Source organism: Streptomyces sp. NPDC054975, assembly GCF_053609105.1.
This window is the reverse complement of record NZ_JBSGWV010000011.1, coordinates 1-55189: the sequence shown is the minus strand read 5'-3', so window position 1 is coordinate 55189 and position 55189 is coordinate 1. Positions and strand designations below refer to the sequence as shown.

Annotated in this window: 61 protein-coding genes and 1 tRNA gene; 40 read left to right on the top strand and 22 right to left on the bottom strand. The window is 70.8% G+C overall.

The window, feature by feature from the left end:
- The first annotated feature begins 89 nt into the window (after positions 1-89).
- The 25 genes from ACWF79_RS13900 (at position 90) to ACWF79_RS13780 (ending at position 20109) form a co-directional block, all read left to right on the top strand.
- Complete coding sequence (locus tag ACWF79_RS13900; RefSeq protein ID WP_453728311.1) at positions 90-374, top strand: hypothetical protein; 285 nt, start codon at positions 90-92, stop codon at positions 372-374.
- 142 nt (positions 375-516) lie between these two features.
- Positions 517-1872, top strand: a complete 1356-nt coding sequence (locus tag ACWF79_RS13895; RefSeq protein ID WP_453728310.1) for a terminase — start codon at positions 517-519, stop codon at positions 1870-1872.
- Entirely contained in the window at positions 1869-2027 is a 159-nt protein-coding gene (locus ACWF79_RS13890) for a hypothetical protein (RefSeq protein ID WP_453728309.1), read from the top strand. Before ACWF79_RS13895 ends, ACWF79_RS13890 begins: the two co-directional genes overlap by 4 nt.
- Entirely contained in the window at positions 2024-3355 is a 1332-nt protein-coding gene (locus ACWF79_RS13885; protein WP_453728308.1) for a phage portal protein, read from the top strand. Before ACWF79_RS13890 ends, ACWF79_RS13885 begins: the two co-directional genes overlap by 4 nt.
- Positions 3339-4085 (top strand): HK97 family phage prohead protease, encoded by a 747-nt coding sequence (locus tag ACWF79_RS13880; RefSeq protein WP_453728307.1) that lies wholly within the window; start codon positions 3339-3341, stop codon positions 4083-4085. The genes ACWF79_RS13885 and ACWF79_RS13880 overlap by 17 nt, the downstream gene beginning before the upstream one ends.
- 67 nt (positions 4086-4152) lie before the next feature.
- Positions 4153-5418, top strand: a complete 1266-nt coding sequence (locus tag ACWF79_RS13875) for a phage major capsid protein (RefSeq protein ID WP_453728306.1) — start codon at positions 4153-4155, stop codon at positions 5416-5418.
- 44 nt (positions 5419-5462) lie between these two features.
- Positions 5463-5855, top strand: coding sequence for a hypothetical protein (locus ACWF79_RS13870; RefSeq protein ID WP_453728305.1), 393 nt, complete (start codon positions 5463-5465; stop codon positions 5853-5855).
- Positions 5855-6079 carry a hypothetical protein gene (locus ACWF79_RS13865; protein WP_453728304.1) on the top strand — a complete coding sequence of 75 codons (225 nt, stop codon included), beginning with the start codon at positions 5855-5857 and terminating at the stop codon, positions 6077-6079. The genes ACWF79_RS13870 and ACWF79_RS13865 overlap by 1 nt, the downstream gene beginning before the upstream one ends.
- Positions 6080-6091: 12 nt before the next feature.
- A complete protein-coding gene (locus ACWF79_RS13860) occupies positions 6092-6649 on the top strand; it encodes a hypothetical protein (protein WP_453728303.1) in 558 nt (185 codons plus the stop codon).
- Entirely contained in the window at positions 6649-7116 is a 468-nt protein-coding gene (locus ACWF79_RS13855) for a hypothetical protein (RefSeq protein ID WP_453728302.1), read from the top strand. Before ACWF79_RS13860 ends, ACWF79_RS13855 begins: the two co-directional genes overlap by 1 nt.
- 27 nt (positions 7117-7143) lie before the next feature.
- Positions 7144-7380, top strand: coding sequence for a hypothetical protein (locus tag ACWF79_RS13850; protein ID WP_453728301.1), 237 nt, complete (start codon positions 7144-7146; stop codon positions 7378-7380).
- A 3-nt stretch (positions 7381-7383) separates the two neighbouring features.
- Entirely contained in the window at positions 7384-8370 is a 987-nt protein-coding gene (locus tag ACWF79_RS13845) for a phage tail tube protein (protein ID WP_453728300.1), read from the top strand.
- Between the two features lie 13 nt (positions 8371-8383).
- Positions 8384-8896, top strand: a complete 513-nt coding sequence (locus tag ACWF79_RS13840; protein ID WP_453728299.1) for a hypothetical protein — start codon at positions 8384-8386, stop codon at positions 8894-8896.
- Positions 8897-8905: 9 nt separating this feature from the next.
- Positions 8906-9403, top strand: a complete 498-nt coding sequence (locus ACWF79_RS13835) for a hypothetical protein (RefSeq protein ID WP_453728298.1) — start codon at positions 8906-8908, stop codon at positions 9401-9403.
- A gap of 121 nt (positions 9404-9524) precedes the next feature.
- Positions 9525-12275 (top strand): hypothetical protein, encoded by a 2751-nt coding sequence (locus ACWF79_RS13830; RefSeq protein WP_453728297.1) that lies wholly within the window; start codon positions 9525-9527, stop codon positions 12273-12275.
- A 13-nt stretch (positions 12276-12288) separates the two neighbouring features.
- Positions 12289-14646 carry a carbohydrate binding domain-containing protein gene (locus ACWF79_RS13825; protein ID WP_453728296.1) on the top strand — a complete coding sequence of 786 codons (2358 nt, stop codon included), beginning with the start codon at positions 12289-12291 and terminating at the stop codon, positions 14644-14646.
- Between the two features lie 10 nt (positions 14647-14656).
- A complete protein-coding gene (locus ACWF79_RS13820) occupies positions 14657-15088 on the top strand; it encodes a hypothetical protein (RefSeq protein ID WP_453728295.1) in 432 nt (143 codons plus the stop codon).
- Between the two features lie 3 nt (positions 15089-15091).
- Positions 15092-15586 (top strand): hypothetical protein, encoded by a 495-nt coding sequence (locus ACWF79_RS13815; protein WP_453728294.1) that lies wholly within the window; start codon positions 15092-15094, stop codon positions 15584-15586.
- 63 nt (positions 15587-15649) lie between these two features.
- On the top strand, positions 15650-16468 hold the full coding sequence (locus tag ACWF79_RS13810) for an N-acetylmuramoyl-L-alanine amidase (protein WP_453728293.1): 819 nt from the start codon (positions 15650-15652) through the stop codon (positions 16466-16468).
- Positions 16469-16479: 11 nt separating this feature from the next.
- Positions 16480-16707, top strand: coding sequence for a holin (locus ACWF79_RS13805; protein ID WP_453728292.1), 228 nt, complete (start codon positions 16480-16482; stop codon positions 16705-16707).
- Positions 16708-16721: 14 nt separating this feature from the next.
- Positions 16722-17033: a hypothetical protein gene (locus tag ACWF79_RS13800; protein ID WP_453728291.1), complete on the top strand. Its 312-nt coding sequence runs from the start codon at positions 16722-16724 to the stop codon at positions 17031-17033.
- A 386-nt stretch (positions 17034-17419) separates the two neighbouring features.
- Positions 17420-17644, top strand: a complete 225-nt coding sequence (locus tag ACWF79_RS13795; protein ID WP_453728290.1) for a hypothetical protein — start codon at positions 17420-17422, stop codon at positions 17642-17644.
- 92 nt (positions 17645-17736) lie between these two features.
- Positions 17737-18921 (top strand): helix-turn-helix domain-containing protein, encoded by a 1185-nt coding sequence (locus tag ACWF79_RS13790; RefSeq protein WP_453728289.1) that lies wholly within the window; start codon positions 17737-17739, stop codon positions 18919-18921.
- A 107-nt stretch (positions 18922-19028) separates the two neighbouring features.
- Positions 19029-19490 carry a DUF6415 family natural product biosynthesis protein gene (locus ACWF79_RS13785; RefSeq protein ID WP_453728288.1) on the top strand — a complete coding sequence of 154 codons (462 nt, stop codon included), beginning with the start codon at positions 19029-19031 and terminating at the stop codon, positions 19488-19490.
- A gap of 145 nt (positions 19491-19635) precedes the next feature.
- Positions 19636-20109: a hypothetical protein gene (locus ACWF79_RS13780; protein WP_453728287.1), complete on the top strand. Its 474-nt coding sequence runs from the start codon at positions 19636-19638 to the stop codon at positions 20107-20109.
- Positions 20110-20361: 252 nt separating this feature from the next.
- On the opposite strand, the gene ACWF79_RS13775 is transcribed toward ACWF79_RS13780, so the two are convergent.
- Positions 20362-20613: a helix-turn-helix domain-containing protein gene (locus ACWF79_RS13775; protein ID WP_453728286.1), complete on the bottom strand. Its 252-nt coding sequence runs from the start codon at positions 20611-20613 to the stop codon at positions 20362-20364.
- Positions 20614-20897: 284 nt separating this feature from the next.
- Here ACWF79_RS13775 and ACWF79_RS13770 point away from each other — a divergent pair, with 284 nt between their 5' ends.
- From ACWF79_RS13770 to ACWF79_RS13755, 4 genes are all read left to right on the top strand, one after another.
- Positions 20898-21374, top strand: coding sequence for a GNAT family N-acetyltransferase (locus ACWF79_RS13770; protein WP_453728285.1), 477 nt, complete (start codon positions 20898-20900; stop codon positions 21372-21374).
- A 145-nt stretch (positions 21375-21519) separates the two neighbouring features.
- Positions 21520-22425, top strand: a complete 906-nt coding sequence (locus ACWF79_RS13765) for a trypsin-like serine peptidase (protein WP_453728284.1) — start codon at positions 21520-21522, stop codon at positions 22423-22425.
- 154 nt (positions 22426-22579) lie between these two features.
- Positions 22580-22918: a hypothetical protein gene (locus ACWF79_RS13760; protein WP_453728283.1), complete on the top strand. Its 339-nt coding sequence runs from the start codon at positions 22580-22582 to the stop codon at positions 22916-22918.
- Between the two features lie 111 nt (positions 22919-23029).
- The gene (locus ACWF79_RS13755; protein WP_453728282.1) at positions 23030-23302 is read left to right on the top strand and encodes a hypothetical protein; all 273 of its coding nucleotides are present in this window, start codon (positions 23030-23032) and stop codon (positions 23300-23302) included.
- Here the strand turns inward: ACWF79_RS13755 and ACWF79_RS13750 are convergent.
- The 8 genes from ACWF79_RS13750 to galU all read right to left on the bottom strand — a co-directional run bounded on the left by ACWF79_RS13750 (position 23288) and on the right by galU (position 29270).
- Positions 23288-23695, bottom strand: a complete 408-nt coding sequence (locus ACWF79_RS13750) for a hypothetical protein (protein WP_453728281.1) — start codon at positions 23693-23695, stop codon at positions 23288-23290. The two genes, ACWF79_RS13755 and ACWF79_RS13750, sit on opposite strands and share 15 nt — an antisense overlap.
- A 77-nt stretch (positions 23696-23772) precedes the next feature.
- Positions 23773-23846: transfer RNA gene (locus tag ACWF79_RS13745), tRNA-Ala, on the bottom strand.
- 96 nt (positions 23847-23942) lie between these two features.
- Positions 23943-24986, bottom strand: coding sequence for a divisome protein SepX/GlpR (sepX, locus tag ACWF79_RS13740; protein ID WP_453728280.1), 1044 nt, complete (start codon positions 24984-24986; stop codon positions 23943-23945).
- A gap of 142 nt (positions 24987-25128) precedes the next feature.
- Positions 25129-25752, bottom strand: a complete 624-nt coding sequence (locus ACWF79_RS13735) for a GNAT family N-acetyltransferase (RefSeq protein ID WP_453728279.1) — start codon at positions 25750-25752, stop codon at positions 25129-25131.
- Positions 25749-26411 (bottom strand): MogA/MoaB family molybdenum cofactor biosynthesis protein, encoded by a 663-nt coding sequence (locus tag ACWF79_RS13730; RefSeq protein ID WP_453728278.1) that lies wholly within the window; start codon positions 26409-26411, stop codon positions 25749-25751. Before ACWF79_RS13730 ends, ACWF79_RS13735 begins: the two co-directional genes overlap by 4 nt.
- Positions 26408-26893, bottom strand: a complete 486-nt coding sequence (gene moaC, locus ACWF79_RS13725; protein WP_453728277.1) for a cyclic pyranopterin monophosphate synthase MoaC — start codon at positions 26891-26893, stop codon at positions 26408-26410. Before moaC ends, ACWF79_RS13730 begins: the two co-directional genes overlap by 4 nt.
- A gap of 57 nt (positions 26894-26950) precedes the next feature.
- Positions 26951-28222, bottom strand: coding sequence for a molybdotransferase-like divisome protein Glp (glp, locus tag ACWF79_RS13720; protein WP_453728417.1), 1272 nt, complete (start codon positions 28220-28222; stop codon positions 26951-26953).
- Between the two features lie 145 nt (positions 28223-28367).
- Positions 28368-29270: a UTP--glucose-1-phosphate uridylyltransferase GalU gene (galU, locus tag ACWF79_RS13715; RefSeq protein WP_453728276.1), complete on the bottom strand. Its 903-nt coding sequence runs from the start codon at positions 29268-29270 to the stop codon at positions 28368-28370.
- 116 nt (positions 29271-29386) lie between these two features.
- Here galU and ACWF79_RS13710 point away from each other — a divergent pair, with 116 nt between their 5' ends.
- Positions 29387-29968 carry a 5-formyltetrahydrofolate cyclo-ligase gene (locus ACWF79_RS13710; RefSeq protein WP_453728275.1) on the top strand — a complete coding sequence of 194 codons (582 nt, stop codon included), beginning with the start codon at positions 29387-29389 and terminating at the stop codon, positions 29966-29968.
- Here ACWF79_RS13710 and ACWF79_RS13705 read toward each other — a convergent pair whose 3' ends face one another.
- Positions 29969-32692 (bottom strand): penicillin acylase family protein, encoded by a 2724-nt coding sequence (locus ACWF79_RS13705; RefSeq protein ID WP_453728274.1) that lies wholly within the window; start codon positions 32690-32692, stop codon positions 29969-29971.
- Between the two features lie 269 nt (positions 32693-32961).
- Between ACWF79_RS13705 and ACWF79_RS13700 the strand changes: the two genes are divergently transcribed.
- From ACWF79_RS13700 to mscL, 6 genes are all read left to right on the top strand, one after another.
- Positions 32962-34479 carry a potassium/proton antiporter gene (locus tag ACWF79_RS13700; RefSeq protein ID WP_453728416.1) on the top strand — a complete coding sequence of 506 codons (1518 nt, stop codon included), beginning with the start codon at positions 32962-32964 and terminating at the stop codon, positions 34477-34479.
- Between the two features lie 360 nt (positions 34480-34839).
- The gene (locus ACWF79_RS13695; protein WP_453728415.1) at positions 34840-36045 is read left to right on the top strand and encodes an MFS transporter; all 1206 of its coding nucleotides are present in this window, start codon (positions 34840-34842) and stop codon (positions 36043-36045) included.
- A 68-nt stretch (positions 36046-36113) separates the two neighbouring features.
- Positions 36114-36440, top strand: coding sequence for an FmdB family zinc ribbon protein (locus ACWF79_RS13690; protein WP_453728273.1), 327 nt, complete (start codon positions 36114-36116; stop codon positions 36438-36440).
- A gap of 76 nt (positions 36441-36516) precedes the next feature.
- A complete protein-coding gene (locus ACWF79_RS13685; protein WP_453728272.1) occupies positions 36517-37377 on the top strand; it encodes an S-methyl-5'-thioadenosine phosphorylase in 861 nt (286 codons plus the stop codon).
- Between the two features lie 386 nt (positions 37378-37763).
- Positions 37764-38144 carry a hypothetical protein gene (locus ACWF79_RS13680; protein WP_453728271.1) on the top strand — a complete coding sequence of 127 codons (381 nt, stop codon included), beginning with the start codon at positions 37764-37766 and terminating at the stop codon, positions 38142-38144.
- A 123-nt stretch (positions 38145-38267) separates the two neighbouring features.
- Positions 38268-38837 carry a large conductance mechanosensitive channel protein MscL gene (mscL, locus tag ACWF79_RS13675; RefSeq protein WP_453728270.1) on the top strand — a complete coding sequence of 190 codons (570 nt, stop codon included), beginning with the start codon at positions 38268-38270 and terminating at the stop codon, positions 38835-38837.
- A 19-nt stretch (positions 38838-38856) separates the two neighbouring features.
- Here mscL and ACWF79_RS13670 read toward each other — a convergent pair whose 3' ends face one another.
- The 8 genes from ACWF79_RS13670 to ACWF79_RS13635 form a co-directional block, all read right to left on the bottom strand.
- Complete coding sequence (locus tag ACWF79_RS13670) at positions 38857-39078, bottom strand: hypothetical protein (protein ID WP_453728269.1); 222 nt, start codon at positions 39076-39078, stop codon at positions 38857-38859.
- Between the two features lie 42 nt (positions 39079-39120).
- A complete protein-coding gene (locus ACWF79_RS13665) occupies positions 39121-39573 on the bottom strand; it encodes a hypothetical protein (protein WP_453728268.1) in 453 nt (150 codons plus the stop codon).
- On the bottom strand, positions 39570-40226 hold the full coding sequence (locus tag ACWF79_RS13660; protein WP_453728267.1) for a Rieske (2Fe-2S) protein: 657 nt from the start codon (positions 40224-40226) through the stop codon (positions 39570-39572). Before ACWF79_RS13660 ends, ACWF79_RS13665 begins: the two co-directional genes overlap by 4 nt.
- A complete protein-coding gene (locus ACWF79_RS13655) occupies positions 40223-40822 on the bottom strand; it encodes a 4Fe-4S dicluster domain-containing protein (protein WP_384515446.1) in 600 nt (199 codons plus the stop codon). The genes ACWF79_RS13660 and ACWF79_RS13655 overlap by 4 nt, the downstream gene beginning before the upstream one ends.
- Before the next feature lie 8 nt (positions 40823-40830).
- On the bottom strand, positions 40831-43149 hold the full coding sequence (locus tag ACWF79_RS13650) for a molybdopterin oxidoreductase family protein (RefSeq protein ID WP_453728266.1): 2319 nt from the start codon (positions 43147-43149) through the stop codon (positions 40831-40833).
- A complete protein-coding gene (locus ACWF79_RS13645) occupies positions 43146-44267 on the bottom strand; it encodes an MFS transporter (protein ID WP_453728265.1) in 1122 nt (373 codons plus the stop codon). Before ACWF79_RS13645 ends, ACWF79_RS13650 begins: the two co-directional genes overlap by 4 nt.
- Positions 44268-44334: 67 nt before the next feature.
- Positions 44335-45135 carry a pyruvate formate-lyase-activating protein gene (gene pflA / locus ACWF79_RS13640; RefSeq protein WP_453728264.1) on the bottom strand — a complete coding sequence of 267 codons (801 nt, stop codon included), beginning with the start codon at positions 45133-45135 and terminating at the stop codon, positions 44335-44337.
- 66 nt (positions 45136-45201) lie between these two features.
- Positions 45202-45498 carry a glycine radical domain-containing protein gene (locus ACWF79_RS13635; protein ID WP_453728263.1) on the bottom strand — a complete coding sequence of 99 codons (297 nt, stop codon included), beginning with the start codon at positions 45496-45498 and terminating at the stop codon, positions 45202-45204.
- 34 nt (positions 45499-45532) lie between these two features.
- On the opposite strand from ACWF79_RS13635, the gene ACWF79_RS13630 reads away from it, so the two are divergent.
- The 3 genes from ACWF79_RS13630 (at position 45533) to ACWF79_RS13620 (ending at position 48726) form a co-directional block, all read left to right on the top strand.
- A complete protein-coding gene (locus ACWF79_RS13630) occupies positions 45533-46711 on the top strand; it encodes a low temperature requirement protein A (RefSeq protein ID WP_453728262.1) in 1179 nt (392 codons plus the stop codon).
- 32 nt (positions 46712-46743) lie between these two features.
- Positions 46744-47817: a P1 family peptidase gene (locus ACWF79_RS13625; protein ID WP_453728414.1), complete on the top strand. Its 1074-nt coding sequence runs from the start codon at positions 46744-46746 to the stop codon at positions 47815-47817.
- Between the two features lie 132 nt (positions 47818-47949).
- A complete protein-coding gene (locus ACWF79_RS13620) occupies positions 47950-48726 on the top strand; it encodes a DUF6227 family protein (protein WP_453728261.1) in 777 nt (258 codons plus the stop codon).
- Between the two features lie 107 nt (positions 48727-48833).
- Here the strand turns inward: ACWF79_RS13620 and ACWF79_RS13615 are convergent, their stop codons facing one another.
- Positions 48834-49916 (bottom strand): glycosyltransferase, encoded by a 1083-nt coding sequence (locus ACWF79_RS13615; protein WP_453728260.1) that lies wholly within the window; start codon positions 49914-49916, stop codon positions 48834-48836.
- 276 nt (positions 49917-50192) lie between these two features.
- On the opposite strand from ACWF79_RS13615, the gene ACWF79_RS13610 reads away from it, so the two are divergent.
- A complete protein-coding gene (locus ACWF79_RS13610) occupies positions 50193-51245 on the top strand; it encodes a hypothetical protein (protein ID WP_453728259.1) in 1053 nt (350 codons plus the stop codon).
- Between the two features lie 72 nt (positions 51246-51317).
- Here the strand turns inward: ACWF79_RS13610 and ACWF79_RS13605 are convergent, their stop codons facing one another.
- The 3 genes from ACWF79_RS13605 to ACWF79_RS13595 are packed head-to-tail and all read right to left on the bottom strand — an operon-like array spanning position 51318 to position 55026.
- Positions 51318-53318 carry a PTS fructose transporter subunit IIABC gene (locus ACWF79_RS13605; RefSeq protein WP_453728258.1) on the bottom strand — a complete coding sequence of 667 codons (2001 nt, stop codon included), beginning with the start codon at positions 53316-53318 and terminating at the stop codon, positions 51318-51320.
- On the bottom strand, positions 53315-54268 hold the full coding sequence (gene pfkB / locus ACWF79_RS13600) for a 1-phosphofructokinase (RefSeq protein ID WP_453728257.1): 954 nt from the start codon (positions 54266-54268) through the stop codon (positions 53315-53317). The genes ACWF79_RS13605 and pfkB overlap by 4 nt, the downstream gene beginning before the upstream one ends.
- Positions 54265-55026: a DeoR/GlpR family DNA-binding transcription regulator gene (locus ACWF79_RS13595; protein ID WP_453728413.1), complete on the bottom strand. Its 762-nt coding sequence runs from the start codon at positions 55024-55026 to the stop codon at positions 54265-54267. Before ACWF79_RS13595 ends, pfkB begins: the two co-directional genes overlap by 4 nt.
- Positions 55027-55189: the final 163 nt, after the last annotated feature.

Below are 55189 nucleotides of genomic sequence, written 5' to 3'. Positions count from 1 at the left end.
GGCCATTTGAAAACGCTATTCACCCGAGTCTGACAGTTCGGGCAAATAGCGACTCTCCGTAACATCACGGACAGTGACGGGGGTTGATCATGGCCGCCGATGAAATCCGCGCAGAGCTTGACAAACTCGGCGTCCGTCAGGTTGCCCCCGGGCTCGCCGAGGTGGCCATCACCCTCGCCGAGTCCCTCGACGCGATCCCGATCGGGGACGCGCCAACAGCCCGCGCCGTCGTCGCCCGCGAGCTCCACGCCCTCATGGTCCGCCTCCGCGCGCTCGCGCCCGTCCAGGAGCAGGGGGACAGCGTCGATGACATCGCTCGCCAGCGAGAGAAGCGCCGCGCCGACGCCAGAGAGCGGGCCGCAGGCGGAGAGTAGCGGACCGGTCTACGGCTGGCAGACGCCACCGATCCAGACCGCGCCGCCCGCAGCGTCGACCGCAGGGCAAGAAGCCATCGACCTCGCCGAGCGGGCTGGGCTGCACCTTGACCCGTGGCAACAGCACGTCCTCCGCGTCGGCATGGGTGAGAAGCCCGACGGCTCGTGGGCATCGTTCGAGGTCGCGTTCAACGTCCCCAGGCAGAACGGCAAGGGCGGCATCATCGAAGCCCGTGAGCTGTGGGGCCTGTTCATCGGCGGCGAGGAGCTGATCCTCCACAGCGCCCACGAGTTCAAGACGGCGAAGAACGCGTTCAAGCGGATTGAGCGCCTGATCCGACAGACCCCTGACCTGCACAAACGCGTCAAGCACTACCGGCAGACCGTCGGCGAGGAAGGCATCGAGCTGCACACTGGGCAGCTGCTCCGCTTCATCGCCAGGAGCAAGGGCAGCGGCCGCGGCTTCACTGGGCACTGCAACGTCATGGATGAGGACATGATCCTCGGGGACACCGAGATGGACGCCTTGCTGCCCACCATGGCGGCCGTCGAGGACCCGCAGATTTGGTACGCGGGCAGCGCCGGAATCGGGCATCCGTCCGTGCAGCTCGGCCGTCTCCGGCGCCGCGCGCTTGCTGCGATCGAGACGGGGACTCCTGACCCGTCCCTGGCCTACATGGAGTGGTCGGCGGACCCGCACCGGGACGAGTGCCCAGCGGCCTGTGACGCGCACGACGACGCGGCGAGCGACGCGGCGGTGCTGAAGTCCAACCCGGGTGTCGGGTACCGGCTGACGCTGGAGAAGGTCGCCCGCGAGCGAGCCACGCTCAGTCCGGCTGGGTACGCCCGTGAGCGGCTCGGTGTGGGCGAGTATCCGTCGGACGGCACGGACACGTGGCAGGTCATTGGCGAGGACGCGTGGCGGGCGCTGGCCGATCCGAAGGCCAACATGGAGGGCCCGTACTCCTTCGCCATCGACGCGACCCCGGAGCGGACGCACGCGGCCATCGCGGTCGCGGGCCCGTGGCGGGGCGGTACGCACGTTGAGGTGCCCGAGCACCGGCCCGGAATGGGCTGGGTCGTGGAGCGTGCGAAGGAGCTGCACCGCAAGTGGCGGCCACGCTGCTGGGTCGTCGACGAGGGCGGCCCCGCCGGCTCCCTCATCCAAGACCTTGAGGACGCCCTCTCGGAGGTCGAGCAGGAGCTGACGGGTAACCCCGAGGCCCGCGTCGAGGTCGTGAAGCCGAAGGCCAGGCAGATCGCCCAGGGCTGCGGCCAGTTCTACGACGCAGTCTCGGACCAGAGCCTGAGCCACTTCGACCCTCCGCCCCTCGCAGTGGCCCTGGCGGGCGCACAGAAGCGGCCGCTCGGGGACGCGTGGGCCTGGGCTCGGCGCAATGTCGGTGTCGACATTTCCCCGCTGGTGGCCGCCACGTTCGCGAAGTGGGGACAGAGCGTCGAGGTCGAGGAGCCGGAAGGGGCGCCGAACCTGTGGTGAGCGTTGCGCTGTTCGTGCTGGAGGTGCTGTTCGTCCTGGCCGTCGTGGCCGGGGTGGGCATGTGGTCGGTCCCTGCGGGCCTGGTGCTCGCTGGAGTTCTGGGTGTGGTCGCGGTCGAGCGTGAGCAGGCGAGGAAGGCGGTGAAGCGCAGGTGAGTCTCTTCGGGTTGTTCGAGCGGCGGAGTGTGGAGAACCCAGCAACACCGCTGACGTCCGCCTCGCTGGCGCCGCTGCTGGGCGGCGGAGCACCGCTGGATTCCGGCGAAGTGGTCACGGAGACCAACTCCCTGCGCATGCCCGCTGTGTGGCGTGCCGTGTCGGTGGTGGCGAACGTCGCGGCGGCACTGCCGCTGCACACGTACACGGCCGGGACGAAGGACCGGGTCGCGGTCGAGCTGATGGACAACCCGCACCCAGAGCTGACCCGGTTCGAGCTGTGGCGGCTGGTGTACGTGCACCGGCTGCTGTGGGGCAACGCCTACGTGCAGAAGGTCCGCAACGGGGCCGGTGACACCGTGCAGCTGTGGCCTATCCGCCCAGACCGGGTGCAGGTCGAGCGTGAGCGGCCGACGTCGGAGAACCCCAGCGGCAAGGTGTTCTGGGTGCAGACCGAGGACGGTGGGCCGCGCGTGCGGCTGACGTCGCGGGAGATCCTGCACCTGCCCGCGCTGGGGTACGACGGCGTCACCGGCTGCTCCCCGATCCGTGCGGCGGCCCAAGGCATCGGCCTGGGGATCGGAGCGGAGCGGTCAGCGGCCCGGCTGTACGGCTCGGGCAACATGATCTCCGGCGTGCTCCAGACCGAGCAGCGTCTCCAGCCTGACCAGGCGGCGGCACTTAAGGCGTCATGGCGGGCGAAGATGGGCGGGAGTGGCGCGGCACACGAAGTGGCGATCCTGGACTCTGGGGCGTCCTTTCAGCCCGTTACGATGCCCTACCGGGACAGCCAGTTCCTGGAGTCCCGCCAGTTTCAGGTGACTGAGGTGTCCCGCATGTTCGGCGTTCCGCCGTTCCTGCTGATGGCCACCGAGAAGTCCACGTCGTGGGGAACGGGCCTGGAGCAGCAGGCGCAAGGCTTCGTCACGTGGGACCTGGCGCCGACGTGGCTGACGCCGACAGAACAGCGCGTAACCAAGGAACTCCTGCCGACAACGCAGTATGCGAAGTACCAGGTCAACGGCCTGCTGCGGGGCGACTCGGCGGCGAGGGCGACGTTCTACCGGGCGATGCGGGACAGCGGCGCCTACTCGGCGAACGACATCCTCGCGCTTGAGGACATGCCCCCGATCGAGGGCCCCGAAGGCGACATGCGACTGCAGCCGCTGTTCATGGCGCCGCTGGGCTACGACCCGAGTGTCAAGGCGTCGGCGGACCTTCCGCCGGACGCGGACCGCGCGGCGCGCGCCGCCGATCACCTGATGAAGGCGACCGCTCTATTGACGGCGGCCGAGACGGAGGAGGGCAGCGATGCCGAAGACGACTGAGCGCCGCAGCCTGAGTCTGGCCGCGGCGGGACTCCAGGTCCGGGCCGACGGCGACGCCCGCGGGTTCGCCGGGCACGCCGCGGTGTTCAACTCGCGGACCGCGATCGGAAACCCGCTGAGCTGGGGTTTCTACGAGGAGATCGCGCCGGGTGCGTTCACCAAGACCATCAGCGAGGGTGACGCGCGGATGCTCGTCGACCACGACACCCGCATGGTCGTATCCCGGGTGTCGGCCGGCAGCCTGCGCCTGGCCCAGGACCAGGTCGGCCTGGCAGTCGACGCAGACCTCGACGCGCGCCTGTCGTACGTCGGTGACCTGATCGTGAACCTCGACAACCGGAACATCACCGGCATGAGCTTCGGGTTCCGGGTGGTCAAGGACGAGTGGGAGCCGCTGCCCGTCGAGACCGTCGACGGCAACACTGTGGAGACGGAGCTGCGGATCATCCGCGAAGTCCAGCTCTTCGAGGTCAGCGCTGTCACGTTCCCCGCGTACGAGGACACCGACGCCGGACTTCGCTCGGTCGGCATGGCGCTGGCCGCCCGCGGCGACGACGCCGCGTTCGACCGTAGGGCCGCGTACCGGCCCGAACTCAACGACTTCCGCCACGAGCCGGCCGCTGCTGCGGCCACTCGGGGCGACGGCATCACCCAGCCGGGAGAGACCACTGGGGGCCGTCAGGCGATGCACATGAAGGCGCTCGCCGCCCGCTACAGCCTCGCGCTGTAGCCGCTCTCACAACCACTCTCAGCCCCCGCCGTACCGGCGCCGGGGCTACTCGTGCTGGGAGGCACACATGCCCACTCTTCAGAGCCTGCTCGACAAGCGAGCCGCAGCATGGAACAAGGCCCAGGAGTTCCAGTCCCGGGCCGCTTCGGAGGCGGACATGTCCGCCGAGGACCGGGCCGCGTGGGACGCCGCGCTCGCCGACGTCGAGAGCCTCGGCTCCGACATCGAGCGCGAGGAACGTCACCAGCGCCTCGCCGCCGTCAACTACTCGCAGATCGCCGCGCCCGGCGCCGACACCGAGGACGCCGAGGAAGCGCGCCAGCGCCACGGCGGCGAGCAGGGCGTCGAGGCGTACAGCAACGCCTGGCGCTCCTGGATGCGCGAGGGCGCGTCCGACCTCACGTCGGAGGAGCGGCAGATCCTGCGCACCGGGTTCATCGACGGCCGCGAGCTTCGCGCGCAGGGCGTCGCCACCGGCGCGGCCGGCGGCTACCTGGTTCCGGCGCCGTTCCGGGCCAAGCTCCAGGAGACGATGAAGTACTTCGGCGCGATGCGCCAGGTCTCCGAGGTCATCAGCACCGAGACCGGCGCCACGCTGCCGTGGCCGACGAACGACGACACCGCGAACGTGGGCGCCATCCTCGCCGAGAACACGCAGGTCACTGAGCAGGACGTGACCATCGGACAGCTGGACGTCGGGGCGTACATGTACACCTCGAAGCTGGTCCGCGTCTCCCTCCAGCTCCTGCAGGACTCCGCGTTCGACATGGAGTCCTTCCTCGCCCGGAAGCTGGGCGAGCGGATCGGCCGCATCCAGAACACCCACTTCACCACCGGCACCGGCTCCAGCCAGCCGGAGGGTGTGCAGACCAACGCCACCATCGGCAAGACCGGCACCACGGGCCAGACCACGTCCGTCACCTACGACGACCTGATCGACCTGATCCACTCCGTGGACCCGGCCTATCGAAACAGCGGCCGCGTGCAGTTCATGCTCGCGGACGCCACGCTCAGCGCGGTCCGCAAGCTGAAGGACTCCCAGAACCGCCCCCTGTGGGAGCCGTCCATCCAGGTCGGCGTTCCCGACGGCATCCTCGGCTACGGGTACACGGTCAACCAGGACATGCCCGTCATGGCCGCGAACGCCAAGAGCATCCTCTTCGGCGACTTCTTCGCCGGCTACCTGATCCGCGACGTGCGCGACATCCAGATGCTGCGCCTGGCCGAGCGGTACGCGGACTACCTCCAGGTCGGGTTCCTGGCGTTCTCCCGCGCCGACGGCACCCCCCAGGACCCGGCTGCCATCCGGGCCTACCGCAACTCCGCCACCTGATCCGGCGCCCGACCGTCCGCCACGAGGCAGAAGGAGCAGTACCCATGGCGACCACGCCGAAGAAGGAGACTCCCGAGGACAGCGGGATTCTCCAGAGCAAGCCCAGCCCGCAGGCCGCCGAGCACGGCGACCACGACCGGATCGTCATGGCTTCCCGGAAGCCGGACGGATCCATGGACCAGATCGCCCCCGAGTTCATCGGGGACAAGGACGTCGCGCTCCGCGCCGCAAAGGAGCAGCTCGGCCAGCAGGCCGCGTCCGCCGTCGACGTCGCGGCGCGCGGCGTCTCCGACAAGCCGGCCGACGGCGAGCCCGGGAGCACCACCCCGGACGCTGATGTGCAGGCACTGAAGGACGCCCAGGACGAGGCCGTGAAGGCGGCCGAGGCCCAGGCAGAGCGGGAGATCGCCGAGCTCCACAAGGGGCTGGGCGCCTGATGGCCCGCATCCGGATGCTGACGAGCGTCGCGGGTGCGGACTTCGCGTGGGAGGCCGGGCAGGTCGTCGATCTGCCCGGCCCCCAGGCGGCGGTCTGGGCGGACGGCGTGCGTGCCGTCCTCGTCCGCGCCGAGCCGACGGAGACGCCGGAATCCCCCGCACCCGAACGCACTTCCCGCAAGCGGCCGGCTCGCGGCGCTGGCCGTGAAACCCGTACCGCGTAGAGAGGGGGCGCCGTGGCATTGCTGACGCTGGCCCAGGCGAAGGCCACACTCGCCCTCCCTGCCAGCTCGACTCAGTACGACGACGACCTGAACGCCTACAACGCCGCTCTCACTGAGGTCATTGAGGGCTTCGTCGGTCCGATTGACCCGCGCGCGGTAACCGAGCTGGCCGACGCTCGCGGGCAGACTCTCATCCTGCTGCGGACCCCAGCCCTGTCCCTGACCACGTTCACCCCGGTCGGAACCGGCGGCTCTTCGGTGGCCGTGGCCGACTTGCACCTAGACGGGTCCAGTGGCGCGGTCAGCCGCTTGGACGGTAGCGACTGGCACGGCGGCCCGTGGACAGTCACCTACCAGGCTGGACGCCTCACGGTGCCTGCCACCTTCGGTGTCGCGGCGAGGTTGCTGCTGCAGCATTGGTGGCGCACCCGTTACGGCGCGGCCCGGGGTAACGCCGGCAGTGGTGAGGACTTCGACGTGAACGAGCCGGTACCCGGCTTCGGGTACGCGATCCCGAACCGCGTGCTCCAGCTGCTGGAGCCGTACCGGCGGCCGCCGGTGGTGGCGTGATGGCCACTTCCCGCGTCCCAGCCGCCGTCGACGCGCTGCTCACCATCCTGCGCGCCGCGCCGGGGCTGGCCGATGTGCTGGTCCTCGACGGGCCGCCGTGGCAGAACCTCACCGGCACGGAGCGGGTCTACGTCGGCTGGCAGCCGACAGAGGCCCCGGCCGTTTCCCTCGTTCAGGACTTCAACGCCGCCGGGGCCCGTACCCGGGACGAGGATTTCGCGATCCAGTGCTACGCCGAGGTGTGGGCTGGTGACACGGACATGCAGCCTCGGAGGGTCCGCGTCTTCGAATTGCTCGCCGTTGTGGAGTCGGCCCTGCGGGCAACGGACGCCGCACCCACGGCGCCCACTCTCAACGGGACTGTTCTGTGGGCGCACCTCACCACCGGGGACCTCATGCAGGACCAGACCACCGACGGCGCGCGCGCCGGCGTCCCGTTCGCGGTGTCGTGCCGCGCACGTATCTGATCACCCATCTATCCGAGGAGTACAGCGATGGCGCGAGTGCGCTATGTCGGCCCGGAGCCGGTCACCGTGCCGGAGCTGGGCGGGCGTGAAGTCCACCCTGACGAGGTCGTGACCGTTCCGGACGAGCGGTACGACGGCTACGTCTGCCAGACCGCGACGTGGGAGCCCGTCGAGGAGCCCCACCGGGACGAGGAGCACGCCGCCGCCCCGGTCCCCGCCGTTGAGGCCGTGGCCCCGAAGAAGACCACGCGGAAGGAGGGCTGACCCATGGCGATCGGTTCAGGTCTTGGCGCGCAGATCGGCATCGCGGCCGAGACGACCTACGGCACCTTCGTGGCGCCGGCCAAGTTCATCGAGTTCACGAAGGAATCCCTTCAGCTCAAGAAGACCACCGCGCAGTCCAGCGGGATCGCGGCGGGCCGTCTGATGGCGTTGTCGTCGCGGCGCGTGGTGACGCAGCGGGAGGCGTCGGGCTCCATCGAGCTGGAAGTCGCGAATAAGGCGATGGGTCTGCTGCTCCAGGCCTTGATGGGTACGACGGTCACCCCGGTGCAACAGGGCGCGTCGGCGGCCTACCTCCAGACTCACATCCTGGCGGACACGTGGGGCAAGAGCCTGACGATCCAGAAGGGCGTGCCCCTGACGACGGGCACCGTGACGGACAAGACGTTCCTCGGCTGCAAGATCGTCAGCGCGGAGTTCTCCTGCGAGCAGGGTGGGATGCTCACCTCGACGTTCGAGTTCGACAGCAAAGACTGCGACGAGACGCAGACGCTGGCCGCCGCGTCGTACAGCAACATGGCGCCGTTCCACTTCGGGCAGATGGGCCTGAAGACCGGCAGCTTCGGCGCGGAAACCGCACTCGACGGGGTGCGGAAGGTCTCGGTGAAGATCGAGCGGCCGCAGGCCACCGACCGGTTCTACGCCAACCAGTCCGCCCTGAAAGCGCAGCCCATCAGCAACGACCTCGTCAAGGTCACCGGTTCGCTGGAGATGGACTACGTCGCCACCACCGTCGACGACCTCCACACCAGCGACGGTGCGACATCCCTCGTCTGGGAGTTCATCGGCCCCCTCATCGCCGACACGTACTACGAAACGTTCCGGATCAAGCTGCCCGCCATCCGGATCGACGACGCGCCGCCGACTGTCGAGGGCTACGACGTGATCCGGCCCACCTTCAACTTCACCGCCCTCTACGACGGCACCAACGCCGTCGCCATCGAGTACATGTCCACCGACACCACAGTCTGACCGGAGGTACGCCATGGCCGTCGGCAACGTGCAGATCGCGGGCACCGGGCGGCTCCTGGAACTGTCCCGGCGCCTGAAGCAGGCCGGCGGCCCCCGGCTGAAGGCGAACCTCACCCGAAGGATCCGGCGGGCGGCCGAACCGCTCCGTAACGACATGCAGCAGACGATTCGCTCGCTCCCCATTCGGGCCGACGCTGCGAAGTCGCGCGGCGGGCCGACGCCCACCACCCGGCCGCTGCGGGCCACGATCGCTGGCGCGGTCCGGATCTCGGTCCGGACGGGTGGGACGCCGGGCGCGCGGGTGTGGGTGGACCGGTCCGCGCTTCCGTCCGACCTGCGCGGCATGCCATGGGTGATGAACAGCGCGAACGGCCGGATCCGGCACCCAGTGTTCGGCAACCGGAAGCGCTGGGCGAACCAGTGGACCACCCCTCTGTGGTGGGACAAGGTCGTCCGCGCCCACACCCCGCGTATGCAAGCCGAGGTCGCGCGCGTCCTTGATGACGTTCGCCGCCAGCTCACCTAGGAGAACCTGTTGATCATCGTGTACACGCCGTCCGACGGCGAACCCGAGGAGTTCGACGCCAAGACGCTGAAGGTCTCCGAGGTGGGCATCGTGGCGCGCACCATCGACCAGCCCCTGTCCCGGCAGCGGATCCATACGGGACTGTCGGAGGAAGATCTTGCCGTGATGCGCGGCATCGTCTGGGTCATCAAGAAGCGCAGCCAGCCGTCGCTGAAGTTCGGCGATTTCGACCCGGGCTACGAGGAGATGGCGACCCGCCTCGACCGCGATGAGGTCAAGCGCTGGGCCGAAGCCACCGCCGAGGTGGCATGGCAGCAACCCGATGCGACGCCGGAGACTGTGCGCGCCGCGCTACGACTCGTACACGTCACGGCGTTGGATCGTGAGCACGCCGAAGAACTCATCGAACGGCTCGCCGCGGGCCCAAAAGAGGATCCCGAGGCCGAGCCGAACATCATGCCGAGCGCCCCGAGCGGGACATCCCTAGCCTCCGCGACGAGTACCTAGGGCTCTTCGGCCACCTCCTCCACTACACCGCGCGCGAAGTAGACGAGCTCCTCGTCGACGACTTCGAGCGGCTCGTCGGCTGGATTGACCAGCAGGCTCAGCAGACAGGAGGTGAGTGACCGTGTCCGAGCGCCTCACGTTCACGCTCAGCGGCCGCGACGAGCTGTCCCGAGTCCTCGGCCACGCCGGGGACTCCGCCGAGCGTCTCCGGCGTCAGATGGTCGACGCGGCCGACGGCTCCGGGCAGGCCCTCCTCACCCTGACCCGGGACGCCAATGGATTCCTCCGCGACCTTGAGGGCCACTACCTCGACGCTGGGGACGCTGCCGCGCTGATGGCGCACGGGACCGACCGGGCGGCACGCTCCACTGCCGAGTGGTCGGACGCCGCCCGCGAAGGCGCTGCTGCTGGTGAGGCCCTGAAGAAGAGCCTCATCAGCCTCGCGCCAGCTGCGATCCCGGCTGCTGCGTCGATCGCGCCGATCGCACCTGCTGTCCTGGCCGGTGCTGTCGCGGCGGGTGTGTACGTGCTGGCAATCGGTAGGCAAGTTGCCGCCCTGGGCGAGGCGGCTGAGGCGGAGCAGAAGTACCGGGACGCGGTCGAGGAGTCCGGCGAACGGTCCGAGGCCGCCGTGAAGGCGCAGGCCGCCTACGCGAAGCAGATGGCGAAGCTGCCGCCGGCGACCCGTGAGGCCGCCGCCGCGCTGATGGTATTCACGGACGAGTACAAGGAGTGGTCGGACTCTGTCGCCGGGGACACGATGGCGCCCCTGGTGAAGGGCATGGGCGTCCTTCAGGAGATCTTCCCGAAGCTGACGCCGATGGTGCGCACCTTCTCGGGCGAGCTGGACCGGACTGTCACCCTGGCTGGCGGCGCCGTCCGTTCGCCGGGGTTCGACACGCTCATGGGCCGCTTCGAGCGGTTCACCGGCGGTGTCCTGGAGCGTGCGAACAACCAGCTCGTGCACTTCCTGCGAACTGCCGACAGGGACCAGGTCGGCGAGGGCCTGTCCGAGTTCATGGACTTCGCCCGCGAGCAGGGCCCCGTTGTCGGCGACATCCTCCGTAACGTTGGCACGGCGCTGGCCAACCTGCTTGAGGGCGCGGCTGATGTCGGCGTCGGGATGCTGGCTGTCGTCAACGTGCTGTCCAAGCTCGTCGCTGCCGTCCCGCCCGGCGTGATCGCCGCGCTCCTGCAACTCGCCATCGCCATCAAGCTCGTCCGGCTGGCGGCACTTGGGCTGGCGGCCGGCCGCGTGGCTATGGCGGCGTTCGCCACGCAGATCGTGGTGATGCAGACAGCGGCGGCGGGCGCGACGGGCCGGATGGCGGCGTTGACTGCTGGTCTCGGTGCGATGTCGCGGGGCGCGAAGCTGGCGCTTGTCGGGTCGGGTATCGGGCTGCTGGTGATCCTCCTGTCGGAGCTATCGTCGGCGAGCAAGGGCACCCCGGCCGACCTGGACAAGATGTCCTCGTCGCTGCACCAGTTCGCCCGGACGGGCAAGGCGACGGGCGAACTTGCCCGTGTGCTGGGCGCGGACTTCGGCGAGCTGGAGACGTCGCTGCGGACGCTGTCCCGGCCGTCGAACTACGAGGGCGCGATCCAGTGGATCGGCGACTTGGTCGGGATCGACTCGGCCCCGGTCGGCGCGGCGAAGGAGCAGATCGGCGCGCTCGACGATGCGCTCGGCAACTTGGTGCGGAGCGGTAACGCCGGGATGGCAGAGGTCGCGATCCGTAAGGTCGCGGCGCAGATGGGCAACCTGACGGAGGATGAACTCCGCGCCCAGCTCACGGGCTACAAGCAGACCTTGGCCGATGTGGCCTTCGAGCAGCAGCTCGCGGCCGAGGCTATGGGCCTGTTCGGTCAGCAGGCGCTGGCGACGAAGCAGAAGCTCGACGCCCAGAAAGTCTCGGCGGACGGGCTGCGGCAGGCGATCGTCGCGCTCAACGACGTGAACCGGCAGGGCATCAGCGCGCAGATCGCGTTCGAGGCGGCTATCGACGAGAGCGCCAAGGCTGCGGACGAGTACCGCAACGTGTGGAAGGCAACGGGCGGGCAACTCGATGTCACCACCGAGCGCGGGCGGACGGCGGCCACTGCGCTGAACAACCTCGCCTCGAAGACCGACGAGGCCGCGTCCGCAGCGCGCGAGTCCGGCGCGTCGTGGACCACAGTTAACGGGATCTACGAGTCCGGTCGGTCGAAGCTCATTGCTCACGCCCGGCAAATGGGTCTCAACGAGGTAGCGGCCCGGAAGCTCGCGGACCAGATCCTGGCGACGCCGAACAAGACCGCGATGTTGAAGGGCGACATTCAGGATCTGGAGGCGAAGCTCCGCGCGGCGAGGACCAAGCTCGCGTCCGTGCCAGATTCCCGGAAGGCGCAGGTCCGAGCTGAGATCGCTCAGCTGGAGGCGGCCATCGCGGAGGCCCGGCGGAAGCTCGACGCCATCAACGGCAAGACGTCCCACACTTACGTCATCACGCACCTGCAAGCACGCCAGGAAGGCTCGCACGGTACCCAACTCGGCTACGCGCAGGGCGGCCTGGTCGGCTTCCCCGGCGGCGGGATGGTCCGAGGCCCGGGGACGGGCACGTCGGACAGCATCGTCGCGCGGGTCAGCAACGGCGAGTACGTCATCAGGGCGTCGGCAGTCCAGCGGTACGGGGTCGGGTTCCTGGACGACCTCAACCAGGGGCGTCTGGGGACTGCCGCCGCCGGCGGGCCGTCGCCTGGCCGCGCCGCGTCGGGGTCGGGGCGGGCCGGCACGGTCATCAACCTGACCGTGCAAGGGGCCATCGACCCGGTGGGCACGGCGAAGAGTGTGGAGCGCGTCCTGCTGAAGCTCCAGCGGACCAGCGGCAACTGATGAAGGGGGCCCTATGTCGGCGACGCGCCTGACGGTGCAAGCCGGGTTCGGGTACGCGGTGACCGCGGACGACATCGAGTGGACGGACATCACCGCGCGGGTGGCGCTGTCCGACACCGAGGGTCTGCGGATCACCCGTGGCGCAGAGGACGAGAAAGCGGAGACGCAGACCGGGACGCTGACGCTGGAGCTGGACAACGCTGATGGCGCGGTCACCCCGGGCAACACGTCCTCGCCGTACTACCCGAACGTCCGTCGCAACTGCCCGATCCGCGTCATCTCCACCGTGCTCGGCGGGATCAACTATCTTGCCCAGCCCGGGTTCGAGGTGCCAGACACCGGGTGGTATGCCCTGGACGATGGCGGGCCCGTGCCATCCCCGGCAGCCATCGACAACACGCACGTGAAGTCTGGAGACTACGCGTTCAGGATCGGATGGGCGGACTCTGGGACCGGCGGCGCGGTGCAGTGCCAGTTGTACGGGCTCACCATCGGCCGGCCCTACACCGCGTCCGTGTACGTGTGGGTCCCGGCCGGGGATCCTGCCGTCCGCCTCGACATCGACGGGACCACGATCGGCGCCGCCTCAACGCTGACCGGCACGTGGCAGCGGATCACCGTCACATGGACGCCGACGGCCGCCTCGCACGCCCTGCGGATCACCACCAACACCACCTCGCCCACCGCCGGTGACTTCTGCTGGATGGACGAGGCACAGGTCGAGGAAGGCTCCTCGGCCACCGCTTGGTCGTCAACCCCGGCCACGCATCATGCCCGGTTCTTCGGCATGGTCACGTCGTGGCCGATGGGCTGGGAAGGCCTGCACTCGACCGCAAGCGTCACAGCGTCGGACATGCTGAAGTGGCCCGGCAGGCGCCCCGCGCTGGGGCCGATGCTCGTCGAGGAGGTGCAGTCCGACGATGCCCGGCTCTACTACCCGCTCAGCGAACCGGAGTCGAGCACCACAGCCGGGGACCAGTCGGGCTACTCGCGGCCCTCTCTCGCGATCGTGCAGGCGGGGACGGGCGGCACGCTCACGTTCGGGCAGGGCATCGGCCCGCCGTCGGACGGACTCAGCACACCGGTCTTCACCCCAGCCTCGTCGACGCAGGGCAAGTTCCTGCGCTGCTTTATCGACCCGCTCCTCACCTCCAGCGGATCGACCGGCACACCGATTCCCGGCACCCTGCTGGTCGAGTTCTGGTTCTCCACCTCGACCTCGGGCCGCGCCATCCTGACCCTGTCGGCTGGCGCCGCGGCGGCGTTCGACTCCGGGATCTACTTCAAGCTGGAGTCGGGCACGGGCAAGCTGCAGGTCATCGAGTTCTTCCCAGTTGGGCCCACCGTGCACACCATCGCCACGGCAAATCTGGCCGATGGCGCCGTGCACCACGTGGTGTGGGACGAGCTCGGGCAGGACGTGTACGTCGATGGTGTTCAGCACGTCGTCCCCACCAGCACGTGGCAGGACATGGCCCTCCTCACCGTCGGCGCGACCAGCACCGGCACCGACCTATGGTCCGGCGCCATCAGCCACGTCGCCGCCTACGTCGTCAACAACAGCCGGCCCGCCGTGGCGGACATCGTCGACCACTACGACGCGGGGATGACCGGGCACGCGGGCGAGAACTCCTGGGAGCGGATGGTCCGCCTCGCCTCCTACGCGGGGATTACTGGCGTCATCTCAGCCGGGCTCTACAGCGCAGTCGCCTCACAGGGCGAGCTCGGTTCCTCGCCGCTCTCGCACATGCGGGACGTCGAGCGCACCGAGGGCGGGAAGCTGTTCGCCGACCGGGCGTCCGCGCAGCTGGTGTTCCAGAGTCGGAGCGTCCGCTACAACCCGGCGATCACCGCGACTGTGGAGTACGCCGACCTGGAGACCGGCGGCGTTGAGTTCTCCGATGACGATCAGAAGCTCGTCAACCTGATCCGAGCCTCCAGGCCGGGCGGCGCCGAGCAGCGGGTCCAGTCCGCCGAGTCGATCGCCGCCTACGGCACCTACGAACAACAGCTCACTGTGCTGAAGACGACGGACGAGTCGGTCATCGACGCAGCGACGTGGGAAATCGTCAGGTACGCCGACCCCATGCCAGAGATGCGGCAACTTCCCGTCGAGGCAGCGACCCTGCCCACCAGCACATTCCGGGCCCTCCTCGACGCGGACATCTCCAGCGTCATCGAGGTCACCGACCTGCCCAGCCAGGCACCCGCCTCCGAGGCCACCGTCACCGTCGAGGGCTACGTCGAGCACATCAAGGAAGGCCGGCACCTGCTGGACTTCCGGGTGTCCCGCTCGGACATCGACGCGGTATGGGTCCTCGACGACCCGGCGTACTCGGTCCTGGGCGCGTCCACGCGCCTCGCCTACTGAGAGGACCCGCATGCAACGCCCGATCACCAGGGCCGAGGACTTCTACCTGCCACCGCCGCACCTGCCCGCCACCCACTGGGCCCTCACCCCGCCGGCTCTCCTGGCGGTCCGCTGGTATGAGGAGAAGCAGCAGCGCCGCGTCACCGTCGGCGCCGCGCTGCTGCTGGAACAGCGCCTCTACCCCCGCATCAACCACGGCAGGTGGGTCGCGGACTGCACGTGTATGTCCGCGCAGATCGTCACCCCGACGGACCCGCGGATGTGGTGCGTCGAGTGCGGGACCGGGTGGTGGCAGCTCACGTTCCCTGAGGACGTCGAGGCGGTCGAGCAGGAGACGGGGCTGCTGCCGGTGGCCGAGCGGAACTGGTGGCACCCCGACGACCCAGCAAGGGTCCTGGCCCCGCCGGTCGAAGAGCCTGTCCCCGCGCCCCCGGAGGAGTGACCCGTGGCCATTGCTACACCGCGCACGTGGGTCGTCGGCGAAGTCGTCACCGCGGCCTACATGAACGCGGAGATCCGCGACCAGTTCAACGACGTGATCGCGCCGTGGGTGTCCTACACCCCGTCGTGGACCGCAAGCAGCAACCCGTCGATCGGGAACGGTTCGCTCGCCGGCCGGTACAAGCTGATCGGCAAGCTATGCATGGCCCAGATCGAGATCGTTATGGGCACGACTACCACTTTCGGAACCGGGACCTGGAATCTCTCGCTCCCGTTCACCGCCGCTTCCCCTGCGAGCACCTCGGCGAACTGGGTGTACCTCGGTAGCAGTCGCGCCCACTCGGCGACAACTTGGTTCCCGGGGGTCTCTGCCGTGATCAAGGGCACGGCGCTGCTGAAACCCTTCGGCCCGGCCGACTGGTCGTCCTCCTCCCCGCACTCCTGGGTGGCGGCCAGCACGAACTACGGGCACATGTCCGTCACCTACGAGACCGTCTGACCCTCCCCTTCCCCGCACGCCCCGCGCCCGATGGCCGGGGCTTTCGTCATTCCTGGAGGCCTGATGGCCATCAAGCTGGTGTCCCGCGCCGAGTGGGGCGCCCGGCCGTACCGCACGCCGAACGGGGCAACCCGATACTCGCGCCCGCGCCGAGGCGTGAAAATCCACTACCTCGGCACCCCGTACACCGACAGGCCCCATACGGCGTGCGCCGCCTACGTCCGCAAGCTGCAGGACTCCCACATGGACGGCAACGGCTGGTCCGACATCGGCTACAGCTTCGTCGTCTGCACCCACGGCTACGTCTACGAAGGCCGCGGCCTCGCCCGCCGCAACTCCGCCAACGGCAACACGACGCTCAACGAGCAGGACTACGCGGTCTGCGCGCTCGTCGGCTCGTCCGGCCTCACCACCCCGCCCCCTGCGCAGCTGCACGGCCTGCGCGACGCCGTCGACTACTGCCGCGAGGAGGGCCCGGCCGGCGACTGGCTCGGCGGCCACCGCGACGGCCACGCAACCTCATGTCCCGGCGACCCGCTCTACGCGTGGGCCCACGCCGGTGGCCCCCGCCCCAACTCCACCACCCCTGGCCCCAAGGAGAACGACATGCCCATCAGCGACGCCGACGCCGACAAGATCGCGCTGCGTGTACTCGGCTACCGCAACAAGAACGCCGACGAGGCATCGGTCGCCGCGACCGGCCGCCGGATCCCAGACGTGTACGGCTACGTCACCCAGACCCACGCGCAGACCAAGGCCGACGACTCGGTCGACCTCACCGACGCCCAGCTCACCCGGCTCGCCGACCTCGTCGCCGCCCGCCTCGGTACAAACCTCGCCGACCAGGTCGCCGACAAGCTCGCCGCCCGACTCACCGACTGAAGGAGAACCACATGTCTCGTCTCGTCCTCGACACCGTCGAGCGCGTCGCCGGTACGTACGCGGTCGCGTTCCTCGGCCTGCTCCTGGCCGACGGCTTCGACCTCACCAGCCTGTCCGCCGTCAAGGCCGCAGCGATCGCCGCGATCCCGGCCGGCCTGTCCGTGCTGAAGGCGGCGATCGGCTCGCTGATCGGTGACAAGTCCACCGTCGGCTGGGTCACCAAGAACACGCACGTCTGATCGGAGTCGCCCGCATGCCCGATGAGCCGACCCTTGGAGAGGTTGTCCGCCGGTTCGAGGATCGGTTCACCGACATCCGCGACGACATCCAGCAGTTCGGAGTTCGCCTCGACGGTCGGGTCTCGCTCGAGCGGTATCAGCTCGAGCGCGAGGCCCGCGACAAGGAGGTCGCGGCAGTCGCCGAGCGGGTGAAGGGCCTTGAGGAAGCTGCGAAGGAGAAGGAGAAGCAGCGGCTGGCCGACCGGCGGCTGATCTTCTTCAGCCTGATCGTGCCCGTGATGCTCCTCGCGATCCAGCTGTACAACGCCAACAAGGGGGCGGGGTGAGCACACACAAAGCGGCGCGTCGGGACCCGGTCACCGTGCTGTTCGGTATCGCCTTGGCCGTGTTGGTGGCCTACATCTGGTGGGCCAGCGGCAGGATCACGGCCGACCTCCGTGCTTCGAACGAAGCTCGAGATGCTCTGGCTGCACAGGTGCAGGAGCTCGGCGGCCAACCGGTCGCCGGGCCTCCTGGTTCTCGAGGCCAGCCGGGCCGCACGGTTGTCGGCCCGCCCGGTCCGCAGGGGGAGCCGGGCCCGACGGGGCCGGCGGGTATCCCCGGGAGCCCGGGGCCGACCGGTCCGCCGGGGCCGTCCGGCAGCCCGGGGGCAGCGGGCACAGACGGCGTGGGGGCGACCGGTGCGCCGGGCCCCGCAGGACCGACCGGCCCGGTGGGTCCGCAGGGTGAGCCGGGCCCGGCTGGGCGTGATGGGACCGACGGCCGGGACGGAGCCGACGGCACCAACGGACAGAACTGCCCCACCGGGTACTCGCTCCAGCCGTACAAGGGCGACGCGGATGTCCTCGTCTGCCAGCGGGATACCGCACCCGACCCGGCCCCGCTGAAAAACCGCACGCTGCTGGGCCTGGACCCGGCCCGCCGGATCTACCCGTGAACGAACACTGCCCCCTCTCGCCTTCGGGCGGGAGGGGGCAATTTTGCTGTGTCCAGCTACTGTTCTGGTGTCGAGTCAGAACGGAGCCCAGTATGCATGCTCTCCCGCACGACCACACCGGCGCGCGCATCAAGCGTCTGCGCCTCGAACGCCACCTCACCCAGAAAGCTCTGTGTGACCTGTCGCAGGTGCCGTACGGCACGCTGACAAAGGTCGAGCAGGGCGTCACAGCAGCATCCCCGTACGTCGTGGCCGCCGTCGCCCGGGCGCTACGGGTTGAGGTCGCCACGGTGACCGGCCAGCCATACGTCACGGAACTCCGCGCCGATCAGCTAGACGTCCTCATCCGCCCTATCCGCGAGTCCCTCGACCTGTACGACCTCGGCGCCGACCCGGACATCGAACCCCGGCCGCAGCAGCTCCTCAACGACGACGCCGAGGCACTGCTCGTCTCCGTCCGCGCGGGCGAGATCAAGAAGGTCGCTGGCATCGTGCCCGGCCTGATCGAGGAGGCAACGACTGCGGCCTACCTTGCGCCCGACCGCGAACGGTGGCTGCTGCTCGCCAGTCTCTACCGCACTTCCTACGACGTGGCCTCCAAGCTGGGCTACGCCGACCTCGCCACCACCGCGCTCACGCGCATGGACTGGGCGGCAGCGCGGGGCAGCGACGCCGTGTTCGGCGGCATGTACCGCTACATGCGCGCCCTCACCTACCTCCGCTCCGGGGAGTACCGCACTGGCCAGCGGCTCGTCGACCTCGGGCTTCAGACGCTGGAGCAGGCGGACGTCGGCCGCGAGCGTAGCGTCGTCACTGGGCAGCTGCACCTTGGTGCTGCGGTCATGGCTGCCCGCTCGAAGAACCGCGACGTCGCCGAGGAACACCTTGCTGAGGCGGGCCGGATCGCGGACGTTACGGGCGAGGCAGTGGAGACTCACTGGCTGGCATTCGGGCCTACGAACGTGAAGGTGCACGAGGTCAGCGCCCTGGCCGAGATGGACGAGTACGGCGCGGCGGCCGAGCGCGGCGCGCAGGTCCGGATCCCTGCGGCGTGGCCGGCGTCTCGGAAGTCGCACCACTATGCGGAGATGGCGCGGGCGCAGATGTGGACGGGTGATCTCGACGGCTCGTTCCGGAATCTGCTGGCTGCTCGGAAGGCGGCGCCGCAGCAGGCCCGGTATCACCAGACTGTCCGGGAGACGTACGCGGGCCTGGAGGCGGCACGGCGTCAGCTGCCGGATAGCTTCCTGTCGTACGGCTCCTGGCTGGGCGCATAACGTTCCGTCAACCCTTGGCCCCGGCTATCCGAAACGGCGGATAGTCGGGGCCTTGTCGTACCTCCACCCTGGTTTCACGCAGTCGCCGACGACGCCAGGGAGCTTCCATGTGCGAGCAGCATGACCGTCCACCCGAGCCGAGCATCGAGGTCGACTTCGCCAGCATCCTCCTTCAGGCGTGCGACGTGTTCGAGGAGCACGCCGAGGAGGCCGCCGAGCGCGACATCAACCGCGCGCTCGGCCTCAAGCACCACCCTGGCGACGTCGCCCTGGCGGACCTTACCGACCGGCTGCTGTCCCGCTGCGACGGGCTGTCCGGCGGCATCGAGGGAATCCCCGTAGCGCAGCGGGACGCGCGCGCGACCGGGGTCCTGGAGACCTGGGCCAAGCTGAAGGCGGACGGCCCCGACGACGGGCCCCTCGGCACCTGGTCGTACACCAAGCACCTCGCGCTCACCGCCCGGGACATGGTCCGCGCCCTCCGCGACCACCGCACCCGGTCGAACAGGGACCTGGCCGCGTTCGTCGGCCGCACCGACCTCCCCCCGATCGCCCCGGACGCCCAGTGACCGAGTGGCAGCGACAGACGCTGTACGTCGTGATCGTCCTCGGCATCCTCGCGGTCATCGCCGTCGGCGTCACCCCCTGAACCTCTGAGCGCGCCCTCCACACCCGCCTAGACTGGCTCGGCCGCCACCGACCGAAAGAGCACAAATGCGACTCGACACGTTCCACCAGTTCGCCACCTCCGCCCTCGCCGCAGCGCCCGATGTCCTGTCCGCAGAGCCCTGGGACCGCGGCACGGCGCACCTGCGCGGCATCCACGTGACGCTCACCACGGGCGCCCAGTTCTGGATCGGCGTCACCGCCGCCGCCGCCCCCGGCGACAAGTGGGAGGGGCCGGAGATCCCTGTCGAGGGCGAGCCGCCGGCCGAGATGGCCTACCCCGCCCTCTTCGAGGGCGGCAAGACCACCCCCGCGCGCGCCCAGGAGTACTTCGCGGCCGCGCTCGCAAACTCGGGGAACAAGCAGATCGCGAAGGCCTACGGCTACAGCAGCGAGGCGAGCTCGCCGGGGTTCGGCGTGATCTTCCACAACGAGGCCCGAGGGTTCTGCCTGTTCCATCACACCGCGAAGGCTGGCCAGACCCTCGGCGGCCGGGCGTTCGACCTCCAGGCCGCCGTCTAAGACTCCCGCCCCGCAGCGGGGCGGGTGGCACCACCTCTATCAGGCACCACCCCACCGAGGAGGACTGATATGCGGTTCGACCCTGCCCAAGTCGAGGGCCAATGCCCGGTCTGCGGAGCTGGCGTGGGCTCGCCGCCCGGCTCGCCGACCACGATCCACCAGCGCGGCGGCACCGGAACGGAGACCTGTCCCGGCAGCGGCAACCCGGCGGTATAGCAGGACCGCCCCGGCCGGACCGTCCCCCGGCCGGGGCTACCTCACGAGGTCGGCGAGCGGTACGCCGATGGCGTCGGCGATGAGGATGAGGGTGTCGAGGGTGGCCGCTGCGTGGCCCTGCTCGATGCGGTTGTACCCGGCTCGGTCCATGGGGATGGAGTGGGCCACCGTCTCCTGAGTGAGGTTCGCGTGGAGGCGTGCCGCTCGGATCTGGTTGCCGATGGCGCGCCGCCTGGCGGCGACCCAGTCGGGTGGTGGCGAGGAGCGTGGCACGTGCTCCACGCTCACTGGGTCAAGATCAAAAAGCCGTAGAGGTAACTCTACATTGTGTGATCATGGACTTTCGGGATAGAAAGCGGAGGGAGAACCTCCAACCCCTCAACCCCTGCCCACCCGTGGCTCTTCGGCGAATCACGGACGGGCAGGCCACGTAGCCCCGACCGCCATACGGTCGGGGCTACGCTTATTCGGGCAGCTGGCAGGCGAGTGTTTTACACACGGTGTTCGACGTCACAGTGAACATCCGAGGAGAATACTCACCCCGCCCGCCGCATACCTATACACTACCTAACATGAACATACGTCCCATCTCCTACGACCACCCCGACGCGGTGAAGCTCCAGGACGCCGTCATGCTGGAGTACGCGGCCCGCTACGACGGCGAGGACGATGCCACACCGCTCGACCCCGGGATGTTCGTCCCGCCGGTCGGCCTCTACCTCCTCGCCTACGACGGCGAGGGCCGCCCGGTCGCGTCCGGCGCCTGGCGCACCCAGGACAAGAACGACGAGGGCTACTCGGACGGCGACGCCGAGCTCAAGCGCATGTACGTGATCCCCGAGGCACGCGGCCTGGGCCTGGCCCGCCGCATCCTGGCGGCCCTGGAGGACGACGCCCGCGCGGCGGGCCGCTCCCGCATGGTCCTGGAGACGGGCACGGCCCAGCCGGAGGCGATCGCCCTGTACACCTCCAGCGGCTACGAGCCGTGCGCCAAGTTCGGCCACTACCGCGAGTACGAGAGCAGCCGCTGCTTCGCGAAGCCGCTGTAGCGCCGTAGGTACCGCAGCCGCAGCGACCGACCGAAAATCTCCCTGACGCGCCCCTGACATTTCGTCTCGCCATCTGGCACGCTGCCCACGCACGTCGATCCGCACCGTTCTCATCCCCCACCTGCCTCGGCAGAAGGAGACATGCGTGAGACGCCATCGCACAGTCGCAGCGGTCCTGTTGTCGGTCGGAGCCCTGCTGACCGGAGCCCTGACCGCGACCACGGCGCAAGCAGCGGAGAAGCCCGCCTTCTGGACCGCGGAGCGGATGCGCTCCGCGACCCCGCTGGACCTCGAGGTCGCACCGGGGCACCACACGATCCTCAAGCAGGTCGCCCGCTCGGCCACCCCCACCACGATCGCCCCGACGGCCTTCCCGCAGCCGGGCGGGCCCTGGACGGGCGGCGGCGCGGTCGTGAAGACGTCCGGCCGGGTCTTCTTCACCTTCCAGGGCCGTACGGCCTCCTGCTCGGGCAACGCGGTCACCAGCCAGAACCAGAGCACGGTGATCACGGCCGGCCACTGCGTGAAGTACCAGGGCGCGTGGCACACCAACTGGGTCTTCGTCCCGGCGTACGACAACGGCAGCGCGCCGTACGGCCAATGGACGGCGACGAAGACGTTCACCACCCCGCAGTGGGAGGCGAGTGAGGACATCAACTACGACGTGGGCGCCGCGGTCGTGGCCCCTCTGAACGGCCGCACCCTCACCTCGGTCACGGGCGCGCAGGGCATCCAGTTCAACGGCGGCTACAACAAGCCGATGTACGCCTTCGGCTTCCCGGCGGCGTCCCCGTACGACGGCTCGAAGCTCATCCACTGCGCGGGCAACTCCTCGAAGGACTTCCTCTTCTCCCAGGACCACAGCCTCGGCTGCAACATGACGGGCGGCTCCAGCGGCGGCCCCTGGTTCTCCGGCTTCAGCGAGGCCACGGGCACGGGCCTGCAGGTCTCGGTGAACAGCTTCGGCTACACGTTCCTCCCGAACCGCATGTTCGGCCCGTACTTCGGCAACGACGCGAAGGCGTTGTACGACCGGGCTCAGGCGTCCTGACGCCCGGCCCGTCCGCGGCCCCGGTCCCCGGGGCCGCGGATGGCGCCCGACAAGCCGCGATGCGGCATTCGGGTGGAGATGCGCCGTTACCGCAACTGCTCCCGGCCTTCACGTTGTCCTCCCCGGCAGTGGCAGGACAACTGAGGAGGCACTCATGACTGAGCTCCAGTCTTTCCCCACGGCCCCGACCGCGCTGGCGGACTACGATCCCTACCGGTTCCCCGCCGTGTACATGGACGACTTCCCCGAGGAGCCGCCGGTCACCTACGGCCTGTCGGACACCCTCGACTACCCGCTGCCCCCACCCGCTGCGGCCACCCGCCTGTCCGTCCCCCTGGAGCCGGCGGACCGCCGCCGCCTGGACCTGCACGCCGCCCTCACCACGGCAGGCATCGCCCCCCTCCCGGGCGACCTCGCCGCCATCGAGGCCCTGTGCACCCTGGACGACACCACCCACATCGCACTCCAGCGCTGGATCACCCGCACGCCGTGACCCCGGGCCCTACGGGACGAGGGTGGCCGCATGGTGCGGCCACCCTCGTCCCGAGACGGAGAATCGGACGCATCTGATGAACTGTCCGACCCGAGGCAAGGAGTGAGCCACGTGCGCCGTCCACCTGTGCTGTGTGACGCCTGCAAGCACCTACAGCGCCACCGAAACCCCGACTCCCGTACCACCGCTGACAGATACGTCATATCCTGCGCGGCATTCCCGAGGGGCATCCCGGCTGACATCTCTCCCGGCGGGTTCGACCACCGGCGCCCCTACCCCGGGGACGGCGGCGTGCTGTTCGAGCTGAAGGACGGGAAGGAGAAGATCGTGGCCCTCTACGAGGCGACGGCTCCGGCAGTCGGCGAGAGGTCACCGCGACGATGAGCGGCCACTCCGACTGCGGCGCAGGAACTCCAAAGCGGCTGCCTGGATCTCCTCTTCCGGCTTGTCCGCTCGATAACCACGGGACTTGATGTACTCGTGGAATTCCGGATCCGGCCCATAGCCGTACTGCTCCAGGTAATAGGCCTGGGCCGCCGTCCAGATCCAGACGCCATCGGTCACCGTCGAGAGCGGAACGACCTTGCCTTTCGACGCATCGAGCTGATCCGGGGCCAGCCCGGCAGCCCGCTCGATGGGGACACCACCGTGTGCCAGAAACTCGAGCAGGCGTTCGCGCTCGACCTGATCGGCGATGCGTGGCCTGGACTCGTCGAAGTACGGCCCGGACTCCGGATCGACACCATCGAACAACCGGGCCCGCTTGAACTCCGCCATCTTGCCTCCCCAACAGTCCCCGGAAACGCCGAGATCCCGCCCGATCTTTCGATCGGACGGGATCTCGTCTGCGCTTGTGGACCTGTGGGGATTTGAACCCCAGACCCCCTCGATGCGAACGAGGTGCGCTACCAGACTGCGCCACAGGCCCTTGCGACGTGTGAAACATTAGCATCCCGATCGGGGTGCATGGAAATCCGCTCCCCCGCAGGTCAGCCGAGGGCTCCGGGGAGCCCCCGGCCGGGGGTCATTCGTTGGCCGCGCGGGGGCGGTCGTCGTCCGCGTACTGGTCGAAGAGCGGGGTGCGGCCGTGGTCGCGGCGGGGCCGGGGTGGGGTCGTGCGCCGGCTCGGGGCCGGGGCGGGTTCGGGTGCCGGGTCCGTGGCCGCCGTCGAGGAGCGGGCCGAGCTCCAGGTCTCCGGGTCCGTGATGTCGATGCCGCTCGTGGCGCGCGGCGCGACCGGGGCGGTGACGTACGTGGGGAGCGGGACCGGGACCGGCTCCCAGCTGTCGCCGCGGGCCGGGCCGCGCTCGCGCTGCTGGTCCACCCACTCCGCGTGGTCCGTCTGCTCGACCAGCGCGCGGCGGCCGGCCTCCTGCGGGGAGACCTCGGGGGCCGGTTCGGGCGCGGGTCGGGCCGGTTCCTCCTCCGGCTCGGCGGGCGCGGCCGGGCGGCGCGGGCGATTCTCCCGCAACCGGGCCGCCGCCGCCTCGGCGCGCCGACGGTCCATCACGTAGACGAAGCGTCGCCGCTCCTTCGTCCGCAGATGCACGATGTACGCGCTCAGCAGCACCGCCGGGACGGCCGGCGCCCACAGGAACGCCAGGCCGCCGACGGCCGCGACGACCGCGCCGAGGGTGAAGGCGAGGAAGAGGACGACCGTGGTCCGGCGGCGCCGGGCGAGGACCTTGCTGCGACGGGCCCGCTCCACGGACGCCTTGGAGGGGCGCCGGGAGGGCGCGCGGTCGGGCTCCCGTACCGGTTCAGGCTCCGGTTCGGGGACCTCCAGACGGGCTTCGGTCCTGGCCGCGGGCGCGGAAAAGGCCCGGACGTCGACCGAGCTGAGATGCTCCGTCTCCACGTCCGGGTCCACGTCGGGTTCCCGGTCCTTCAGCTCCTTGGCGTACCGGCGCTCCATTCCCGCCCGTCCGGACAGCAGCCGGATGGCGGTGCTGAAGCGTTCCGTCGGACGGGCCTCGTTGAGCTCGTCCTGCCTGCGGAGCCACATCGGCACCAAGTAGGCGGCCCAGGCCCCGACGATGACTGCGTAGATGAGGCCGCTGCTGCTCACGCTTCACACCGTAGAGGGGTTGGCGGGAGGGCATCGGCCAATTGGCCCGGTGTGTCGCACGATCTGGCTGATATCACTGAACTTTTTTGTGATTGTTCAGATCGTTTGGCGATCAACTGCTGACTGAATTCGAACATTTATTTCATTGGGCGGGACGGGAAGGATGTGCCTGGTGCCAGCGCCGCACCAGTCCTCCAGGGACCTCCTCGGCGGTGAGCGCGAAGACGAGATGGTCCCGCCACGCCCCGTCGATGTGGAGGTAGCGCGGGCGCAGCCCCTCCTCCCGGAATCCCAATTTCTCCACGACCCGCCGCGAGGGAAGGTTCTCCGGGCGGATGCAGACCTCGATGCGGTGCAGCCCGACGTGCCGGAAGCAGTGGTCGACCACGAGCGCGACCGCCGTCGGCATGACGCCCCGGCCCGCCACCGCGCTGTCCACCCAGTACCCCACATGGCCCGAGCACATCGAGCCCCAGGTGATCCCGGCCACCGTCAGCTGGCCGACCAGCTCGCCCCGGAACTCGATCACGAACGGCAGCATCCGGCCCGCGTTCGCCTCGGCCCGCAGATGGCGGACCATCTGCCGGTACGTCGGCCGCTGCGCGACCGGAGCGCCCGGGGCCGGCGGCGGGATCGTCGCCTCCCAGGGGCGCAGCCAGTCCCGGTTGCGCCGGTTCACCTCGCGCCAGGCCCGCTGGTCGCGCAGCTTTATCGGCCGCAGCACGACATCGCCGTCGGCGAGGACCACGGGCCAGGACGAGATCATGACGGTCTCGGGTGGTCGCCGCCGCGGATCTGGTCGACGGCGTGGACGAGGAGCGGCTCCAGTACGGCGAGGCCGTCGCGGACACCGCCCGAGGAGCCCGGCAGGTTCACGATCAGCGTCCCGCGCGCGACCCCCGCGAGGCCCCGCGAGAGCGCCGCCGTCGGCACCTTCTCCCGGCCGTACGCCCGGATCGCCTCGGGGATGCCCGGGATCTCGTGGTCGAGGACCCGGCGGGTCACCTCGGGCGTGGCGTCGGTCGGCGAGATGCCCGTGCCGCCGGTGGTGAGGATGACGTCGTACCCGGCCTCGACCCCGGCCCGCAGCGCCGCCTCGACCGGCGCGCCGTCCGGCACGACCTGCGGGCCGTCGACCGCGAAGCCCATCCGCGTCAGGCCCTCCGCGATCAGCGGGCCGCCCTTGTCCTCGTACACCCCGGCCGCCGCCCGGTTGGAGGCGGTGATTACGAGGGCGGAGTACCCGGGGCGGAGGGCGTCGCCCGTGGCCACCTCGGCGTCGGCCTGTGCCGGAGCGGCCGGGCCGCCCTCGGCCGACGGACCGCGCCCGTGCTCCTCGTGCTCGTGCGCCCCGCTCACCCGTCCGGCGCGCGCCTGCGCGTGGAGCCCGGCGCCCGTGCCGCCGGCGGTCGTCGTCGCCGTCATGACGCGGTCCTCGTCCACGTGCCCGACTTGCCGCCCGTCTTCTCCTCCACCCGTACGTCGGAGATGACCGCGCCCTTGTCGACCGCCTTGACCATGTCGACCACCGTCAGCGCCGCCACCGAGACCGCCGTCAGGGCCTCCATCTCGACGCCCGTGCGGTCCGTCGTCTTCACGGTCGCCAGGATCTCCACCGCGTCGTCCGCGACGTGAAGGTCCAGCGTCACGCCCGAGACCGCCAGCGGGTGGCAGAGCGGGATCAGGTCCGGGGTCTTCTTGGCGCCCATGATCCCGGCGATCCGGGCGGTGGCCAGCGCGTCGCCCTTCGGGACGCCCTCGCCCCGCAGCAGCTCGATCACGCGCGGCGAGACAAGGACGCGGCCACTGGCGCGCGCGGTCCGCGCCGTGACGTCCTTCGCGGAGACGTCGACCATGCGGGCCGCACCCGCCTCGTCGATGTGGGTGAGTCCTTGCTGCGTGCTCATGGCCGTGACACTCCCGGTCGCTGTGTGGGACGCCACGGTACCGCCACCAGGGCCTCCTCAGCCGAGGAGGACCACGTCGAGGTCGTCGCCGGGCGCCACCTCCGTATTCTCCTCCGGTACGACGAGCAGCGCGTTCGCGTGCGCGAGCGCGGCGATCAGGTGCGAGCCCGCTCCGCCCACCGGAGTGACGGTGCCGGTCGCGGCGTCGTACGTCCCGCGCAGGAACTGGCGGCGGCCCGCCGGGGACGACAGCGCCTTGTCGGCGGCGAGCACCGCCCGGACCCGCGGCCGGTGGAGGTCGTCGAGGCCCATCAGGGCCCGGATCGCGGGACGGACGAACAGCTCGAAGGAGACGTACGAGGAGACCGGGTTGCCCGGCAGGGCGAGCAGCGGCGTGTGCTCCGGGCCGATCGTCCCGAACCCCTGCGGCTTGCCCGGCTGCATGGCGAGCTTGCGGAAGTCGACCTGGCCCTCGAACTGCCCCTCGCCCGTCAGCGCCTCCTTGACCACGTCGTACGCGCCGACGCTCACCCCGCCCGTGGTGACGAGGAGGTCGGCGCGGATCAGCTGGTCCTCGATGGTGGCGCGGAGCGTCTCGGCCTCGTCGGTGACGGAGCCGACCCGGTACGCGATGGCTCCGGCGTCGCGCGCGGCGGCGGCGAGCGCGAAGCTGTTGGAGTCGTAGATCTGGCCCTGGCCCAATTCCTCACCGGGCTGCGCCAGTTCGCTGCCGGTCGAGATCACCACGACCCGGGGGCGGGGGCGCACGCGCACGGTGGCGCGGCCGATCGCGGCGAGCAGCCCGATCTGGGGCGGTCCGAGGACCGTGCCCGCCTCCAGGGCCAGGTCGCCGGCCTGGACGTCGCTGCCGCGCGCGCGGACGTGTGCGCGGGCCTCGGCGGACCGGTGGACGCGGACCTCGCCGGCCGCGCCCTCGGGGGCGGCGCTGGCGGCGCGCATCCCGCTCGCCGCTCCCCCGCCCGTGCCGCCGTCGGTCCACTCGACCGGCACGACGGCCTCGGCGCCGGGCGGCAGCGGGGCGCCGGTCATGATCCGGGCGGCCTGGCCGGGGCCGACGACCGGGAGGCCGTCGGCGCCCGCGGCCACGTCGCCGATGACGGTCAGGACCGCCGGGAACTCCTCGGTGGCACCGGCGACATCGGCGACCCGGACCGCGTAACCGTCCATGGAGCTGTTGTCGAAGGGGGGCAGCGCGACCGGCACCGTGACGTCCTCGACCAGGACGCAGCCCTGGGCGTCGGGCAGTTGCAGCTCGATGGGTTCGAGCGGGGTGATCGCCCCGAGGACGTCGTCCAGGTGCTCGTCCACGGACCAGAGGCCACGGGCCGGACCGGAGCAGGGGTCGCCGGACGCGCCGGTCCCCTCACCGGAGTCGGCCGTCTCGTGCGCGTGCGCCTCGGCCTCGCCGTCCGCCGGATCGCCTGGCACCGGTGCCGTGCTGCTGCTCAAGGTGCTACATCTCCTCGCTGACGTACTTGCGGAGCCAGGTCCGGAAGTCCGGGCCCAGGTCTTCACGTTCGCACGCCAGTCTGACAATGGCACGCAGATAGTCCCCACGGTCACCGGTGTCATAGCGCCGGCCCTTGAAGACCACGCCGTGGACCGGGCCGCCGATCTTCTCGTCCTTGGCGAGTTTCTGCAGGGCGTCGGTCAGCTGGATCTCGTTGCCCCGGCCCGGTGCGGTCTCGCGCAGTATCCCGAAGATGGCCGGATCCAGTACGTAGCGGCCGATGATCGCGTAGTTGCTCGGCGCCTCGCCCGCCTCCGGCTTCTCGACGAGGTCCGTCACCTTCACCACGTCGGAGTCGATCGTCCCCTCGACCGCCGCGCAGCCGTAGAGGTGGATCTGCGAGGGCTCGACCTCCATGAGCGCGATCACGCTGCCGCCCTCGCGCTCCTGGATGTCCACCATCCGCGAGAGCAGCGGGTCGCGCGGGTCGATCAGGTCGTCGCCGAGCAGCACGGCGAAGGGCTGGTCGCCGACGTGCGGGGCCGCGCACAGCACGGCGTGGCCGAGACCGCGCGGGGCGCCCTGGCGCACGTAGTGCATGGTGGCGAGGTCGCTCGGCTCCTGCACCTTGGAGAGGCGCTCCTCGTCGCCCTTGCGGGCCAGCGCCTCCTCCAGCTCGTAGTTCCGGTCGAAGTGGTCCTCCAGGGGACGCTTGTTCCGGCCGGTGATCATGAGGACATCGGAGAGTCCGGCCGCGACGGCCTCCTCGACGACGTACTGGATCGCGGGCTTGTCGACGACCGGAAGCATTTCCTTGGGGGTGGCCTTGGTGGCCGGGAGGAAGCGCGTGCCGAGACCGGCGGCCGGGATGACAGCCTTGGTGATCCTGGGAGGCGACTGAGTCATGCGGAGCACCATAGCCGTTCGGAATGAGAGGAAGATGGGGCTCCGATTAACTTCCTGTGCATAAAGACAGTTACGAGAGGTTCGTGAAGCCACGTGATGCCCCGGTGACGGCCGACATGTCCGAAAAAGCCGCCTTGCGCGGCCAACTCCTCGCCGCCCGCGCCCTGCTGACCAGCCATGATGTCGAATCCGCCGCCGAGCGGCTCGCGCGGGGCGCACGGGAGCTCGCCGAGCTGGCCGAGGCCTCGACCGTCGCCGCGTACGTGTCGGTGGGCCGCGAGCCGGGCACGCGCGCGTTGCTGGACGTTCTGCGCGCGCGGGGGGTGCGCGTGCTGCTGCCGGTCCTGCTGCCCGACAACGACCTGGACTGGGCCGCGTACGAAGGCGCCGAGCAGCTGGCGAAGGCCGGCCGGGGCCTTCTGGAGCCCACCGGGCCGCGACTCGGCCGGGAGGCGGTGTGCGCGGCGGACGTGGTCCTGCTGCCGGGCCTCGCCGTCGACGCGCGCGGGATGCGGCTCGGGCGGGGCGGCGGCTCGTACGACCGCGTCCTCGCCCGGCTCGCCCGGGCGGGCGCGGACCCGGCGCTCGTGGTCCTGTTGTACGCGAACGAGGTGGTCGCCCGGGTCCCGGAGGAACCGCACGACCACCCCGTGCACGCAGTGGTGACCCCTCAGGGGGTCGTTCGTTTCGACCCGTAGCTACGGCTTCAGGACGAGGGTGTCCTTCGTCGAGGCGTCGACCGCCGCCTTGCCGAAGGACCAGTCGAGCAGCTCGCCCTCGACCCACTTGTCGGTCTGGTCGGTGTAGTTGTCGTGGTACGCGTGGCCCGAGGCGCCGGACAGGTTGATCCAGCGGGACCGGTCCCAGTCGCCGACGTTCACGACCATCCGCATCGACGGGACCCAGATGACGCCGTAGCCGCCGGCCGCGTTCCAGCCGGTCGCGTTGACCGCCGCCTCGCCGCCGCCCAGGTTCCACGGGCCGCGGTTGAGCAGGGACTGGACGAAGCCCGGTCCGGCGGTGCCCAGGGTCTGGTTCTGCAGGGTCAGCTGGTGCAGTCGGCCCCAGCTCCAGGTGGAGACGTCCTTGCCGAGCTTGGCGGTCAGCTCCCAGCGGGCGTCCTCCATGGCGCGGGCGAGCAGCTGGTCACGGGTCTCGGTGGCCTGGTCGGTGCGATTGGCCTCGGTCTTCCACCACTCGCTGTTCTCCTGCTTGAGCAGCGGGCGGACCACCTCGTACCAGCGGTCGCCGCCGTCCGGCTGCGCCGTGTCCCCGTCGCGCTCGCCGCACTCCCACGCCTTCTTGTTCTGCTCGTCGACCGGGAGGCCGGTGAGGTCCGCCGGGCGGACGCTGATGCAGTCGCCCTCGGCCCGCAGCTCCTTGGGCAGCTTGTCGCCGAAGGCGAGCTTGAGGACGTTGCGCCAGACCGCGTTGAAGTACGCGGCGGCGGCCGAGTCGGGCTCCTGGGTGTAGTCCCAGCCCTCGAGGAGCTTCTGCGCCTCGCGGACGTACGGGTCCGAGATGTCGATCTTCAGCAGGAGCGGGTTGAGCAGGGTCGCGATCTCGCTGCGGTTGTCCATCTGCATGGTCCGCATGTCGTCGGGCGAGATCTTCCCGCCGTCCTTGATCTTCGACTCGACGAGGTCGTTGATCCGCTGGCTGCGGGAGCCGTAGCCCCAGTCCGCCGTCAGGAGGTAGGGGTACTTCGCCTTGTCGACGACGGCCTGGTTGGCGGTGACGATGTAGCCGCGGTCGGGGTTCAGCTCGTAGGGCAGCTCGGCGTAGGGGATGTACCCCTTCCACTTGTACGAGGAGTCCCAGCCGGGCGCGGGCACGGTGCCGTCGCCCTTGGCGCGCAGCGGGATCTTGCCCGGTGCCTGGTAGCCGATGTTCTCCGCGTCGGCGTAGATCAGGTTCTGGGACGGGACCTCGAAGTGCTTGGCCGCGGCGCGGAACTGCGTGAAGTTCTTGGCGCGGTTGAGTTCGAAGATCGCGTCCATGGACCGGCCGGGCTGCAGGGCAGTCCACTGCAGGGAGACGGCGTAGCCGGTGCCCCGGTCCGGGGCCGCGTTGCCGACGGGCGCCTTCTGGCCGACCTTCTCCAGCTCGGAGGAGCGGTCGGAGACCAGGGGGCCGTGCTCGGTCGAGCGGATGGTGATCTTCCGGGAGCCGCCGCCCGCGATCTTGATGGTCTCCTCGCGGGTCGTGAACGGCTTGACCTTGCCGTCCACCACGTAGCCCTCGTCCGACACCTTCTCGAGGTACAGGTCGGTGACGTCGGCGCCCAGGTTGGTGAGGCCCCAGGCGACGGTGTCGTTGTGGCCGATGATCACGCCGGGCGTACCGGAGAAGGTGTAGCCGGCGACGTCGTAGCGGCAGGTGGCCGACACCGAGCGGCAGTGCAGGCCCATCTGGTACCAGAGGGACGGCAGCATCGGGGCGAGGTGCGGGTCGTTGGCGAGCAGCGGCTTGCCGGAGGTCGTGTACTGACCGGAGACGACCCACGAGTTCGAGCCGATGCCGTTGCCGTTCGGGCCGAGCAGGGCCGGGATCTCGTCGAGCGTCTCGGAGAGCGCGCCGAGCTGGGTCTGCGCGCCCTGGAGCGCGCCGCCCGCACCGGTACCGTCACCGTCGCCGTTCTTCGACGCCTTGGCCTTCGGGTCGAACTTGCCCGTCTCCTTGTCGACCGCGCCGTTCTGCATGATCGGCTGGTGCAGGTCGGTCGGGTACCCCGGGTACAGCTGCTTGATCTGCGCCGGGCTCAGCCGGCTCGTCATCAGGGAGCGGTCGATCTCGTCCTGCATGTTGCCGCGCAGGTCCCAGGCCATCGCCTTGAGCCAGGCCACCGAGTCGACCGGCGTCCAGGGCTCGATCTCGTAGTCGCCGGTGAGGGTGAGCGCCGCGTACTCCACGGAGACGTCGGAGACGTCCCGGCCCTTGAGATAGGCGTTGACACCCTCGGCATAGGCCTGGAGGTTCTTCTTCGTCTCCGCCGACAGGACCTTGTCGTACTCCTCCTGCGCGACCTGGCGCCAGCCCAGCGTGCGCAGGAAGGCGTCGGTGTCGACCTGGCTCTTGCCGAACATCTCCGAGAGGCGGCCCGCCGTCATGTGACGGCGCACGTCCATCTCGTAGAAGCGGTCCTGCGCCTGGACGTAGCCCTGGGCCCGGAAGAGGTCGGACTCGGTGTCGGCGTAGATCTGCGGAACCCCGTAGGCGTCGCGCTTGACCTCGACCTGGCCGGAGAGGCTGTCGAGCCGGATCTCGCCCGTCGTCTGCGGGAAGGAGCCGCGGACGGTGCTGACGCCCCAGTACCCCCCGTAGCCGACGCCCGAGACCAGTGCGAGGACCAGGACGAGGACGATCAGGCGGGCTCGCCGCCCCTTCTTCTTGGCGGGGGGCGCGGTCGTGTTGGAGGGCATCGCTGTCCTTCGAGGGGCAGGGTGGTCCTGGAGTACGGGAGCAACCTTAGGCGCAGCGTCCGAGCGGCCGGGACGCGGTGTCCCAAGGAGGCCGCCCAAGATCGCACTGGTGATCGAAGGGGCGCAAGGGAGGCGTCAAGAAAACGTTAAAGATTAGGTAAGGTAACGAAGTACCGGCTGCTGGAGGAACGATCCGGCCGCACGTGAGGGGAAGGATCGGGCCACTGACTGTCCACCAGCTCAATGAACTCCTGCTCATCTGCTCGCTCGTGCTGCTCATCGCTGTCGCGGCGGTGCGGATCTCGTCCCGGAGCGGGCTCCCCAGCCTGCTCCTGTACCTGGGAATCGGGATCGCGATAGGACAGGACGGCATCGGCAACGTCGCTTTCGACAACGCCGAGCTGACACAGGTGATCGGCTATGCCGCACTGGTGGTGATCCTGGCCGAGGGTGGCCTGGGCACCAAGTGGAAGGAGATCAAACCCGCGTTGCCCGCGGCGGTCGTGCTGTCGACCGTCGGCGTCGCGGTGAGCGTGGGCATCACGGCGGCCGCGGCCCACTACCTGGTCGGCCTGGAGTGGCGGCAGGCCCTGATCATCGGCGCGGTCGTCTCCTCGACGGACGCCGCCGCCGTCTTCTCCGTCCTGCGCAAGGTCCCGCTGCCCTCGCGGGTGACCGGTGTCCTGGAGGCCGAGTCCGGCTTCAACGACGCCCCGGTCGTCATCCTCGTCGTCGCCTTCTCCACGGTCGGTCCGGTCGACAGCTGGTACGTCCTCGTCGGCACGATCGCCATGGAGCTGGCCATCGGCGCCGCCATCGGCCTCGGCGTCGGCTTCCTCGGGTCCTTCGGCCTGCGGCACGTCGCCCTGCCCGCCTCCGGCCTCTACCCCATCGCCGTCATGGCCATCGCCGTCGTCGCGTACGCGGCCGGCGCCCTGGCCCACGGCTCCGGCTTCCTCGCCGTCTACCTGGCCGCGATGGTCCTCGGCAACGCCAAGCTGCCGCACGCGCCGGCCAACCGCGGCTTCGCCGAGGGGCTGGGCTGGATCGCCCAGATCGGCATGTTCGTCCTGCTCGGCCTGCTGGTGACCCCGTCCAAGCTCGTCGACGACTTCTGGCCGGCGGTGATCATCGGCCTGGTCCTGACGATGGTCGCGCGGCCCATGGAGGTCCTGATCAGCCTGCTGCCGTTCCGCGTGCCCTGGCAGGAACAGGCCCTGATGTCCTGGGCCGGCCTGCGCGGAGCCGTCCCCATCATCCTCGCCACGATCCCGATGGTGTCCGGGATCGAGGGCAGCGAACGCGTCTTCAACATCGTCTTCGTGCTCGTCGTCGTCTACACCCTGGTCCAGGGCCCGACGCTGCCGTGGCTGGCGAAGGCGCTGAAGCTGGGCGACTCCTCCGGCGCCGCCGACCTGGGCGTCGAGTCGGCCCCGCTGGAGCGGCTGCGCGGACACCTGCTGTCCGTCGCCATCCCGGAGGGCTCGAAGATGCACGGCGTGGAGGTCGCGGAGCTGCGGCTGCCGGCCGGAGCGGCGGTCACCCTCGTCGTGCGGGAGGAGAAGAGCTTCGTGCCGGGTCCGGCGACCGTGCTGCGGCGCGGGGACGAGCTGCTCGTCGTCGCGACCGATCCCGTACGGGACGCCACCGAGCGGCGGCTGCGGGCCGTCGGGCAGGGCGGAAAGCTGGCTGGCTGGCTGGGCACGGGCGGCGCGACGGCCGTCACCGAGCCCAAGGGGCCCTCGCACTGGCCGCATCTCCCCTTCACCAAGCGAACGTCCGGTTAATCACAGGCATAGTTTCGAGAGGAAGGGCGTTTTCCCAGGCGGGAAGACGCCCTTCCCTGTACCATGAAGGAACACAGATCGAACCAACTCTGCCTGACGCAGAGCTGGCGCGACCGTATGGCGGCCGAGACGCCCCTCCGCAGTGGGGCCCGGTATCTACCGCAGTTCCGCGCATGAGGACAGCTCTCGGCGGCGCCCGCACCACCGTGCAGGGGCGCGCTACCAGGCGGCAGAAAGGCAAGGACCGTGGTGTCCACGGTCACTTCTGACACGCTTGAGAAGGCCACCGGCGACGGAGGCAAGCAGGGCAAGACCCGCAAGCGCGCCGGATACGGACAGCTCCTTCGTACCCCCGGAGCCCTGTCCTTCCTGCTGCCCGGCTTCGCCGCCCGGCAGCCGTTCGCGATGCTGACGATCGGCATCGTCCTGCTCGTCCAGCACACCACCGGCTCCTACGGCAGCGCCGGCGCCGTCGCCGCCGCGACCGGCGTCTCGATGGCGCTCTTCGCCCCGCAGAGCGGCAAGCTCGCCGACCGCTTCGGCCAGCGTGCCGTCCTGGTCCCCGGCGTGCTCATCCACGCCGCCGCCGTCTCCCTGCTGGTGGTGCTCGCGCTGACGGGCGCCCCGATGTGGGCCCTGTTCCTCGCGGCCGTACCGGCCGGTGCCTCCGTCCCGCAGATCGGGCCGATGGTCCGCGCCCGCTGGGCGGCGAAGCTGGAGAACTCCCCGCTGATGCCGACGGCCGCGGCCTTCGAGTCCGTCACCGACGAGTTCACCTTCGTCGTCGGCCCCGTGCTCGCCACCGCGCTGTGCACCGGTGTGCACCCGGCGGCCGGCCTGATCGCCGAGGCGGCGCTCACGCTCTTCGGCGGCCTGTTCTTCGCCGCCCAGCGGCGCACCCAGCCCGTCCACGGCCTCGTCGCCGCGGCCTCCGCCGAGCCGCACGCCTCCGCGCTCTCCATCCCCGGCGTCCGCGTCCTGGCCGTCGCCTTCCTGGGCATCGGCTCGGTCTTCGGCGGCATGCAGGTCTCGCTGACCGCGTTCAGCGAGGAGATCGGCAACCCCGGCGCCAACGGTCTGCTGTACGGGATCTTCGCCGCGGGCAACATGCTCGCGGGCATCGCGTGCGGCGCCATCGCCTGGAAGATCGGCCCGCGCAAGCGCCTGATCCTGGGCTACGCCGGACTGACCGTGGCCGCCTCGCTGCTCTGGTCCGCGCACTCCGTCCTGCTGCTCGCCGCCCTCGGCCTGATCGTCGGCCTGTGCATCGCCCCGGCCCTGATCACCGGCTACACCATCGTCGAGACCCTGGTCCCGGCCTCCGCCCGGACCGAGGCCTTCACCTGGCTCACCGGCGCCGTGGCGCTGGGCCAGGCGGCGGCCGTGACGGTCGCCGGCCGCCTCGCGGACGAGCACGGCGCGAGCACCGGCTTCCTGGTGCCGCTGGTGGGCACGGCGCTCGCGCTCGCCACCCTCCTGGCGCTGCGCTCGCGGCTGAGCCCCCGGGCTCCCGGGCGGGTCGCGGCACGTGGTATCGGTCACCGAGTGCCGGTGACGGTGGACTGAACCGGCGGAATACGTCACTATGGATCGTCGTTAGCACTCGATGAGTGTGAGTGCCAGGAGGAAGACAAGTGCCGACCTACCAGTACCAGTGCACCGAGTGCGGCGAGGGCCTCGAGGCGGTGCAGAAGTTCACCGATGACGCGCTGACCGAGTGCCCGAGCTGCAAGGGACGCCTGAAGAAGGTGTTCTCGGCGGTCGGCATCGTCTTCAAGGGTTCCGGCTTCTACCGGAACGACAGCCGCGGCTCGTCGAGCTCCAGCTCGCCCGCGTCGAAGCCCTCCACGGCTTCTTCCACGTCGTCGACCTCGTCCTCGTCGTCCTCGGACGCGAAGCCGGCCGCTTCGTCGAACTCGACCACCTCGTCGACTTCGAGCTCCACCACCTCCGCGGCCTGATCGAAGTTCTTACGGAAGCCCTACCGCTGTGCGCGGTAGGGCTTCCGGCATGTCGTGGGCCGTTAATGTGACCGGCATGGCGACCAAGACGACCCACGCGTACGCGGACATCGGTGTGATCGGCGGATCGGGCTTCTACTCCTTCCTGGAGGACGTGGAGGAGGTGGCCGTGGACACCCCGTACGGCAGCCCCAGCGACGTGCTCATGCTCGGCGAGGTAGCGGGGCGGAGGGTCGCCTTCCTGCCCCGGCACGGCCGGAGCCACACGCTGCCGCCGCATCGGATCAACTACCGCGCCAACCTGTGGGCGCTGCGATCGGTGGGCGTACGACAGGTGCTCGGTCCCTGCGCCGTCGGCGGCCTGCGCGAGGAGTACGGGCCCGGGACCCTCGTCGTACCGGACCAGCTGGTCGACCGCACGAAGGCGCGCGCGCAGACGTACTTCGACGGGGAGCCGCTCCCGGAGGCCTGGGGCGGGGCGGTGCCGAACGTCGTGCACACCACCTTCGCCGACCCGTACTGCCCCGACGGACGACGGGTCGCGGTGAAGGCGGCCCGGGGAAAGGGCTGGGATCCCGTGGACGGCGGCACCATGGTCGTCATCGAGGGTCCGCGGTTCTCCACGCGCGCGGAGTCCCGCTGGCACGCCGCGGCCGGCTGGTCGGTGGTCGGCATGACCGGGCACCCGGAGGCGGTCCTCGCCCGCGAACTGGGGCTCTGCTACACGTCGCTCGCCCTGGTCACGGACCTGGACGCGGGCGCGGAGACGGGCGAGGGGGTCTCGCACACCGAGGTCCTGCGGGTGTTCGGCGCGAACGTGGGGCGGCTGCGGGAAGTGCTCTTCGACGCGGTGGGCGCGCTGCCGGACACGGCGGACCGGGACTGCCTGTGCACGCATGCGCACGACGGCTGGGATCTGGGGATCGAGCTGCCGTGACGGCGGCGGGGATTCGCCGGGCCGGACGCCGGATCGGCCGGGTTCCCGCTTCCGCTGTGAATCCCGCTGGACGTCCGCTGTGAATCCCCCTGGGGAGTGAGGGAGTTGTCCACAGACGGCCGTTGATCCACAGGCGGGAGCGGGATTTTCGCCGAGCCGGGATGGTGGGAGCGGTTCTCCGGACGGCCGGAGGACGGTACGACCGACTCGACTCCCGACAGGTGGTGTCCGCGATGACGACCTCTCACTCCCCCGGCACTTCGTCCCTTTCCGTTCCCGCGACGCTCGGTGTCCCACCGTTCGAGCCGCTCAGGGTGGGGGGCGGGCGGCAGCGGTGGCGACGGGCCTTGCGGCGCAGGGGGCGTGCGCCGGCGGCGATCCTCGTGATGAGCGCGGCCGCGCTGGCCGTGGCGGGTGGGGGCGAGGTCTCGGCCGGCCCGCCACGGACCGGGGCGGTGACGCCGGATCAGCGGAAGGCGCCCGCGGTGCGGCTGGTGTCGGCTCCGGTACGGATCGCCGACGCGGCGACCGTGCGGCTGCTGCGGCCCGGGGACCGGGTCGACGTGATCGCCGCGCCCAACTCGCCGATGGGCGAGGCCGGTGAGGCCCGAGTCGTCGCGACGGGCGCCCGAGTGGCCGACGTTCCGCGCACGGGCGAGACTCGTCCGGACGGCGGAGCGCTCGTCGTCCTGTCCGTTCCACGGCCGACGGCGACGGCTCTGGCGGGTGCGGGTGTCACGTCCCGACTGGCGGTGACGTTGTGTTGATTCGCACGGCCTGCCTGCCAAGTAACCGTTCCGTGTGTACGGATTGGACGTCCCCGCGCCCTGCGCGGCCTAATGGCTGGGCTAACCGCACACGTCCATGCACACGCGACGAAAGGCAACCGGGTGAGCCCGAAGAAGGAAAGCGTGATGGCAGGCTTCAAGGCCTTCCTCATGCGCGGCAATGTGATCGACCTGGCGGTCGCGGTCGTCATCGGTGCCGCGTTCACCAACATCGTGAACTCCGTGGTGAAGGGCGTCATCAACCCGCTGGTCGGCGCGTTCGGCACGAAGGACCTGGAGAGCTACCGGTCCTGCCTGAAGGGCCCGTGCCGCGTCGACGACGCGGGGAACGTGGTCTCGGGCATCCCGATCATGTGGGGACTGGTGCTCAGCGCCGTCCTCAGCTTCCTGATCACGGCCGCCGTCGTCTACTTCCTGATGGTGCTGCCCATGGCGAAGTACCTGGCCAGGCGGGCGGCGCACGACAAGGCGAAGGAAGGCGTCCAGGAGACGATGGAGATCAGCGAGCTGGAGGTCCTCAAGGAGATCCGCGATCTCCTGGTCGCCCAGCGCGGCCCCAACGGCGGCGGTACGGACACGGGATCCGGCACGGGCGGCGGTACGGGTACGGGTATGGGCTCCGGCTCGGGTACGGGCACCGGCTCGGGTACGGGGACGCACCCCACCCCCTAGCCGGCGACTCGCACCGGCATCAGAGGTGGTGCGGCGGCTTCTCTTCGAGGAAGCGCGCTAGATCGGCGGAGCTGTCGCTGCCGCCCGGAGGCCGCTCGCCCCACCCGCGGTCCGTATCGTCCGCGGACTGCTGGTCCAGTGGATCATCGAAGATCAGCTTCGGCTTGGTGGTGTTCTCGGGGTTTGACTGTTCGCCGGACTGCTTCACTTCTCGCGGACCGTGGGCGGGGGCGGTGCTCATGTCTTCAGCGTACGCCGGTATCCCGGCCGTGAACCGCCCCGCTCAGCGGTCCTTCGAGTCGAGCAGCCAGAGCCCGAGTACGACGAGGAACGACAGGACGAGGAAGCCGGCACCCCACCAGGCCGTGCCGGTGTCGCCCGCCATCCATTCGTCGACCACGATCGTCAGCCCCCACAGCTGGCCGATGACGACCGTGAGGGCCAGGGCCAGGCGCGCGCTCAGTTTCGAGGAGCGCTCGGGCTCCTGCTCCGTACCGGCGCCGGGGCCCGGGCCGGTGTGGCGGACCCGGGGGTCGCCGTAGCCGCTGGTGGGGCGGATCTGCGGGTAGCGCTCGTGGACGGGGCGGTTCAGGCGCGGCTGCGCGCTCCCCGGGGTGTAGGCCGGGGACGGCGGATACGCGGGGCCGGTGCCGGAGCCCTCGGCGGGGGTTCCGGAGCCCTCGGCGGGGGTGCGGGCGGGGGCCTCGGGGTCGCGGGGGAAAGGGGTGTCGCTCATGTGCGCTCGCTCCTCGTGGCCGCTCCCCGTGCCGAGACCCCCGGGCAGCCGAGGCGCTCCGCCAGGCCGGGCCGGTCCTCGGCGAGCTGGCGGCACAGGCCTTCCTGGACGCTCTCGCCGGACCGGGTCGTGCCGACGGCCCAGACGCTGCCGTCGGCCTCCTCCACCAGGAGCACCTTGGGCAGCGCCCGGGGCGGCGGGCCCGCGGTCACCTCTCCCGTACGGGCGTCGAAGACTCCTTCGTGGCAGGGGCAGTACAGCTCGCCCTCGCTGCCCCGGTCCCTGCGCCAGAGGACGGCGCAGGCGAGGTGGGTGCAGACGGCGGAGTAGCCGGCGAGGGTGCCGTCCTCCAGGCGGACGGCGACCGCCCGGTCCTCCTGCTCGGGGTAGCGGAAGGCCAGGGACTCGCCGGGCAGCAGCTGGTCGGCGATCTTCTTCGGCTCGGGTGTGCCGTCGGCGTCCCCGTGGCGGTGCAGGATGCCGGAGGCGACGCCGATCCCGCCGATGGCCAGGCCGCCGGAGACGGTGGCGACGATCCGCAGGTAGTCGCGCCGGGTGGTGAGCGAGTCGGCGGCGATGCGGTCGTGCAGCGCCTCCTGGGCGGCGTCCGCCGCGCCCGGCCCGTCGGCGGGTGGCTGTTCGGTGACGCTCATCGGACATCCACTCCGTTGATCTCCACGACGGGCAGGCCGCCGGGGACCGGCCACTGGACCTTGTCGGCGGGGACGACCATGGCGACCCCGGTGGAGACGGTGGTCGTGCCGAAGGTGAAGGAGTCGGCGACCTGGACGCCGGGGCGCTCGGCCTGGAGCTCTTCGAGGGTGCCGTAGAAGAGGGCGCCGGTGGGGCAGACGGTGGCGCACATCGGGGCGAGTCCGTAGGCGGTGCGGTCGTAGCAGAGGTTGCACTTCATCTGCAGCTTCGCCTGGAGGTCGATCTTCGGGACGCCGAAGGGGCAGGCGTTGACGCAGTTGGCGCAGCCGATGCAGCGGGTCGTGTCGGCCTGCTGCACGACGCCGTCGGCGGTGACGAGGATGGCGTCGGCGGGGCAGACCTCGGCGCAGGGGGCGACCGGGTCCTCGCAGTGCATGCAGACCGTGGGGAGGGAGGCGACGGAGTGGCCCTCGTCGGGGTAGTCGAGGTGGATCATCGACTTGCCGCGGTGCGAGTCGCACTCGCGGCAGGCCGAGACGCACGCCTGGCAGCCGATGCAGCGCCCGGGGTCGATGAAGATCGTGCGGCCCATCATGAGCGGCGTCAGCTCCTCTCCGCGGTGCCACGGCCCTGCGGGGACGTGGGTGGCAGGGGGTCGGTACGGGAGGCCTGGGTCTCCGGGTAGGCGAGCTGCCCGGGGGCCGTCGGTGGGGCGGGGACCTCGTCGATCGACTCGGCGGCCTCGATGCGGGCCGCGCAGACCTTGTACTCGGGGATCTTGGAGCGGGGGTCGAGGGCGTCGATGGTGAGGCCGTTGGCGGCGGTGGGGGCCGGCCAGTGGTACGGCACGAAGACGGTGTCGGGCCGGATCGCCTCGGTGACGAGGGCGGGGAAGACCTCGCTGCCCCGGCGGGTGACGACGCGGACGGGCTCGCCGTTGCGGAAGCCGTGCGAGGGGTGGACCTCGACCCAGGGGCGCGGGGTCTGTTCGACGAGGGCGCCCAGGCGGCGGGTCTGGTTGCCGGAGAGGAAGTGGGCGACGGTGCGGCCGGTGGTGAGCGAGAGGGGGTACTCCTCGCTGTACGGGTCCATGGGCGGGTGCCACTCGACGACCTGCAGGTGGATCCTGCCGTCCGGGTGGTAGGTCTTCCCGTCCTCGAAGAGGCGGGGGGTGCCCGGGTGGTCGGTGCTGGGGCAGGGCCAGGCGATGCCGCCGGTCTCCTCCAGGCGTTCGTAGGTGATGCCGTAGTAGTCGTTGACCGTTCCGGACGACGCGGTGCGCAGCTCCTCGAACACGGAGCGGGAGTCGGGGAAGTCGAACTTGTCCCCGGCTCCGAGGCGCCTGGCGAGTTCGCAGATCACCCAGGTGTCGGTGCGGACGCCGGCCGGTGGTTCCTGGGCCTTGTTGTGCTTGACGACGCGAGCCTCGGCGTTGGCCATGACGCCCTCGTCCTCGGCCCAGACGGTGACGGGGAAGACGACGTGCGCGTTGGCGGCCGTCTCGGAGAGGAAGAAGTCGAACTGGGCGTGGAACTGGAGGGTGTCGTAGCCGTTCTTGACGGTCGCGTAGTGGGGGAGGGAGACGAACGGGTTGTTGCAGATGCCGATCAGGCCCCGGATCTCCTCGCGCTGCATCTGCCAGACCATCTCCATCATGGAGGTGCCGGCGGGCGGGAGTTCGGACTCGTCGATGCCCCAGATCTCGCAGATCTGGCGGCGGTGCTCGGGGTTGGAGATCGAGCGGCCGCCGGGCAGCAGGTCGGACTTCTGGCCGTGTTCCCGGCCGCCCTGGCCGTTGCCCTGGCCGGTGATGGTGCCGTAGCCGGCGCCGGGCTTGCCGATGTTGCCGGTGGCGGTGCAGAGGTTGATGATCGTCAGGCAGTTCTCGACGCCCTGGGAGTGGTGTTCGACGCCGCGGGCGTGCCAGGCCATGGCCCTGTCGGCGCCGGCGAACATCCGGGCGGTGCGGACGATCTGTTCCTCGGGGACGCCGCAGATCTGGGCGGCGCGGGAGGGCGGGTAGGCCTCCACGGTCCGCCTGACCTCCTCCCAGCCGGTGGCGTGGGCGGCGAGGTAGGCCTCGTCGGTGAGGCCCTCGGCGACGATCACGTTCAGGACGGCGTTGAAGAACGCGGAGTCGGTGCCGGGCTTGAGGGCGACGTGGAGGTCGGCGGTGCGGGCGATGGCCGTCTCGCGGGGGTCGACGACGATCAGGGTGGCGCCGCGGTCCCGGGCTCCCCAGAGGTACTGGGTCATCACGGGAAAGCACTCGCCGACGTTGGAGCCGGCGATGAGGAGGCAGTCGGTGAGGAGGATGTCGGAGAACGGGTTGCCGGCCCGGTCGATGCCGAAGGCCAGCTTGTTGGCGCCGGCGGCGGAGACCATGCACAGGCGCCCGTTGTAGTCGACGTGCCGGGACCTCAGGGCGACGCGGGCGAACTTGCCGACGAGATACGTCTTCTCGGAGAAGAGGCTGGCTCCGCCGAGCAGGCCGAAGGAGTCGTTGCCGTACTCGCCTTGGATGCGGCGGATCTCGGCGACGGTGAAGTCGAGCGCCTCCTCCCAGCTGACCTCCCGGAACTCCTCGTCGCGATCGCGGCGCATGAGCGGGGCGGTGAGCCGGTCGGGGTGGTTGACCTGCTGGTAGGCGTTGATGCCCTTGGGGCAGAGCCGCATCCGGTTGATGTCGTGGTTGCGGGGTTCGACCCCGAAGACCTTGCCCGCGCGGTCGACGCGCAGGTACATGCCGCACTGGACGCCGCAGAAGCAGCAGTGGGTGGGGACGAGCGTCTCGCCGGTCTGGTCGGCGCGCCAGCGGTCGGCGGGGATGCCTCCGGCGTCGCGGAAGTTGCGGGTGCCGCGCGGGGCGATCGAGGGGTCGAGCGGGACGGGGTCCTGCCGGCCCACGTGCTGCTGGGTCACTTGAAGCCCTTCTTGACGTGGGTCAGGTAGGCGTTGCCGCGCATGACGCGCTTGCAGCGGGGGCAGTACTCGGGCCCTTCGGGGAAGCCGAGGTCGAGGTCGCGCATGGTGCCCTGGAGGTTCTCGACGTAGGGGGCGGTGTCGATGGGCTCCTGGCAGCGGCGGCAGGCGAGGGCCTCGTCGCCGTCCTTGCGGCGGGAGGTGTACTTGAAGAGCTGCATGCCGACGGCGGCGGGCCGCTGCACGATGTGGAAGAACTTCCCGAACGGGATGTAGATGAGCGTGAAGACCACCGAGACCATGTGCAGGATCGCCAGGAACTCGTAGCCACCGCCGTGCAGGAAGATCGACGAGAAGGTGAGCAGGAGCCCGGTCACGGAGATGACGATGAGGGCGATCAGGGGCACCAGGTCGTAGGCGAACCGCTGTCCGGTGATCGCGCCGCGGTCCTTCATCCGGCGCCACAGGAAGTACGAGGCACCGGGGATGACGAGGACGGCGGCGACGTCGAGGCCGTGGAACATCAGCCAGCCGACGATGTTCAGGGAGTCGAAGCCGAGGACCTTGAAACCCCAGATCCGCATCTCGTAGCCCGGCCCGGAGCCGGTGGCCGAGGTGAAGGTGAACCAGCCCCAGGTGAGCGGAAAGGTGATCAGGGCGGCCAGGACGCAGCCCCAGAAGATCAGCTGGTGGGCGGCCCATCGGGCGTGGGAGCGGGCGCCGAGGAACTTCTGGAAGCCGAGATAGGTGGCGATCATCCTCGGCAGCGCGGTGGGCGCCTTGCGGAAGTTGGCGGCCGAGAAGAAGGAGCGCCGGCCCTGCTTGAAGAGGCGGCGGGCGCCGGGGGCCGAGATCCACACGGTGTAGCGGTAGGCGACGCCGAAGGCGAGGAAGACGGTGGCGACGGCGTACGGGAGGAGCGCCGAGTCGAAGTCGCGCAGGAGCCGGCTGCCGAGGACGATCGCGACGATCAGCAGGACGGAGACGGCGGTTCCGGCGAGCGCGGCACGGCGGCGCACGTCGGCGGGGGTCTGGTGCCGGCCGTCTACCGGGGGCTGGCGGCGCACGTCGGGGGGTGTCTGGGCGACGGGCGAGGGGCCCTGCGGTGGCTCGGTCACGCGCACACGGTAGGACGGTATGCCCCATTTGGGCATTTCCTGCGGGGCGGGTGGGTGAGCGTGTCGCTCAGACGGCGTCGAGGCCGTGCGAGCGGAAGACGGCCCGGACGCGGACGACCTCGTCCGGGGTCGGGGCGGGGGTGTCGTGGAGGGTGAAGGGCTTGGCGAGTGCTTGCCACTTCGCTTCGCCGAGCTTGTGGAAGGGGAGGATGTCGACGCGCGAGACATTGCCCAGGCCGGCGGCGAAGGCGGCGACTCCCTCGATGTTGTCGGGGGCGTCGGTGAGGCCCGGGACGAGCACGAAGCGGACGTGGACCTCCTGGCCGAGGTCGGCGAGGCGGCGGGCGAAGTCCAGGGTCGGCCGCAGCGGCCGGCCGGTGACCTTCCTGTACGTGTCCGGGTCCCAGGACTTGATGTCGAGCAGGACGAGGTCGGTGTCGCGCAGCAGGGCGTCGGTGGCGCGGGCGCCCAGGAAGCCGGAGGTGTCGAGGGCGGTGTGGAGGCCGAGCTCGTGCTTCATCCGGTGGAGCAGCTCGCCGGTGAAGACGGGCTGGAGAAGGGGTTCGCCGCCGGAGACGGTGGCCCCGCCGCCGGAGGCGGCGATGAAGCGGGTGTACTTCCCGGCTTCGGCGATCACGGCGTCGGCGGAGGTGCGGGCGCCGTCGCGCACCCGCCAGGTGTCGGGGTTGTGGCAGTAGAGACAGGTCAGCGGGCAGCCGGAGAGGAAGGTGACGAAGCGGGTGCCGGGGCCGTCGACGCCGGTCGACAGGTCCCAGGAGTGGACCGAGCCCTCGGAGGCACGGCCGGTCATGGCGGCCGCCGGTGTCGTGGTGGGAGTCGTGACGGGGGGCGTGGTCGTCGTGGTCATGGCAGGCCTCTCCGTTCTGAAGGGGAAGCGGGGCGCCGCGCGCACGGGGCACGCGGCGCCGGGCGTCTACAGCCGGCCGTGGAAGGTGCGGTTGAGGACGTCGAGCTGCTGCTCGCGGGTGAGCCGGACGAAGTTGACCGCGTATCCGGAGACCCGGATGGTCAGCTGCGGATGGTTCTCGGGGTGCTCCATGGCGTCCTTCAGCACATCCCGGTTGAGGACGTTGACGTTCCTTGCTTCTCCACCGTGCGCCCGCGCGTCAGGGGCACGTGAGAGGCCATGGTCGCGACCCGTGCGGGCGGAGGTCCCGTCGGCCTCGGGCCGTACGGACCGCTCGGGCAGCGGTACCGCGCGCCAAAGCACCCGGTGAGGCGGGCGTTCTGGTGTTCTGGGGCGCATGACGCAACCGTTCCTGCCGCTCATCGCGCGGTCTCGTGACGAGGCACATCGGGCCGCCACGCCGCTTGAGCTCTTCTTCGATCTCTGCTTCGTCGTCGCCGTCTCCCAGGCCGGTGCCGAGCTCGTGCACGCGATCGCCGAGCACCACGCCGCCGACGGGATCGCCCACTACGCGATGGTCTTCTTCGCGATCTGGTGGGCCTGGATGAACTTCACCTGGTTCGCCTCCGCGTACGACAACGACGACGTCCTCTACCGCGTCGTCACACTCGTCCAGATCGCCGGCGTCCTCATCCTCGCCGCCGGCGTCTCCCGCGTCTTCGAGGACGACTTCCTCGTCACCGTGCTCGGCTACGTCGTGATGCGGATCGCCCTCGCCTCCCAGTGGCTGCGCGCCGCGCACCACGCCACCGACCCCGCCGAGCGCACGATGTGCCGCCGGTACGCGGGCGGCGTGCTCCTCGTCCAGATCGGCTGGACCGCCTTGCTCTGGGCGCCCGAATCCGCCCGCACGTGGGTCTTCCTCGCCGGGATCGTCGCCGAGCTGGCGGTTCCCGCGTTCGCGGAGAAGGACGTCACCACCCACTGGCACCCGCACCACATCGCCGAGCGCTACGGCCTGTTCACCATCATCGTGCTCGGCGAGACGATCTTCGCGGCCACGATCGCCGTGAAGTCGGGGGTCACGGAGTACGACGCCCTCGACGAGCTGCTCCCGATCGCGGCCGGCGGTCTGCTGCTCGTCTACGCCGCCTGGTGGATCTACTTCGCCGCCCCGGCCCACGTCCGCCTCGCCTCCAACCGGCAGGGCTTCCTCTGGGGATACGGCCACTACCTGATCTTCGCCTCGGCCGCCGCCATCGGCGCCGGGATCGAGGTCGCCGTCGAGCAGGCCGTGGGCAAGGCGCACCTCTCCACCCTCGCCGCCTCCTCGGCGGTGACGATCCCCGCCGCCGTCTTCCTGCTCTGCGTGTGGCTGCTGCACGCCCGCTACTTCAAGGTCGGCATCGCACAGCAGCTCGTGCTGCCCGTCGCGAGTCTGGCGATCCTGATGTGTACGTTCGCCGGCCGCTGGGCGGTCCTGGCGGCAGGCCTCGTCGCGGCGGCGACCGTGGCGGTCGGCGTGACGCTGGCCTCGCGCAACCCCCTCACTCGCGGCGCGAGCCCCGGGCACTGACCGAACTCCCGTGGTACGCAGGGACCATGACCATGACGAACCATGACGCAATCACGGACGTGGCCGGGCTGCGGGTCGGCCACGCGCGCGTGGAGGGTCCGGGGGCCCTGAGCGGGACCACGGTCGTCCTCGCCCCGGAGGGCGGGGCGGTGGCGGCCGTGGACGTGCGCGGCGGCGGTCCCGGCACCCGGGAGACCGACGCGCTGGACCCCCGTAACCTCGTCCAGCGGATCGAGGCCGTGGTCCTGACCGGCGGCAGCGCGTACGGGCTCGACGCGGCCGGCGGGGTGATGGCCTGGCTGGAGGAGCGCGGCCGAGGGGTACGGGTCGGGCCCGAGCCCACGCACGTGGTCCCGGTGGTCCCCGCCGCCTGCGTCTTCGACCTGGGCCGGGGCGGCGACTTCTCCGCGCGGCCCGACGCGGCCACCGGGCGGGCCGCCGTGGAGGCCGCGGCGGCGACGGAGCTCCACGCGCGCGTGGAGACGGGCGCGGTCGGCGCGGGCACCGGCGCCGTGGTCGGCGGGCTCAAGGGCGGCGTCGGGACGGCGAGCACGGTCCTGGAGTCGGGGATCACGGTCGGCGCGCTCGTCGTCGTCAACGCGGTCGGCTCGGCGGTCGACCCGGAGACGGGGGTGCTGTACGGGGAGCTGTTCCAGGGCCGTCGTCCCGCCTGTCCGGAACCGGCCGTACAGGAGGCCGCACGGCGACGCCTCGCCGAGGCTCGCGCCCGGAGCACCCCGCCGCCCCTCAACACCACCCTCGCGGTCGTGGCGACGGACGCCGACCTGACCCGGGCGCAGGCGCAGAAGTTGGCGGGCACGGCGCACGACGGCATCGCGCGCGCCGTCCGTCCGGTGCACCTCCTCAACGACGGGGACACCGTCTTCGCCCTCGCGACCGGCGACCGCCCACTGCCTGCCGAGGCCGGGCCGCTCGCCCTCAACGCCGTCCTCGCGGCGGGCGCGGACGTGGTGACGCGGGCGATCGCGCGGGCGGTCCGGGACGTCGCCGAGGGGGTCGCCGGGCCCGGCGGAGAGTTCCCGGCGCACCGCGAGCTGTACGGACCCGACCGCACTGTCGACTCGCCGTCCAACAAGGGGAGTTGACGGCTTGAGCGGCCGGCGCGGGGGAACTTTCCGCGCGCCCCCCTCGTTTTGCCGAACCCGGACACGATGTCAGACCCAGGGACTACGTTTAGCAAGCACCAAGTGACATGCGGCGACGGCCTGGAGACCCCCTTGAACGATCCGCAGGATCATCACGATCCCTACGAGACGACCGAGACGCACCTCGCGCGGCTCCTCGGCCGGGCGCTCAACTCCTTCGACCTCCCCGACAGCACGATCGAACGCCTGGAGACGGCGTTCGCCCACTCCAGCTCGCTGCACTCCTCGCACCACAGCGCCTCGCTGCACCGCACGACGTACCGCCACACCTATCTGCTCGCCGACGGCACGGCGCTCGGACTGTGGGAGCTCGTGCACAACTCCGGCCGGGACGGCGCCGAGCAGCACGAGCTGTACGCGGACGAGGCGGAGGCCCGGCTCGCAGCGTCCCGACTGCCGACCCGCTTCTCCCCGGGCTGGGGGGTGGAGCGCTCCGCCGGCCTGGACTTCGACGAGGACAGCGACCTGGAGCTGCTGAGCGCGCTGCTGTCGCGCCCGATACCGAAGCAGCCCCGGATGTACGTCCCGGACAACTCCCCGGACCACGCCCGCCGGGTCCTGCGCCGCGCGGAGAACCCGGACCGGCCCGGCGAGGAGACGGCGCGCCGGCTCCGGATGGCGTACGCCCACCACATCACCCAGGCCTTCGGTCGGCTGCGCACGGCGGAGGGCGGCCGGGACGCCGGATTCACGCTCTACGAGCACGCGTTCCTGCTGCTCGACGGCAGCGAACTGAGCCTGTGGGAGGTGGAGCACACGGCGACCCCGGACGGCCGCCACATGTGCGAGGTGTACGGCGACGAGCACACGGCCCGCGAGGCGATGGAACACCGCGCGCGCGTGCGCTAGCGATCGGCCGGTCGGCTCGGGCGGCTCGGTCGGGCGGCCGGCTCGGGCGGTCGGGCGGGCGGGCGGCTCGGTCGGTCGGTCGGGCGGTCGGTCGGTCGGTCGGTCGGTCAGAGGCTCGGGGTCGGCTCCGCACCCGCCGCGTGCGGGGCCGGCACGAGCTTGCGGAGCGCGAACTCACGGTTGGCGTGCGTCTGTCGCCGGTAGACCTCCGGCAGGTCCGGCAGGGCGAGGAGCCGGTCGCAGGCCGCGAGGGAGGCGGCGTGGTCGCCCACCCAGTACGAGGTGATCGAGTACTCGAAGAGCAGCCCCCACCGGTAGACCCACGGCTGGATGAAGAGCAGATCGTCCGGCGGCTCCCGGTCGACGACGGCGGAGACGACCGCGTGCGCGGAGTGGTGGCGGCCCATCAGCCGTAGCCGCGAGGCCAGTTCGTAGCAGGCTTCGAGCCGCTGAGGCCGCGCGTCCCAGGCGCGCGAGAGGGTGTCCATCGCCGAGGGCCAGTCGCCGGACTCGGCCCGCAGGACCCCTGCCTGGAGCAGCGCGTAGTACACCTCCTCCACCCAGCCGCCCATGGCCGCCCGGCGCTCGTAGAGCGCGATCGCCTCGGCGGTGCGGCCCAGGTCGCGCATGGTCTGGGCGAGGTAGAAGACCGTACGGACGTTGGTGGGGTCGCGTTCGAATTCGGCGGTCAGGAGCCGGGCGTCGCGTTCGAACTTGTCGTGGCGGGAGCCCCCGTCGGCGTGGTCCTCGATGACGAGCGCGTCGAGGTTCTCCTGGACGTGGTCCTGGTCGGCGGTGAGGTACTCATGGGTGACGCCTTCGTACCGCCACGGCAGGTCGCCCCTGACCAGGCGCTTGATGCGGTACTCGACCACGCCCTCGTGGCGCAGCATGTAGGCGTCGGCGGTCAGCGGGGGCAGAGGGCCGTCCTGGCGCAGGACGAGGTCGGCGTCGAGGAGCAGGAGATAGTCGGCGCGGCCTCGCGCATGGGAGATGTTCAGGCTCCGGTTGTGCCCGAAGTTCACCCACGGCTCCTCGTGGAGCTCGCCGGGGATGCCGTCGAGCGCCTTGCGGATCAGCTCCTGGGTGCCGTCGGTCGAGCCGGTGTCGGAGATGACCCAGGTGTCCACCAGGTCACGGACGGAGGCGAGGCACCGTTCGATGACGCGTGACTCGTTCTTGACGATCATGCACAAGCAGAAGGACGGCTTCACGGCAACACCGCTTCCGGGGGTCGGTCGGGCAGCGACCGTACGCAGGGGCTTGGGGCGCGGCGGGAAGGCACGCCGACGGGCGCCCAGGAGTTCGCTATCGCGTACGCGTCCATTGGGATCTCACCGATAGGCCATGGCGTTGAGAGCGCGCCGGAGCCGTCAAGACTTCGCGACCGCGATCCGATGATCGTATGGGAGGCCCTGAGGGCTTCCGTGACAGCACACCCGATCCGGTTGAAGAAGGAGCAGTGCATGAGTCCTGATTCCAGGACCAGGTCCTCGCTGGGACCGCTTCCCCGTCGGCGCGCATGGCTGGGCGGCAGCGCCCTCGCCTCCGTCGCGCTGGTGCTCACGGGGCTCGCGACTCCGGCGGTCGGTGACGTACGGAACGTGGGCACGGAGGGTGCTCCGATCGACGTACGGGAGATGTACCCGTACGTCGACGGGGCCACGGGCGACGACTGCGAGGAGCCGCCGCACCACGAGAACGGTGGGCCGCCCCCGCCGCACCACGAGAACGGTGGACCGCCCCCGCCGCACCACGAGAACGGTGGACCGCCGCCGCGCGAGGAGGGTGGCCCGCCGCCGCGCGAGTACCAGGGACCGCCACCCGGTCACGGCGGACTGCCGATGCGGGGGGTGCCGGGCGACGTCCAGCAGTTCCTGGACCAAGAGATCGGCCGGCTGTGGGGCGGTGCCCCGAGCCAGTTCCGCTCGATGCCACCGGCCTGGGGCGGCCCGGAGCACTGCCCTGAGGGCCCGACAGGCCCACCGGGTCCCCCCGGCCCGGAGGGCCCCAAGGGCGACACCGGCGCCACGGGCGACATCGGCCCCACGGGCCCCCAGGGCCCGAAGGGCGACACGGGGGCCACGGGGTCGACCGGAGCCACCGGCTCGACCGGACCCACCGGGCCCTGTGCCGACATCGACATCTACGCCCCCTCCGGCACCGAGGACTTCCAAGCCGTGCTCAGCAACGGCAAGGTGTTCGCCGGCCGGGCTCCCTCACTCGGCGGAACCATCGTCTGGAGGGACCTCACCAACCCCACCACCGTCGGCATGGACGCCGCCAACCCCAACTATCCCCCGGGGGTGTGCGCCGTCGGCATCGAGGCGCAGGGCGACGACGCGTACATCAAGGTGCTCACGGTGAACGGGCAGGTGTGGCAGACCCACGGTGACGTCAACGGCAACAACTTCGTCTGGGACGAGGGCTGGTTCCAGCAGACGCCGCTACCGGCGGCGCAACCCACCACCAGGTTCGCGCGCGGCATGGTCCATCCAGGGGTCGTGAACCGCTCCTGACCGGCGTACCGGACACACCCGAGGGGCGGTGCGCTCGCCACGCACCGCCCCTCGGGGCCGTCTCGGGACCGGTCAGGCCGCCACGGTCACCTTCGCCTCGGCGGCCTCAGGCCGTTCCCCGGCCGCCACCACCTCCGGGGCCGGCTTCCGCGCGCCCTTGAGGAGGATGACGAGCGCGGCGCTGACGAGCGTGCCCGCGACGATCGCGACCAGGTAGAGCAGCGGGTTGCCGATCAGCGGGACCACGAAGATGCCGCCGTGCGGGGCCCGCAGGGTGCATTCGAAGGCCATCGACAGGGCGCCGGTGACCGCTCCGCCGGCCATCGCCGCCGGGATGACCCGCAGCGGGTCGGCCGCGGCGAACGGGATCGCGCCCTCGCTGATGAAGGAGGCGCCGAGCACCCAGGCCGCCTTGCCGTTCTCCCGCTCGGTCTTGGTGAAGAGCTTGCCGCGCACGGTCGTGGCCAGTGCCATCGCGAGCGGCGGCACCATGCCCGCGGCCATCACGGCGGCCATCACCTTCAGGGAGCCCTCGTTCGGGGTGGCGAGACCGCCGACCGCGAAGGCGTACGCGACCTTGTTGACCGGGCCGCCGAGGTCGAAGCACATCATCAGGCCGAGGATCACGCCGAGGATGATCGCGTTGGCGCCGGAGAGGCTGGAGAGCCAGTCGGTCAGGGCGCTCTGGAGGCTCGCGATCGGCTTGCCGATCACCAGGAACATCAGGAAGCCGACGACGATCGACGCGAGCAGCGGGATCACCACCACCGGCATGATCCCCCGCAGAGCCGCGGGCACCTTCACCTTCTGGATGGCGAGGACCGTCCCGCCCGCGATCAGACCCGCGGCCAGGCCGCCGAGGAAGCCCGCGTCGATGGTGAGGGCGATCGAACCGCCGACGAAGCCGGGTACGAGGCCTGGCCGGTCGGCCATGCCGTACGCGATGTAACCGGCGAGGACCGGGACGAGGAAGGCGAACGCGAGGCCGCCGATCTGGAACAGCAGCGCGGCCCAGCTGTCGGCCTGGCCCCAGGCGAAGTGCTCGGCGACGGAGGGGGCCTTGTCGATGTCGTAGCCGCCGATGGCGAAGCCGAGGGCGATCAGGAGACCGCCGGCGGCGACGAACGGGACCATGTAACTCACGCCGGACATGAGCCACTTACGGAGCTTGGTGCCGTAGCCCTCCTCGGGCTCGCCCGCGCTCTCGACCGGGGTCGGCCTCCCGGCGTCGGGGGCGGTGACCTCGCCGCGTTCGGCCTTGCGGCGGACCTCGGCGATCAGCTCGGCGGACCGGTTGATGCCCGCCTTGACGCCCACGTCGACGGTCGGCTTTCCGGCGAACCGTTCCTTCTCCCGTACGGGCACGTCGTGCGCGAAGATCACGCCGTCGGCGGCGGCGACGACCGCCGGGTCGAGCCGGGTGAACCCCGCGGACCCCTGCGTCTCGACGACGACCTCGACTCCGGCCGCCTCACCGGCCTTTTCGAGCGCCTCGGCGGCCATGTAGGTGTGGGCGATGCCCGTGGGGCAGGAAGTGACGGCGACGACCCGGAAGCCTGCGACAGGGGCGGCCGCCGGGGCGGCGGGCGCCGCCGCGGCGGTCTCCGCCGGCTCCGACTCCGGCGACGTCGCCTCCTCCCCCGCGATCAGCGCGGCCGCCCCCTGGGGCGAGGTCGCCGACCTCAGGGCCGTCGTGAACTCCTCGTTCATCAGTTGGCGGGCCAGGGAGGACAGGATCGTCAGGTGGGCGTCGTCCGCTCCTGCGGGGGCCGCGATCAGGAAGATCAGGTCGGCCGGGCCGTCCGGGGCGCCGAAGTCGATGCCGGAGGGTGAGCGGCCGAAGGCGAGCGTGGGCGCCGTGACGTGCGCGCTGCGGCAGTGCGGGATGCCGATGCCGCCGTCGAGGCCGGTCGGCATCTGGGCCTCGCGGGCGGCGACGTCCGCCAGGAAGCCGTCGAGGTCCGTCACCCGGCCGAGCGCGACCATGCGCTCCGCGAGCGAGCGGGCCGCCGCTTCCTTCGTTCCGGCGGACAGGTCGAGATCGACCAGGTCCGCGGTGATCATCTGGCTCATCGCGGGCTCCCTTGCTCGCTGAGTTCTCGGTCGAGAGGTACGTCGGCGGTCACGGTGACCGCCGCCGGGTTCAGATCGGCCGGCGTGGGCATCTCGCTGCCCGGCAGCTGGACCGCCGCCGCGCCGTGCGCGACCGCCGCCGCCAGTGCGTCGGGGCCTTCGCCGCCCGCCGCGAGGAATCCGGCCAGGGACGCGTCCCCCGCGCCCACGTTGGAGCGGACGGCGTCGACCTCCGCCGCCCCGAACCAGGTGCCGTCCGCGGTGACCAGCAGCTGGCCGTCCGCGCCCAGGCTGGCGAGCACGGCGCCCGCCCCGCGCTGGCGCAGCTCCTCCGCCGCCTTCAGGGCGTCGCCGACGGTCGCCAGGGGCCGGCCGACCGCCTGGGCCAGTTCGTCGGCGTTCGGCTTGACGACGTCCGGCCGGGCCGCGAGGGCGGCGAGCAGGGAGGGGCCCGAGGTGTCCAGGGCGATCCGGGCGCCGGCGCCGTGGGCACGGGTGACCAGTTCGGCGTACCACTCGGGCGCGAGGCCGCGAGGCAGGCTGCCGCAGCAGGCGATCCAGTCCGCCGCCGGGGAGTAGGCCCCGACCGTGGCGAGGATCGTCTCGGACTCCTCCGAAGTGAGCCGCGGGCCCGGCGCGTTGACCTTCGTCAGCGTGCCGTCCGGTTCCGCGATGGCGATGTTCGAGCGGGTGTGGCCGGCCACCGGTACGGGTGCGACCTCGATCCCCTGGTCGGCGAGGAGTTGGGCGACGAGCGCGCCGGGCGCCCCGCCGAGCGGGACGACGGCCACGGTGCGGCGGCCGGCGGCGGCGACGGCCCGCGAGACGTTGACGCCCTTGCCGCCGGGGTCCATCCGCTCGGCGGAGGCCCGCAGCACCTCGCCGCGCTCCAGGGCCGGGACCTCGTACGTCCGGTCGAGGGAGGGGTTGGGGGTGACGGTGAGGATCATGTGCGTACGACTTCCGTTCCCGCGGCCTCGATCGCCGCGGCGTCCTCGGGGCTGAGCCCGCTGTCGGTGATGAGCAGGTCGACGTCGGTGAGGGCGCCGAAGCGGGCGAAGTGCTCCTCGCCGTGCTTGGCGGAGTCGGCGAGGAGCACGACCCGGCGGGCGGAGGCGATCACGGCCCGCTTGACGGCGGCCTCGGCGAGGTCGGGGGTGGTGAGCCCGTGCTCGGGCGAGTAGCCGTTGGCGCCGAGGAAGGCGACGTCGGCGCGGATCTCGCCGTAGGCCCGCAGCGCCCAGGCGTCGACGGCGGCTCGGGTACGGTGCCGGACCCGGCCGCCCACGAGGTGGAGGTCGATGCCGGGGTGGTCGGCGAGCCGGGCGGCGACGGGCAGGGCGTGGGTGACGACGGTCAGTCCGCATTCGAGGGGGAACCCGGCGGCGAGGCGGGCGACGGTGGTGCCCGCGTCGAGCACGACGCTGCCCTCCTCGGGGAGCTCGGCGAGGGCGGCCCGGACGATCCGGCCCTTCTCGTCGGCGGCGGTCGCCTCGCGCTCGGCGAGATCGGGCTCGAAGTCGAGCCGCCCGGCCGGTATCGCGCCGCCGTGCACCCGGCGTACGAGTCCGGCCCGGTCGAGGGCCTTGAGGTCGCGCCGTACGGTCTCGGCGGTGACCTGGAACTCTTCGGCGAGGGAGAGGACGTCGACGCGTCCGCTCTCGCGGGCGAGCCGGAGGATCTCTTGCTGTCGCTCGGGTGCGTACATGTGGTTTTGCATCCGTTCCATGCCCGAACCTGTGGTTTCTCTTGCAGACTACGCCCGCCTTTCCCCGAAGTAAACAGACTCGGGCATCGAAACGGACACGAACGGAGATGGCGGGCGACGGACGACGAAGGGCCCCGGCGCCCCGGGAGATCCATCCCGGGGC

Coding starts and splice junctions, on each gene's coding strand:
- ACWF79_RS13900 (WP_453728311.1), top strand. CDS start 90: ATGGCCGCCGATGAAATCCGCGCAGAGCTTGACAAACTCGGCGTCCGT.
- ACWF79_RS13895 (WP_453728310.1), top strand. CDS start 517: ATGGGTGAGAAGCCCGACGGCTCGTGGGCATCGTTCGAGGTCGCGTTC.
- ACWF79_RS13880 (WP_453728307.1), top strand. CDS start 3,339: ATGCCGAAGACGACTGAGCGCCGCAGCCTGAGTCTGGCCGCGGCGGGA.
- ACWF79_RS13875 (WP_453728306.1), top strand. CDS start 4,153: ATGCCCACTCTTCAGAGCCTGCTCGACAAGCGAGCCGCAGCATGGAAC.
- ACWF79_RS13870 (WP_453728305.1), top strand. CDS start 5,463: ATGGCGACCACGCCGAAGAAGGAGACTCCCGAGGACAGCGGGATTCTC.
- ACWF79_RS13865 (WP_453728304.1), top strand. CDS start 5,855: ATGGCCCGCATCCGGATGCTGACGAGCGTCGCGGGTGCGGACTTCGCG.
- ACWF79_RS13855 (WP_453728302.1), top strand. CDS start 6,649: ATGGCCACTTCCCGCGTCCCAGCCGCCGTCGACGCGCTGCTCACCATC.
- ACWF79_RS13850 (WP_453728301.1), top strand. CDS start 7,144: ATGGCGCGAGTGCGCTATGTCGGCCCGGAGCCGGTCACCGTGCCGGAG.
- ACWF79_RS13845 (WP_453728300.1), top strand. CDS start 7,384: ATGGCGATCGGTTCAGGTCTTGGCGCGCAGATCGGCATCGCGGCCGAG.
- ACWF79_RS13840 (WP_453728299.1), top strand. CDS start 8,384: ATGGCCGTCGGCAACGTGCAGATCGCGGGCACCGGGCGGCTCCTGGAA.
- ACWF79_RS13825 (WP_453728296.1), top strand. CDS start 12,289: ATGTCGGCGACGCGCCTGACGGTGCAAGCCGGGTTCGGGTACGCGGTG.
- ACWF79_RS13820 (WP_453728295.1), top strand. CDS start 14,657: ATGCAACGCCCGATCACCAGGGCCGAGGACTTCTACCTGCCACCGCCG.
- ACWF79_RS13810 (WP_453728293.1), top strand. CDS start 15,650: ATGGCCATCAAGCTGGTGTCCCGCGCCGAGTGGGGCGCCCGGCCGTAC.
- ACWF79_RS13805 (WP_453728292.1), top strand. CDS start 16,480: ATGTCTCGTCTCGTCCTCGACACCGTCGAGCGCGTCGCCGGTACGTAC.
- ACWF79_RS13800 (WP_453728291.1), top strand. CDS start 16,722: ATGCCCGATGAGCCGACCCTTGGAGAGGTTGTCCGCCGGTTCGAGGAT.
- ACWF79_RS13790 (WP_453728289.1), top strand. CDS start 17,737: ATGCATGCTCTCCCGCACGACCACACCGGCGCGCGCATCAAGCGTCTG.
- ACWF79_RS13785 (WP_453728288.1), top strand. CDS start 19,029: ATGTGCGAGCAGCATGACCGTCCACCCGAGCCGAGCATCGAGGTCGAC.
- ACWF79_RS13780 (WP_453728287.1), top strand. CDS start 19,636: ATGCGACTCGACACGTTCCACCAGTTCGCCACCTCCGCCCTCGCCGCA.
- ACWF79_RS13770 (WP_453728285.1), top strand. CDS start 20,898: ATGAACATACGTCCCATCTCCTACGACCACCCCGACGCGGTGAAGCTC.
- ACWF79_RS13760 (WP_453728283.1), top strand. CDS start 22,580: ATGACTGAGCTCCAGTCTTTCCCCACGGCCCCGACCGCGCTGGCGGAC.
- ACWF79_RS13750 (WP_453728281.1), bottom strand. CDS start 23,695: ATGGCGGAGTTCAAGCGGGCCCGGTTGTTCGATGGTGTCGATCCGGAG.
- ACWF79_RS13735 (WP_453728279.1), bottom strand. CDS start 25,752: ATGATCTCGTCCTGGCCCGTGGTCCTCGCCGACGGCGATGTCGTGCTG.
- ACWF79_RS13730 (WP_453728278.1), bottom strand. CDS start 26,411: ATGACGGCGACGACGACCGCCGGCGGCACGGGCGCCGGGCTCCACGCG.
- moaC (WP_453728277.1), bottom strand. CDS start 26,893: ATGAGCACGCAGCAAGGACTCACCCACATCGACGAGGCGGGTGCGGCC.
- galU (WP_453728276.1), bottom strand. CDS start 29,270: ATGACTCAGTCGCCTCCCAGGATCACCAAGGCTGTCATCCCGGCCGCC.
- ACWF79_RS13710 (WP_453728275.1), top strand. CDS start 29,387: ATGTCCGAAAAAGCCGCCTTGCGCGGCCAACTCCTCGCCGCCCGCGCC.
- ACWF79_RS13705 (WP_453728274.1), bottom strand. CDS start 32,692: ATGCCCTCCAACACGACCGCGCCCCCCGCCAAGAAGAAGGGGCGGCGA.
- ACWF79_RS13685 (WP_453728272.1), top strand. CDS start 36,517: ATGGCGACCAAGACGACCCACGCGTACGCGGACATCGGTGTGATCGGC.
- ACWF79_RS13680 (WP_453728271.1), top strand. CDS start 37,764: ATGAGCGCGGCCGCGCTGGCCGTGGCGGGTGGGGGCGAGGTCTCGGCC.
- ACWF79_RS13670 (WP_453728269.1), bottom strand. CDS start 39,078: ATGAGCACCGCCCCCGCCCACGGTCCGCGAGAAGTGAAGCAGTCCGGC.
- ACWF79_RS13665 (WP_453728268.1), bottom strand. CDS start 39,573: ATGAGCGACACCCCTTTCCCCCGCGACCCCGAGGCCCCCGCCCGCACC.
- ACWF79_RS13660 (WP_453728267.1), bottom strand. CDS start 40,226: ATGAGCGTCACCGAACAGCCACCCGCCGACGGGCCGGGCGCGGCGGAC.
- ACWF79_RS13655 (WP_384515446.1), bottom strand. CDS start 40,822: ATGATGGGCCGCACGATCTTCATCGACCCCGGGCGCTGCATCGGCTGC.
- pflA (WP_453728264.1), bottom strand. CDS start 45,135: ATGACCACGACGACCACGCCCCCCGTCACGACTCCCACCACGACACCG.
- ACWF79_RS13630 (WP_453728262.1), top strand. CDS start 45,533: ATGACGCAACCGTTCCTGCCGCTCATCGCGCGGTCTCGTGACGAGGCA.
- ACWF79_RS13625 (WP_453728414.1), top strand. CDS start 46,744: ATGACGAACCATGACGCAATCACGGACGTGGCCGGGCTGCGGGTCGGC.
- ACWF79_RS13615 (WP_453728260.1), bottom strand. CDS start 49,916: ATGATCGTCAAGAACGAGTCACGCGTCATCGAACGGTGCCTCGCCTCC.
- ACWF79_RS13610 (WP_453728259.1), top strand. CDS start 50,193: ATGAGTCCTGATTCCAGGACCAGGTCCTCGCTGGGACCGCTTCCCCGT.
- ACWF79_RS13605 (WP_453728258.1), bottom strand. CDS start 53,318: ATGAGCCAGATGATCACCGCGGACCTGGTCGATCTCGACCTGTCCGCC.
- pfkB (WP_453728257.1), bottom strand. CDS start 54,268: ATGATCCTCACCGTCACCCCCAACCCCTCCCTCGACCGGACGTACGAG.
- ACWF79_RS13595 (WP_453728413.1), bottom strand. CDS start 55,026: ATGTACGCACCCGAGCGACAGCAAGAGATCCTCCGGCTCGCCCGCGAG.